46 protein-coding genes and 1 tRNA gene are annotated in these 57,671 nt (G+C 52.7%); 27 read left to right on the top strand and 20 right to left on the bottom strand.

Features of this window, described 5'->3' with window-relative positions:
* Positions 1-225 precede the first annotated feature (225 nt).
* From HZS52_RS20415 to HZS52_RS20385, 7 genes are all read left to right on the top strand, one after another.
* Positions 226-2,499 (top strand): glycosyltransferase family 2 protein, encoded by a 2,274-nt coding sequence (locus HZS52_RS20415; RefSeq protein WP_190373518.1) that lies wholly within the window; start codon positions 226-228, stop codon positions 2,497-2,499.
* A 258-nt stretch (positions 2,500-2,757) separates the two neighbouring features.
* Positions 2,758-3,789, top strand: coding sequence for a phosphotransferase (locus HZS52_RS20410; protein WP_190373517.1), 1,032 nt, complete (start codon positions 2,758-2,760; stop codon positions 3,787-3,789).
* Between the two features lie 305 nt (positions 3,790-4,094).
* Entirely contained in the window at positions 4,095-5,156 is a 1,062-nt protein-coding gene (locus HZS52_RS20405) for a glycosyltransferase family protein (RefSeq protein ID WP_190373516.1), read from the top strand.
* A gap of 21 nt (positions 5,157-5,177) precedes the next feature.
* The gene (gene pgm / locus HZS52_RS20400; protein ID WP_174788120.1) at positions 5,178-6,770 is read left to right on the top strand and encodes a phosphoglucomutase (alpha-D-glucose-1,6-bisphosphate-dependent); all 1,593 of its coding nucleotides are present in this window, start codon (positions 5,178-5,180) and stop codon (positions 6,768-6,770) included.
* 108 nt (positions 6,771-6,878) lie between these two features.
* Positions 6,879-8,045, top strand: a complete 1,167-nt coding sequence (locus HZS52_RS20395) for a nucleotide sugar dehydrogenase (RefSeq protein ID WP_190373515.1) — start codon at positions 6,879-6,881, stop codon at positions 8,043-8,045.
* Positions 8,046-8,450: 405 nt separating this feature from the next.
* Positions 8,451-8,603, top strand: a complete 153-nt coding sequence (locus tag HZS52_RS24775; protein ID WP_350340067.1) for a DUF4160 domain-containing protein — start codon at positions 8,451-8,453, stop codon at positions 8,601-8,603.
* The gene (locus HZS52_RS20385; protein WP_022524100.1) at positions 8,584-8,823 is read left to right on the top strand and encodes a DUF2442 domain-containing protein; all 240 of its coding nucleotides are present in this window, start codon (positions 8,584-8,586) and stop codon (positions 8,821-8,823) included. The genes HZS52_RS24775 and HZS52_RS20385 overlap by 20 nt, the downstream gene beginning before the upstream one ends.
* An 891-nt stretch (positions 8,824-9,714) precedes the next feature.
* Here HZS52_RS20385 and HZS52_RS20380 read toward each other — a convergent pair.
* From HZS52_RS20380 to HZS52_RS20345, 8 genes are all read right to left on the bottom strand, one after another.
* Positions 9,715-10,224: an REP-associated tyrosine transposase gene (locus HZS52_RS20380; protein WP_039860446.1), complete on the bottom strand. Its 510-nt coding sequence runs from the start codon at positions 10,222-10,224 to the stop codon at positions 9,715-9,717.
* 71 nt (positions 10,225-10,295) lie between these two features.
* Positions 10,296-10,817, bottom strand: coding sequence for a transcription/translation regulatory transformer protein RfaH (gene rfaH, locus HZS52_RS20375; protein ID WP_022524098.1), 522 nt, complete (start codon positions 10,815-10,817; stop codon positions 10,296-10,298).
* Between the two features lie 35 nt (positions 10,818-10,852).
* Positions 10,853-12,175 carry an aminotransferase class I/II-fold pyridoxal phosphate-dependent enzyme gene (locus tag HZS52_RS20370; protein WP_009288306.1) on the bottom strand — a complete coding sequence of 441 codons (1,323 nt, stop codon included), beginning with the start codon at positions 12,173-12,175 and terminating at the stop codon, positions 10,853-10,855.
* Positions 12,172-19,584, bottom strand: coding sequence for a type I polyketide synthase (locus tag HZS52_RS20365; RefSeq protein WP_190373514.1), 7,413 nt, complete (start codon positions 19,582-19,584; stop codon positions 12,172-12,174). Before HZS52_RS20365 ends, HZS52_RS20370 begins: the two co-directional genes overlap by 4 nt.
* On the bottom strand, positions 19,581-21,197 hold the full coding sequence (locus tag HZS52_RS20360) for an LTA synthase family protein (protein ID WP_190373513.1): 1,617 nt from the start codon (positions 21,195-21,197) through the stop codon (positions 19,581-19,583). The genes HZS52_RS20365 and HZS52_RS20360 overlap by 4 nt, the downstream gene beginning before the upstream one ends.
* Positions 21,190-22,023 carry an SDR family NAD(P)-dependent oxidoreductase gene (locus tag HZS52_RS20355; protein ID WP_223827977.1) on the bottom strand — a complete coding sequence of 278 codons (834 nt, stop codon included), beginning with the start codon at positions 22,021-22,023 and terminating at the stop codon, positions 21,190-21,192. The genes HZS52_RS20360 and HZS52_RS20355 overlap by 8 nt, the downstream gene beginning before the upstream one ends.
* Positions 22,020-23,261 carry a capsule biosynthesis protein gene (locus tag HZS52_RS20350; protein ID WP_190373512.1) on the bottom strand — a complete coding sequence of 414 codons (1,242 nt, stop codon included), beginning with the start codon at positions 23,259-23,261 and terminating at the stop codon, positions 22,020-22,022. The genes HZS52_RS20355 and HZS52_RS20350 overlap by 4 nt, the downstream gene beginning before the upstream one ends.
* A 1-nt stretch (position 23,262) precedes the next feature.
* Positions 23,263-25,269: a capsular polysaccharide biosynthesis protein gene (locus HZS52_RS20345; protein WP_039860450.1), complete on the bottom strand. Its 2,007-nt coding sequence runs from the start codon at positions 25,267-25,269 to the stop codon at positions 23,263-23,265.
* A gap of 319 nt (positions 25,270-25,588) precedes the next feature.
* Here HZS52_RS20345 and HZS52_RS20340 point away from each other — a divergent pair, with 319 nt between their 5' ends.
* From HZS52_RS20340 to HZS52_RS20330, 3 genes are all read left to right on the top strand, one after another.
* Positions 25,589-27,556, top strand: a complete 1,968-nt coding sequence (locus tag HZS52_RS20340; protein WP_190373511.1) for a sensor domain-containing diguanylate cyclase — start codon at positions 25,589-25,591, stop codon at positions 27,554-27,556.
* A gap of 144 nt (positions 27,557-27,700) precedes the next feature.
* On the top strand, positions 27,701-28,648 hold the full coding sequence (locus tag HZS52_RS20335; protein ID WP_009288312.1) for an AEC family transporter: 948 nt from the start codon (positions 27,701-27,703) through the stop codon (positions 28,646-28,648).
* A gap of 77 nt (positions 28,649-28,725) precedes the next feature.
* A tRNA-Arg gene (locus tag HZS52_RS20330) sits at positions 28,726-28,802 on the top strand.
* A gap of 409 nt (positions 28,803-29,211) precedes the next feature.
* Here the strand turns inward: HZS52_RS20330 and HZS52_RS20325 are convergent.
* The gene (locus HZS52_RS20325; RefSeq protein ID WP_190373510.1) at positions 29,212-29,637 is read right to left on the bottom strand and encodes a hypothetical protein; all 426 of its coding nucleotides are present in this window, start codon (positions 29,635-29,637) and stop codon (positions 29,212-29,214) included.
* A gap of 107 nt (positions 29,638-29,744) precedes the next feature.
* On the opposite strand from HZS52_RS20325, the gene HZS52_RS20320 reads away from it, so the two are divergent.
* Positions 29,745-31,046, top strand: coding sequence for an IS1380 family transposase (locus tag HZS52_RS20320; protein WP_190373509.1), 1,302 nt, complete (start codon positions 29,745-29,747; stop codon positions 31,044-31,046).
* Positions 31,047-31,160: 114 nt separating this feature from the next.
* Here the strand turns inward: HZS52_RS20320 and HZS52_RS20315 are convergent, their stop codons facing one another.
* The 8 genes from HZS52_RS20315 to HZS52_RS20280 form a co-directional block, all read right to left on the bottom strand.
* A complete protein-coding gene (locus HZS52_RS20315; RefSeq protein WP_190373508.1) occupies positions 31,161-31,673 on the bottom strand; it encodes a hypothetical protein in 513 nt (170 codons plus the stop codon).
* 112 nt (positions 31,674-31,785) lie between these two features.
* Positions 31,786-31,971 carry a ribbon-helix-helix protein, CopG family gene (locus HZS52_RS20310; RefSeq protein WP_190373507.1) on the bottom strand — a complete coding sequence of 62 codons (186 nt, stop codon included), beginning with the start codon at positions 31,969-31,971 and terminating at the stop codon, positions 31,786-31,788.
* A gap of 28 nt (positions 31,972-31,999) precedes the next feature.
* Complete coding sequence (locus tag HZS52_RS20305; protein WP_190373506.1) at positions 32,000-32,539, bottom strand: hypothetical protein; 540 nt, start codon at positions 32,537-32,539, stop codon at positions 32,000-32,002.
* Complete coding sequence (locus tag HZS52_RS20300) at positions 32,532-34,082, bottom strand: YfjI family protein (RefSeq protein WP_190373505.1); 1,551 nt, start codon at positions 34,080-34,082, stop codon at positions 32,532-32,534. The genes HZS52_RS20305 and HZS52_RS20300 overlap by 8 nt, the downstream gene beginning before the upstream one ends.
* On the bottom strand, positions 34,079-35,023 hold the full coding sequence (locus tag HZS52_RS20295; protein WP_190373504.1) for a toprim domain-containing protein: 945 nt from the start codon (positions 35,021-35,023) through the stop codon (positions 34,079-34,081). Before HZS52_RS20295 ends, HZS52_RS20300 begins: the two co-directional genes overlap by 4 nt.
* Complete coding sequence (locus HZS52_RS20290) at positions 35,020-35,211, bottom strand: helix-turn-helix transcriptional regulator (protein ID WP_062372496.1); 192 nt, start codon at positions 35,209-35,211, stop codon at positions 35,020-35,022. Before HZS52_RS20290 ends, HZS52_RS20295 begins: the two co-directional genes overlap by 4 nt.
* Positions 35,212-35,305: 94 nt before the next feature.
* Complete coding sequence (locus tag HZS52_RS20285; RefSeq protein ID WP_190373503.1) at positions 35,306-35,893, bottom strand: hypothetical protein; 588 nt, start codon at positions 35,891-35,893, stop codon at positions 35,306-35,308.
* Positions 35,893-37,233: a tyrosine-type recombinase/integrase gene (locus tag HZS52_RS20280; protein WP_190373502.1), complete on the bottom strand. Its 1,341-nt coding sequence runs from the start codon at positions 37,231-37,233 to the stop codon at positions 35,893-35,895. The genes HZS52_RS20285 and HZS52_RS20280 overlap by 1 nt, the downstream gene beginning before the upstream one ends.
* Before the next feature lie 333 nt (positions 37,234-37,566).
* On the opposite strand from HZS52_RS20280, the gene HZS52_RS20275 reads away from it, so the two are divergent.
* The 15 genes from HZS52_RS20275 (at position 37,567) to HZS52_RS20205 (ending at position 52,433) form a co-directional block, all read left to right on the top strand.
* Positions 37,567-38,793: a tyrosine-type recombinase/integrase gene (locus HZS52_RS20275; protein WP_317890270.1), complete on the top strand. Its 1,227-nt coding sequence runs from the start codon at positions 37,567-37,569 to the stop codon at positions 38,791-38,793.
* Positions 38,794-39,603, top strand: a complete 810-nt coding sequence (locus HZS52_RS20270; RefSeq protein WP_190373500.1) for an isochorismatase family protein — start codon at positions 38,794-38,796, stop codon at positions 39,601-39,603.
* 486 nt (positions 39,604-40,089) lie between these two features.
* Entirely contained in the window at positions 40,090-40,395 is a 306-nt protein-coding gene (locus tag HZS52_RS20265) for a helix-turn-helix transcriptional regulator (protein ID WP_106373287.1), read from the top strand.
* The gene (locus tag HZS52_RS20260; RefSeq protein ID WP_190373499.1) at positions 40,392-40,619 is read left to right on the top strand and encodes a hypothetical protein; all 228 of its coding nucleotides are present in this window, start codon (positions 40,392-40,394) and stop codon (positions 40,617-40,619) included. The genes HZS52_RS20265 and HZS52_RS20260 overlap by 4 nt, the downstream gene beginning before the upstream one ends.
* 299 nt (positions 40,620-40,918) lie before the next feature.
* A complete protein-coding gene (locus HZS52_RS20255; RefSeq protein ID WP_190373498.1) occupies positions 40,919-41,311 on the top strand; it encodes a hypothetical protein in 393 nt (130 codons plus the stop codon).
* Positions 41,304-41,621: a hypothetical protein gene (locus tag HZS52_RS20250; RefSeq protein WP_190373497.1), complete on the top strand. Its 318-nt coding sequence runs from the start codon at positions 41,304-41,306 to the stop codon at positions 41,619-41,621. The genes HZS52_RS20255 and HZS52_RS20250 overlap by 8 nt, the downstream gene beginning before the upstream one ends.
* Positions 41,614-42,606: a toprim domain-containing protein gene (locus HZS52_RS20245; RefSeq protein ID WP_190373496.1), complete on the top strand. Its 993-nt coding sequence runs from the start codon at positions 41,614-41,616 to the stop codon at positions 42,604-42,606. The genes HZS52_RS20250 and HZS52_RS20245 overlap by 8 nt, the downstream gene beginning before the upstream one ends.
* The gene (locus HZS52_RS20240) at positions 42,603-44,396 is read left to right on the top strand and encodes a DUF927 domain-containing protein (protein ID WP_190373495.1); all 1,794 of its coding nucleotides are present in this window, start codon (positions 42,603-42,605) and stop codon (positions 44,394-44,396) included. The genes HZS52_RS20245 and HZS52_RS20240 overlap by 4 nt, the downstream gene beginning before the upstream one ends.
* On the top strand, positions 44,393-45,046 hold the full coding sequence (locus HZS52_RS20235; RefSeq protein WP_190373494.1) for a hypothetical protein: 654 nt from the start codon (positions 44,393-44,395) through the stop codon (positions 45,044-45,046). The genes HZS52_RS20240 and HZS52_RS20235 overlap by 4 nt, the downstream gene beginning before the upstream one ends.
* Positions 45,046-45,906 (top strand): hypothetical protein, encoded by an 861-nt coding sequence (locus HZS52_RS20230; protein WP_190373493.1) that lies wholly within the window; start codon positions 45,046-45,048, stop codon positions 45,904-45,906. The genes HZS52_RS20235 and HZS52_RS20230 overlap by 1 nt, the downstream gene beginning before the upstream one ends.
* Before the next feature lie 219 nt (positions 45,907-46,125).
* Positions 46,126-46,560 (top strand): GNAT family N-acetyltransferase, encoded by a 435-nt coding sequence (locus HZS52_RS20225; protein ID WP_027958988.1) that lies wholly within the window; start codon positions 46,126-46,128, stop codon positions 46,558-46,560.
* Between the two features lie 994 nt (positions 46,561-47,554).
* Entirely contained in the window at positions 47,555-48,352 is a 798-nt protein-coding gene (locus HZS52_RS20220) for a short-chain dehydrogenase (RefSeq protein ID WP_190373492.1), read from the top strand.
* Between the two features lie 84 nt (positions 48,353-48,436).
* Entirely contained in the window at positions 48,437-50,773 is a 2,337-nt protein-coding gene (locus HZS52_RS20215) for an AAA family ATPase (RefSeq protein ID WP_223827976.1), read from the top strand.
* 107 nt (positions 50,774-50,880) lie between these two features.
* Positions 50,881-51,453, top strand: a complete 573-nt coding sequence (locus HZS52_RS20210; RefSeq protein ID WP_190373491.1) for a hypothetical protein — start codon at positions 50,881-50,883, stop codon at positions 51,451-51,453.
* A 545-nt stretch (positions 51,454-51,998) separates the two neighbouring features.
* Positions 51,999-52,433, top strand: coding sequence for a GNAT family N-acetyltransferase (locus HZS52_RS20205; RefSeq protein ID WP_138800572.1), 435 nt, complete (start codon positions 51,999-52,001; stop codon positions 52,431-52,433).
* 565 nt (positions 52,434-52,998) lie between these two features.
* Here HZS52_RS20205 and HZS52_RS20200 read toward each other — a convergent pair.
* Positions 52,999-53,358, bottom strand: a complete 360-nt coding sequence (locus HZS52_RS20200; protein WP_138800571.1) for a helix-turn-helix domain-containing protein — start codon at positions 53,356-53,358, stop codon at positions 52,999-53,001.
* Positions 53,358-53,654, bottom strand: coding sequence for a type II toxin-antitoxin system HigB family toxin (locus tag HZS52_RS20195; RefSeq protein WP_027958990.1), 297 nt, complete (start codon positions 53,652-53,654; stop codon positions 53,358-53,360). The genes HZS52_RS20200 and HZS52_RS20195 overlap by 1 nt, the downstream gene beginning before the upstream one ends.
* Before the next feature lie 831 nt (positions 53,655-54,485).
* Between HZS52_RS20195 and HZS52_RS20190 the strand changes: the two genes are divergently transcribed.
* Positions 54,486-55,661, top strand: coding sequence for a Fic family protein (locus tag HZS52_RS20190; RefSeq protein ID WP_190373490.1), 1,176 nt, complete (start codon positions 54,486-54,488; stop codon positions 55,659-55,661).
* 762 nt (positions 55,662-56,423) lie between these two features.
* Here HZS52_RS20190 and HZS52_RS20185 read toward each other — a convergent pair.
* On the bottom strand, positions 56,424-57,128 hold the full coding sequence (locus HZS52_RS20185) for a hypothetical protein (RefSeq protein ID WP_190373489.1): 705 nt from the start codon (positions 57,126-57,128) through the stop codon (positions 56,424-56,426).
* Positions 57,129-57,671 lie beyond the last annotated feature (543 nt).

Here is a 57,671-nt window from a genome sequence, read left to right as displayed (position 1 = left end):
TCTGTCTGAAAACTGGCTGCGCTCGACCATACGGCGTTAAAAATCGGCTCAAAGTACTCATTTACACCATGTAAACTCCGTCTTTTCGCCGATTTTTGCCTTGTCTGGCCTTCGCTCGCCGACTTTTCAGACAGAGCCTAGCAGGGTTTTACAACAGGCTGGTGTGACGCAGCCTAAGGGCTGGTAACATGCTCGCTCCATATCCGCCGGATAAGACGCTTTTGAATGAATGCTAACCACACGTCACGCGATAAGCCTTGGTACCCTCACCACCGCAGCCCTCAGCAATTTGTTCCTTTACAGCAATTAAAGGCGGCTTCACGCCCTGGTGAATGGCAATCCCTGGGCGCGGAGCCGCTTTTTGCGTTAGAAGGGCAGTTACCTTTGCCCGGCTGGAACATGGTCGAAATTGCCTGTGAGCGAGACGTGACCAGTGTGGTGTCTAGCCTCACGTTTGAGTCTGCACGGCGCTCGTTAACGGTAGAGCTACCTCTGCGTGTGGGTAAGATCACGAAGCGGCTTGTATACGTGCCATGGGGTGTGAAACGTGTGACGTTTGCGCCCATGAACGCCACGGGCACGTTTTCCCTGGAACATTTTCGCTTCGTATGGCTAACGCCAATGTTTGCCTATAACCGTTTGCTGCAGCGGTTATCCAACATGCATGAACACTACCGTGATCTTTCTTTGAAAGAAATTGAGCTCAGTTTGAAGCAGCAGGCGCGTAAACAGAGCCGCAAATGGCAAACCATTGCCCTAGAGGACTACGAAAGTACATTTATTAGTTTTTCCACTCGTCGCCACTACCAGCAGTGGATTCGTCAGGTAGAACGAAGGCGTGCGCCTAGCGACCATGAGGTGGCCATGCGCCACCATGTTCACTCTTTTGATTGTAGTATTTTGCTGGTGTGTCCTATTGGCGAGGCGACGCCTGATGCATTACAGGCTTTACAAAACAGCTTAAAAGGCAGCCTGGCCAGTGTGGCGGAGCAGTCCTTGTCGCCACGGCAGGCCGTACTTTTGTTACCGTCACCGGCATTTCATGGCTGGCAGGCATGGTTAGAAGAATGGCAGCGTGAGATGCCCGTTCTTCGCGTTGTAGAAAGTCATGCCACCAGTGTTGCGGCCTTGCGGATAGAGGCCCTTTCCTATTGCAAACACTCCTGGATATGGTTTTTACGCCCAGGTGATCGTTTAGCGGCGAATGCACTGTTTCATATGGCCAGTATTGCTGCAGATAATCCTCAAGCGCAGATGCTGATAGCCGATGAGGATAGCCTTGACGAGGAGGGAGTTCGGCACTCGCCGCAGTTTAAGCCTGAGTGGAATGCTGATTTGCTGCTTTCGATGCCGTATATGGGTCGGGCCGTGTGTTACCAGCACCGCTTTTTTCCACGCCTTTCAGCCGATATGTGTGGTGACAATGCCAATAACCCTGATTGGCTGGATTACGTACAAACGTTGGACGTAACACGGCGCGATCATTTTTCGTCGCAACAGCTTGCCCACGTACCCCATATTGCCTATCACGGTGCACCGGGGGCTGCCACAGCGCCTTCCAGTTATGTTGGGGCTGTTGAGCAGCATTTAGAGGCCTGTGGGCAGGTTGCACAAGTAGCGCCAGGGTTATTACCCGGCACGCAGCGCATTCGTTGGCCAATGCCTACGCCAGAACCCTTGGTGAGCTTGCTGGTGCCTACCCGCGATGGCGTCGATATATTGCGCCCTTGTGTTGATGCTATTTTGGACCGTACCGACTATAGCCACTTTGAACTGCTTATTCTGGATAACCAAAGCAGCTGCAAAGAGACCCTGGCGTATTTGGACGAAGTGGCAGCCCGTGACACCCGAGTAAAGGTGTTGTCCTGGAACGCTCCGTTTAATTATTCATCCATCAATAACTATGGTGCTGACCATGCTCGGGGAAGTGTTATTGGTTTAATCAATAATGATGTGGAGCCGATTGATGGGCAGTGGCTGACGGAGATGGTAGAGCAGGTTTCACGCCCTGATATTGGTTGTGTAGGCGCGAAGCTCTACTACCCCAATGACACCATCCAGCATGGTGGTGTGATTCTTGGGTTAGGTGGCTTAGCGGGACATGCCCATCGCTTCTTTCAGCGTGACGAAGATGGTTATATGGGGCGCTTGAAAGTGGCTCAGAACCTTTCTGCCGTGACGGCAGCCTGTCTGCTACTGCGTAAAGAGGTCTTCGATGCTGTTAATGGTTTGAACGAGGAAGATCTGGCTGTCGCTTACAACGATGTGGATTTATGCATTAAGGTTCGTGAGGCGGGTTACCGTAATCTGTGGACGCCGTTTGCTGAGCTTTACCATCATGAATCCATTTCCCGCGGTGCCGATGACACCCCTGAAAAGCGTGCGCGTTGGCTAAGCGAATATGCCTATATGCGCAAAACCTGGGGCGAATTACTGGACAGTGACCCGGCCTATAACCCTAATCTGACCTTGGTTCATGAGGATTTCTCGTTGCGATAAACGCTTGAATATCCATATAAATCTTAAAGTACCCGTGTAGTGGTACTTATCAGACACTTTGATACATCAATCAACAATTTTCGCTGGATATTCAAGTAATAGGTTATGTTGAAAGTAATAAAAAAACCGGGCGTACTAGGTTTTATAGACCGGGTTAGTGAGGATGCGATTAGTGGCTGGAGCCTATCGCCATACGTGACTGTGGTGGTGAATGGCCGAACACGTTGCCGGCTGTCTTGTAACCGCCCACGAGCGGATGTGAAAAAGGCAGGGCTTTCGTTGAGTGGCAACGTGGGTTTTCATGGGGAGCTGGCGCTGAAGCACGGCGATGTCGTTCGCGTGGTGACCCCGAAAGGGGCGCCTCTGAGACATAGCCCTTGGCTCTTTAAGCATCCGAAACAAAGCGATTGGTTACCTATTGCCATCTCCCATCAGCATGCGGAGTATAAAGCAGTGGCTTCGCTTCCCGATCAACTGTTGGTTGATAGATTTAAACCCCTGTTTGGGCAGTCTGCTGAACGACGAATGGCTGGCGCTGTACTTAACGTTGCTAACCAGGCTCCTGTCATGGCACGTTTTGATGTAGAGCCCAAGGCGCATGCAAACGTGATGCAGCTTTATGACAAGGTGATCACGCCTAGTCGTATAGCCGCGCCGCCTTTATTGGCTGCGTTTTCTCAACAAAGGCACATGCTACAGCTGTTTGCTTTTCAGCCAGGCATAACTCTGGAAGAAGTGGGAAGCGGGTGGGAAGCGTGGGTGCCCATGGTAATGGCGCAACTTGTCACTCTTCAACAAGCTGGCGAAGCAGGACGCAGCGCTTTAAAACGCCGCTACAGTCGTTTTAAAAGTTTGCTGCATAGACTGCTTCCATCGGTCATCGCGCAGGCATTGCGGGAAGGCGTCAGTGGGATTGAACTGACATTTTTTATCTTTTTAATCCGTGTTACTGCGCGCTTGCCACGCGTGTTGTCGCATGGTGACCTACACCGTAATAACGTACTCATTGATACTCAGCAGCAGCAGGTAGCGCTTATTGACTGGGATCGATGGGCGTATTTGCCGCTAGGCTTCGATGCGGCGCTTCTGTTGCGTGGGCTACCCTGGACTGACGTAGAAGCCTTGACTGAAAAAAGCGTTGATCAGCAGTTGGGCGCCTTGGTGTTCACCTATCTGTTTCAGTGTTTGGACGTCGCCCATTTCATGCGGTCTGAAGAGGCTGCCCAGCTGCGGGCTCGTATTTACAAGTTATATAAACAGTTCAAAATGTATCCTGGTGTTAGTCAATAACGCTGAGTTGGAAGCTCCGGGGGGCGTTCCGCGGGTGCACTCACTCGATTCCGGTGGGGTGATTACGTGCCACGGCCATGTACATAATGTGCACATGTCCTTGGAATCCCCACCTTCATGTGCATGCGAGATTTAGTAGCGCGTGGTAAGCGAAGCGCACCCGCGGATGCACCGCGAAGCGGTGCCGGGGTTTGCTTGTGCAGGCAGGGTTGGTTCCGTGCCACTGGGCGTCGTTCCGCCGCTACCCGCGGGTGCTGAATAGGGCTAGTGGAAAGGAGAAGAATTATCTTAATCAAGGATGTACCGTGAGTCGCCACACCACCTGGGTTGTTCTAAGCGATGGGGCGCGGCCGACCGAGGACATTTATTTCTTGGCATCTGCTGCCCCCGGTCTGCGCTGCCGGGGCATGGTGGTCGAGCGTTTTACCGCTTCTCGATCTTTCGGGGCTAGCTGGGTACATGGTCGTTCTCTGCTGCGGCGTTTCGCGGGGGCTAATCTGCTGCTTTGTCGCTCGCTACCGTTAGGTTGGCTGCGCTGGCTAGAACGTCACCGCGATGCTTTTGGCTATATTGCCTATTTAATCGATGATGATATTTTTGCGGCGTCCAATGACCCAACCTTACCGGCTGCCTACCGTAAGCGAATGGGTGGGATTGCTAAACATCAACCTCGCTTAGTGTCACTGGCTGATGAAGTGGTGGCCTCTAGCGAGCAATTGGCGCGCTGTTTTTTTAGCGAGCACGATAATGTTCAAGTGCTCACGCCACCTCTGATTACTCCTCTGCCTTCACTTCAGCATTTCTCGCAACCGCCATCTTCCAGCGCTAACTGGAAAATCGGCTTTTACGGCACGCGGGCGCATTTAGCTGACCTTATGCACATCGCCCCGGCCATAGAAGGCATGCAGTCCCAGCGTATGGATACCCAGGTGGAAATTATGCTGGGGCCACACACTCCAGAAAGTTTAATCACGCTGCCACGCTTAAACGCGCCTTGCCCCTTAGCCTGGGAGGCGTTTAAGGTTTATCAACGAGAGCACCGCTGCCATATAGGCCTAGCCCCGTTGTTAAATACCCCGTTTAACCATGGCAAATCTTTCATCAAATTTTTTGATATTACCGCCATGGGCGGGGTAGGAATATATTCAAATCGTTACCCGTACACTGAGATTGTCCAGCACGGAAAAAATGGTTTGCTAGTCAATGATGCGCACGTTGAATGGCGAAGTGCGTTAGAACACTTGTTAGAAAACCCCATAGCGGCTGCCAACATGGCTAAGCAAGCCGCTGTTGATGCAAAACGTATCGGTAACGTAGAAGCAGCTGTGCAGTTTTGGCTAAAACGTAGTGGTGCCGTGCCGCAATAAGATAAACAGGGAGAGGGAACCATGGAATCTACTGTTAAAGCTTTTTATGAAGAGCGACCCAGCGCTAACGTCGTTGGGGAGCGCGTGTCGTTTGGTACCTCTGGCCATCGTGGCCGCTCCATTGAGCGTACGTTTAATGCTTCGCATATTTATGCCATCACCCAGGCGGTGGTCGACTACCGGCGTGAGGCGGGCTATCAGGGGCCGCTGTTTTTAGGTTTCGATACCCACGCGCTTTCTCGCCCTGCCTGGGAGTGCGCGCTGCAAGTGTTGGCTGCCAACAAGGTGCCGGTATTTGTCGAGAAAGATCACGGCTACACCGCGACGCCGCTGATTAGCCAGGCGATCCTGCACCATAATAATCCCCATGACCTGGCGGCGCCCGATGTGGCGCTTGCGGATGGCTTAATCATCACGCCTTCGCACAACCCGCCGGAAGATGGCGGTATTAAGTATAATCCGCACCATGGTGGCCCCGCGGATACTGATGCCACCGGCTGGATTGAACTGCGTGCAAATGCCTACCTGCTGCGCCAGTTGGAAGATATACCCACCGTGCCGGTGGATGAGGCGATTGCCCACGCCCAGGAGTACGATTTCACTGCGCATTACGTTGCCAAGCTTGGCAGCGTAGTGGATATGGCCACTATTCAGGGCGCAAACTTAGCGTTAGGTGCTGACCCCATGGGCGGCACCGCGCTCCCGGTATGGCAGGCGATAGCGGCGCACTACGACCTGAATCTTGATGTCGTGAATACTATAGTTGATCCTGAGTTTGCGTTTATGCCGCCAGATCACGACGGCAAAATTCGTATGGATTGCTCTAGCCCGGCAGCAATGGCTAACCTACTCAAGGTTAAAGACCGCTTTGATATAGCTTTTGGCAACGACCCCGATGCCGATCGCCACGGTATAGTTGATGCCAGTGGCCTGATGAACCCGAACCACTTTTTGGCCGTGTGCATCGATTACCTGATCACCCACCGCCCAGAGTGGGCGGCTAGCCTGAAGATCGGCAAGACGTTGGTGTCCTCTTCCATGATCGACCGAGTGGTGGCTTCCCACCAGCGCGAGCTTTACGAAGTGCCGGTAGGCTTCAAGTGGTTCGTGGATGGCCTGCACGAGGGCTGGCTTGCCTTCGGCGGGGAAGAGAGTGCAGGCGCCAGCTTGCTAACCCGCGACGGTAAGGCGTGGTCCACCGATAAAGACGGCATCGTGCTGTGTTTGTTGGCAGCGGAAATTATGGCGGTCACCGGCAAAACGCCCAGCGAGTATTACCGCACGCTTACCGAGCGCTTTGGTGAGCCTTTTTACAAGCGCGTCGATACCGCCTGTTCACCCGAAGAGAAAGCGGCGTTTAAAAAGCTGAGTGCTGAGAGCGTGACTGAGAAAACTCTGGCAGGCGACGCTATCACCGCTGTATTGGTAGACGCGCCGGGCAATGGCGCTGCTATTGGCGGCATCAAAGTCACCACCGAAAACGGCTGGTTTGCCGCTCGGCCAAGCGGCACTGAATCGCTTTACAAGGTGTATGCCGAAAGCTTCAAAGGCGCACAGCACTTGGATGAATTGATTGGGAACGCCCAGGCATTGCTGGCTGGTGTGTTGAAATAGATTCTTTGAGGCCGTTTCATCCTTCGGCGGGCACCTTTAGTGGTGCCCGTTATGCTTTTAGCATGTGCTTCAAGTTTTTGTTTTATATTAATTTTAGGAATTATTTGGATGAAAATTGCCGTTGCAGGAACCGGCTATGTGGGGCTTTCCAATGCGATGTTGTTAGCGCAGCACCACGAAGTGGTCGCGGTGGATATCGTCCCCGAGAAAGTAGCGCTGTTGAACAATCGCCTTTCTCCGATTGAGGATGCTGAAATAGCGGCTTTTTTAAATCGTACTGACCTGACTTTTACTGCGACGCTGGATGCCGAGCAGGCTTACGCTGGCGCGCAGTTCGTGATTATTGCCACTCCCACTGATTACGATCCTCAAACCAACTATTTCAATACTAAAAGCGTTGAAGCTGTTATTGAGCAGGTCATGCAGATTAACCCTGAGGCGGTGATGGTCATAAAATCCACCGTGCCAGTGGGGTACACCAAAGGTGCCGCTGAACGCTTTAACACGCAAAACCTTATTTTCTCGCCTGAATTTTTACGGGAAGGAAAGGCGCTTTACGATAATCTTTATCCTTCGCGCATTATTGTCGGAGAGCGTTCCGAGCGGGGCGAGGCCTTTGCTGAACTCCTCAAGCAGGGGGCGATTGCCGAAGAAATAGAGGTATTGTTGACGAACAGCACCGAGGCCGAGGCAATCAAGCTGTTTGCGAATACGTATCTGGCAATGCGGGTCGCTTACTTTAATGAATTAGATACCTATGCGGAAACCCATGGCCTTGATGCCAAGCAGATCATTCAAGGCGTTGGCCTAGACCCGCGTATTGGTAAGCACTATAACAACCCCAGCTTTGGGTATGGTGGCTATTGCCTGCCGAAGGATACCAAGCAACTGCTCGCCAACTATGCTGATGTGCCGAGTAATATGGTTCAGGCAATTGTAGATGCCAACCGCACGCGTAAAGACTTTATTGCCGAGTCCGTACTGCGCCGTAATCCAACCGTGGTCGGGGTTTATCGTCTGATCATGAAAACGGGCTCGGATAACTTCCGCGCCAGTGCCATGCAGGGCGTTATGAAGCGCATCAAAGCGAAAGGTGTGGAAGTGGTCGTTTACGAGCCGGTGCTGGAGGAAGATAAATTCTTTGGCTCAACCGTTATGCGCGATTTAGCCGCGTTTAAAGACAAGTGTGATGTCATCCTGGCTAATCGCATGGTCACTGAGCTTAGCGATGTGGAATCCAAGGTATACACCCGCGATTTGTTTGGCAGTGATTGAGAAGGTGGCTTTACGCTCGCTCAGCTCGCGTTCTTCGTTACCACGCGCTACGGGTTTGGCTTCTGTGGCGTGATGACGTGCCACGGCCATGTGCACACATCCTTGGAATCCCCACCCTCATGTGCACGCGAGATTTAGTAGCGCGTGGTAAGCGAAGCGCACCCGCGGGAGCAGCGCGCAGCGGTGCCGGGATTGGTGAGATGGTGATGTTGAAGCAATAATGTAGTTGGCTGTGAATGTGTTGGAGAGCCGTATTCGCTTAGGCTTATAAGTGACGATGTGCAAGGGGGTTGGTATGCTTCTAGCATCACTGCAAGAGATAATGAAGTGCCAACTCTACTTAATGAAAAAGGTTTCAAATTCTTTTTCTATGCAAATGAACATCCTCCGCCACATGTGCATGTGATGAAGGCAGGAGGCTGGGCTAAAATTGAGACTGAGACTAGTGTGGTAATTTATTCGTCACTAAAGAAACAGGAGCTCAAGGAGTGTCTTGAGCTAGTAAGTTTGCATAGACAGGAATTTTTGGAGGTGTGGAATGACTGGTTTATCAGGTAAAGAAGTCCATTTTGACGACCATTATCTTCATGTCGAATTGAGTGATGGGCGGCGCATTTCAACGCCTATGAGCTGGTATCCAGAACTTGAGCAGGCCTCTGTGAAGGTCTTGCGGCATTACCTGTTTATTTGTGACGCCACCGGTATTGAATGGCCGGATATTGATTACCACTTGAGCATTGCTGCAATGCTGGAAACTCACTCTCAAAAGGTAGCGTAGAGCGAAGCGGTGCCGGGGTTGGCCCATGTAGGAAGGTTGGGTGCCACCGGGCGTCGTTCCGCCGCCACCCGCGGGTGCCTCGAAACGCTCGCTGAGCTCGCTTTCTCGTTACCACGCGCTACGACAATCACTCGATTCCGGTGGCATCCCCACCTTCATGTGCATGCGAGATCTAGTAGCGCGTGGTAAGCGAAGCGCACCCGCGAAAGCAGCGCGAAGCGGTGCCGGGGTTGGCCCGTGTAGGCGATGATGGTTCGGTGCCATTGGGCGTCGTTCCGCCGCCACCCGCGGGTGCCTCGAAACGCTCGCTGAACTCGCTTTCTCGTTACCACGCGCTACGACAATCACTCGATTCCGGTGGAATCCCCACTCTCATGTGCACGCGAGATTTAGTAGCGCGTGGTAAGCGAAGCGCACCCGCGAAAGCAGCGCGAAGCGGTGCCGGGGTTGGCCCGTGTAGGCGATGATGGTTCGGTGCCATTGGGCGTCGTTCCGCCGCCACCCGCGGGTGCCTCGAAACGCTCGCTGAACTCGCTTTCTCGTTACCACGCGCTACGACAATCACTCGATTCCGGTGGAATCCCCACTCTCATGTGCACGCGAGATTTAGTAGCGCGTGGTAAGCGAAGCGCACCCGCGGATGCATCGCGAAGCGGTGCCGGGGTTGGCCTGTGTAGGCGATGATGGTTCGGTGCTATTGGGCGTCGTCCCGACGCCTGTCGCGGGTGCCTACGAACGCTCGTTGAACTCGCGTTCTTCGTTACCACGCGCTACGACAATCATTCTATTCCGGTGGCATCCCCACCTTCATGTGCACGCGAGATCTAGTAGCGCGTGGTAAGCGAAGCGCACCCGCGAAAGCAGCGCGAAGCGGTGCCGGGGTTTTCGCCATCACTCCCAATCCATTTCGGCGACGTCGGGGGCTTGTTGGGTGCCCCAGTCGGGGGTGTACCAGCCTTTTTGTACGCATTGTTGAAAGCTTGACCATTCCCAGTCGCGGGGCGCTCTAGACCAGCCGTGTTTGACGGGGTTGTAATGGATGTAATCCATATGGCGTTGCCAGTCGTTTTCGTCGCGAATAACGTGTTCCCAGAAGCCGCGCTGCCAGGCGTTATGGGTACCGGGCGGGAAGAAGAATTCCTGTGAGGCGTATTTTTTGATATCCCGCCAGCGTGAGGAGTAGTCCGCGTCGCCTTCAGGCAGTCTCCAGAGGCAGTGGAGGTGGTCGGGGAGCAGTACAAACGCATCCATTACGAAGGGGCGCTCTTCTCGAACTGTGCGGAAGGCACGACCAAGGGCTTCAATATTGAGACGATCCGCCAACAGGGGTTGTCGTGCGTAGGTGACGACTGTAAAAAAGTAGCAGCCGCCAGGAACATGCGCGCGTCGATAGGTTGCCACCCGTGCCTCCATGCAAAATAATTGGCTTATAAAGGCCCATTGTAGCGCATTGTTATTAGCGGTGGGGCAGCCTACGGCTTGCTTAGGGTGTCTAGCGGTACTTCCAAATACTGTGGCCGATTGAGCACGTTGAGCAGGACGATGGCGCGCTCTTCGCCTTTAAGGCGGGTGAAGATGGCTTCCAGGTCTTTGAAGGGGCCGTCGGTGATGGTGACTTTCTCGCCAGCGCTGAAGTAGGTGTGAATCCCTTCCTTGCTGTGCGGCTGAGCGCGTAGGGTCTCGACAAGCTGTGAGGGCACGGCGACGGGCCTGTCACCGAAGGTCAGCAGGCGTAGCACCCCGCGAGTAGAGCGAATCGGACGCCAGTTGCTGACCAACTGATCCAAACAGATAAACAGGTAGTAGGGGAAGAGCGGCTCGGTCACCGTGGTGAGCTTTCCCTGGCGCTTGCGTTGGCTCTTCAGGACAGGGTGAAATACCTCATAACCTTGGTTGGCGAGGTGTTCGGCAGCGCGAAATGATTCGCCCCCTTTGCACTGAATAACGTACCAGGCGGGCGTTGCTGCGCCCTCCTGGTCATTGTAAACATCCATGCCATCATCCTTGCGTCTGGAAAAGCGTTACAAAATTATGGCAGCAGCGCGGTGAGTGCATCAAGCGTTTGGTCAATGTGCGCCTGGGTATGCTCACAGGAGAGAAAGAAGCGCAGCCGTGCGCTTTTTTCGGGTACCGCTGGGTGCAGAATCGGCTGTACGTTGATGTGCTGTTCTAACAATGCGTTAGAAAGCCGGGCAGCCGCCGCGGAGCTGCCAATAATCACCGGTACGACCGCGGCACCGATGCTTTTGCCGGTATCCAAGCCGCGGGCAGTGGCCTGTTCAAGAAAGTAGCGCGAAATAGCATGCAGGCGCTGAACCCGTTCGGGCTCTTGCTGCATCAGCTGCAGCGCGGCTAGTGAGGGGGCGGCGACTTGGGCGGGCATGCCCACGCTGTAGAGAAAACCGGGGGCCAGGTAGCGTAGTGTTTCCACCAGCGGCTTGCTGCCTGCGATATAGCCGCCGCAGCCTGCCATGGTTTTGCTCATGGTGCCCATCCAGATATCCACGTCGCGCGGGTCGATATCGAAATACTCGCGCAGCCCCAGGCCGGTGTCGCCCATGACCCCAAAGGAGTGGGCTTCATCGACCATCAGCCAGGCTTGATAGCGTTGCTTCAGTTCGATAAAACGCGGCAGCTCAGGGATGTCGCCATCCATGCTGTAGAGCCCTTCGATCACTACCAGAACGCGTTCGAACTGATGCCGATGCCGGGCCAACAGGGCTTCCAGCGCGGCGGGGTCGTTATGGCTAAACGACATGCGCTTGGCGCCGGAAAGCTGCGTGCCAACCAACGAGCTGTTATGGATGTACTCGTCGTGGAGCACTAAATCTTTAGGGCCCAGCAGGTGGCCCAGTGTGGAGACGTTAGTGGCGTGACCGCTCACAAACACCACTGCATCTTCAACGTTGTAGGCAGTGGCGAGGGCCTGTTCCAGCTCTTGGTGGATAGGCCGTTCGCCGGAGACCACGCGGCTGGCGGAGACCGAAGTGCCGTAGCGCGCCACGGCATCGCAGGCGGCCTGATTGATGCGCGGGTCGCCTGAAAAGCCGAGGTAGTTATAGCTGGCAAAGTTGATGCAGGTCTGCCCATTGATCACGCTGGTCGCCCCGGCGGTGCCTTCGTGGACCTTGAAGAATGGGTCGACCAGGCCCAACTGATCGGCGGCCTGGCGCATCATGGCGATTTGCTGATAGCCCGGCTGGGCATCAAAGCGCGTGAAGCGCTCGGGCACCGTGCGTTGTTCTCCGCCTTGCCCATTGGAAGAGGGCGTGGCGCTGGCAGCACGCGGCGTAGTACGCCGGCGTGCTTGTTCCAACAATTGCTGTTTCAGTTCAGAGCGCTTGGCGGTCATGGAGTCTCAGTCGCGGGTGATGAGGAAGCGGACGTAGGCTCAGTGGTGAACCCTTCAGCCCCGTGTTGTGCGGCCAGTGAGGCTATCGCATCTTGCGGAGCGTCTTCAACATCGTCGTGCTGATGCATTTTCTGAATCAGCACGCCCGCCAGTTTGTCGAGTGTCGATGCTTCACTGAGCACCATCACTGACACCTGAACGCCCAAGCGGTTCTCGATAGCGGTCATTAGCTCAACGCCCATCAGGGAGTCGAAGCCCATATCGTAGACCGAGCGGTGAATATCGAGCTTCTCTTCATCAATCAGCAGAATGCTGGCCAGCTCGGCGCGCAGTAGATCGGTGACCGTGCTGTGCAGCTCCTCGGGCGAGAGGTCAGCGAGCAGGGCGCTGATGTCGTCATCTGCATCCGCGCTGCCGTCGTCGTCGCTGGCGCGGGCAATTTCGTTAAAGCGCGGCGCTTCGGCAGTGGGGAGGAAGCGAGCAAGCGCGCCCCACTCTAGTTCCAGTACACCAAGGCTTGGCCCAGGGGCCAGCAGCATCTGTTCGAGCACTTTCAGCGCGTCATCCGAGCGTAGCGCGGAACCGCCCAAGCGCTCTTGCAGCGCATCACGGGTGCGGGTGTTACGAGCCAGGAAGCCGACATCTTCAATGGCGCCCCAGCGTACGCAGGTGGCTGGTAAACCCGCGGCACGGCGATTGGCGGCGAACGCCTCCAGCCAGTGGTTGGCGGCCACATAGTTGGCCTGACCGGGGTTGCCGAACAGGGTGGTGGCCGATGAGTAGAGCACGAAGAACTCCAGTTCCGTCTCGCGGGTGAGTGCGTCCAGGTGGCGGGCGCCATCGATTTTGGGCGCTAACACTTTCTGAATGCGCTCGGCATCCAGATTGCGAATCAAACCGTCGTCGATCACCGTGGCGGCGTGCACAATGCCTCGCAGCGGTGCTAGTTCACCCTTGGCGCGCTCCAGCACATCGGCCAGCGCAGTGCGGTCGGTAATATCGCAGGCGGCGGCGAGTACCGTAACGCCTTGCTGTTCAAACGACGCAATGGCTGCCTGAGCCTCTTCACTGGTGGGGCCGCTGCGGCTGAGTAGGATCAACTGCCGCGCGCCTTTCTCTACCAGCCACTGAGCAGTTCTTAACCCAAAGCCACCCAGGCCGCCGGTGACCAGGTAGCTGGCATCTGCGGAGAGCTGCATCGCTGCCGTGCCCAACACCTCGTTCTTGGGTGGCGCTATGGGTTGTTCATAGGTCACTACCACTTTGCCGATCTGGCGCGCCTGCTGCATATAGCGGAAGGCGTCGATTACCTGGGTGTGGCTAAACGAGGTAAACGGCAGCGGGCTTAAGGTACCGTCGTTAAATAGCGCCATCATCTCGCCAAACAGGCGTTGTGTCAGCGCAGGCTGCACCTTCATTAGCTGGTCGGAGTCGATACCGAAGTAGCTGAGGTTATTGCGGAACGGGCGCAGGCCAATATGAGTGTTTTCGTAGAAATCGCGTTTGCCCAGCTCCAGGAAGCGGCCGAACGGGCGCAGGGCGCGCAGGTTCTGGTTGATCGCTTCCCCGGCCAGGGAGTTGAGCACCACATCCACGCCTTCGCCCTGGGTGTCTTCCAGGATTTCTTCGGCGAAGGTGAGCGAGCGCGAGTCATAGAGTTGCTTGATGCCCATCAGACGCAGGAAGTCGCGCTTCTCTTCGGAGCCCACCGTGGCGTAAATTTCCGCTCCCAGCCACTGGGCGATTTGCAGCGCTGCAATGCCCACGCCGCCCGCGGCGCCGTGAATCAGGATTTTTTCGCCAGGTTCGACTCGCGCCAGATGCTTGAGCGCGTAGTAGACCGTGAAAAAGGTCGTCGGAATCGTCGCCGCGGCGGCAAAGCTAATGCCTTCCGGCAGTGCTGCAACGGCGTGCTGGTTGGCAATGACCTTGTCGCTAAAGCTGGCAGGGCCGAAGCCGACCACGGCTTGCCCAGGCGCCACGTGGGTGACGTTGCTGCCCACGGCCTTCACCACGCCTGAAAACTCAAGGCCGAGGGTGGGGCCGGCGAAGCCGTTCTCTATCGCTTCATCGGAGAGCAAACCCAGGGTGTACATCACATCGCGGAAGTTAAGCCCGGTGGCCTTAACACTGATTTCCACCTCGTCGGCACTGACTTGTGGCAACGGGCGCGGGCGCCAGGTTAATTGGCGCAGCTGGCCGGGCATGGCAAAGCCCAGTGACATCGCCTGATGCGGCTGCTTGGTCTGTTCATTAGTTTGCCCTTCCGCAGCTGGGTGCGGCGCGGGCAGGGTGCGCAGCCTCGTCGCAAAGCGATGGCCCTGGTTATCGATCAGCGCTTCGTTTTCGCTATCTGGTTGAGTCAGTAGGGTGGCCCAGGCGTGTAACGCAGGCTCGCTGACCGCTGCAGGTATATCCAGTAGATAGACGCTATGGCCGACGGCTTCGTTGGCTAGCGAGCGGCCAAACCCCCACAGCACGGCATCGCCAGGGGCGTCTGTCGCGCTGGCGGGTGACGTTGTCTGCCATAGAGCGCTTACCCCGTTGGTCACCAACCACAAAGAGGCAGCAAGCGAGTGCTGCTCTAAGGCCAGCGTCCACTGCAGAGCGTGATTACAGCGGGCGGTTTGCGCTTCAGTGCTGTTCGCGCCCAGGCCACGCAGGTCAATCACATTGAGGGTTAGCTCGCCCTGGTTATCAGGTGCGGGTTGAGCCAGTGTAGGTTGAGACAGTGCATGAGCCAGCAGCTCAGCAGGCGCGCTCTGACTAACGCTGAGCAGCGCGGAAGCGCCTTGCGATTGCAGTGCCTCGACCAGATTGGCCGCCAGCGCTTCACTGTTGTGGTCGGCGACCACCAAGTGACGCCGTTGCGCCGTGTTTGATGTGCTCGCAGCCGTTTCTAAAGGGTAGTGCGCATGGAGCAGGTAAGCGCCACTGTCGCTCTCTTCCAGCGCCATGGGCGCGGAGACCACAAAGCCTTGGTCGTTTAGCCAGCTAATGAGCGTATCTTGCTCCAAGGCGGTTTGATCGATGCCGGGCGTGGCCAGCAGATCATCCAGCCAGCGACTTGGGGCGATACCAATCAGCATGACCTGGGCGCCAGGGGCGAGTTGCTCAGGTAATGCTTCGATTAACTGACGCGTGGCGGCCGGGTGGGTGATATCCACGCTTACAAACGCCAATTGAGCCTTTTCAACACCGATGGGGGCGGTTAGCGCAGCAACCTCGTTTTGGCCAAGGTGCTGCATATCCATCAGCGGGAAACGCTCTTGCAGCTGTTCTGCCTGATGGCGCGTGCTGTCGAGGGTGGTGATCACGCGGTAATGGGTAAGGTCGTGATACAGCGCTTGAGCGCTGCGTTCCAGTAGGCGTTCGCCCAACGCTGGCGCGCTGGGGCCTGCTTCGAGCAGTTGCAAACGCTGCCCGGCGGGGAGCTCTGCGATCAGCGCATCTATTAACTCGGCTAACTCGCCTGCCAACGCTTGCCAGCCGCTTTCGCCCACTAACACACGGTTTAATCGCGCCAAGTGGTCGTGGCTAATGCCCAGGGTTTCCAGGTCACTTGTGCCGCTACGCAGCGCCTGTTGGTGAAGCCCTAACCGGCCCACCAGGTGAATGGGCGCAAAGTAGTCAGGGTAGTCTTGCACCAGCAGTTGCCAGATAACGTCCGGCGAGTGCTGTGCTTCTTCGCTATCGACGCCGAGACCCTGCTGAGCAAAGGCTTCGCTAAGGCTATCGAGCAGCGGGGCGACTTCGTTGCCGTAACGCTGGCCGGTGCTTTCGCCGTAAACGCTGGCGATATCTGCAAGACGAGCAAGCGCATCGGCAGGTAGTGCCAGCGGTTCTGCGTGTAGCGGCGCTGGCGTCAGTTCCACATCCAAATAGCTGAAGTGCTGATGATGGGCGCGGTTGAGCCGAATCGCTTTGAAGCGGGTTTTGCTCAGTACTGCAACGGCGTTACCGGCGGCGTCATACAGCTCGAAATCGGCGGTAAAGGAGTGCGGTGCGCGCTTACCCATCACGGCGCGGGCGAGAACCGGCACGCCTGCCTGGGTATTCACTTGAATACGTTCCACGCGAACCGGCACAAAGGCGAGCTGGGTGGCAAACTCACTATGTTGCGCGAGCAGTGGGATAAACATCTGGAAGGCGCTATCCAGAATGCCGGGGTGCACGTGCAATGTGCTGAGCTGCGCCTGGACTTCATCCGACAGAGCTATTTCACCAATCACCGCATCGCCTTCAATCCAGCCCCTGGAGATGGCCTGAAAGGCGGGGCCATAGTGAAGGCCAATACGCTCAGCCATCTGCAGGTGATCTTCCAGCGTGTAGTCCGGGGCACGAGTAGGTATCACCGGCGCTGTGCGGTTGAGTAGGAAACCACGGCTTTCACGCATGGTGCGGGCCACGGCATTCAACTGCCACTCTACCCCGGTGGCAGGTTCGCGAGAGTGGATCTCCAGGCGGCCATCTTCCGGTAGGTAGCTAAGCCGCATGGTGCGGCCATAGGGGCCGTCCAGCAGCAGCGGGGCACGGATTTCCAACTCTTCGATATCCAGCAACGGGCTGTCTTTTAGCTGCAGCGCCGCCGCCAGCGTCAGTTCCACAAAACCGGCACCGGGGAACACCGCGCCTTCGCCCACCACATGGTCGGCCAACCAGGGCTGGCGTTGGGTGTCGAGCTGGCTCTCCCAGGTGTGTTCGTGCTGCGCTAACGGGTAGCCCAGCAGTGGGTGCTGATAATAGCGTGACAGCAGGCCTTGGCCGTCATTGGTGCCGTGTACCCAATGGTGGCTGCGCTGCCAGGCATAGCGCGGTAGCGGCACACGCTGACCGACCACCGGGAAGTGGCGGCTAGTCAGGTTAAGACCACTCAGCAGTAGTTGGCTTAGGCTACGTTGCAAACCTTCAAGGCCGGGCTTGTGGCGCTCAATGGTGCCGAATACCAACCCTGGTCGCTCCAGTTGGCGCAGTGACTCATTGAGGTAGCGGCGTAGAATGGGGTGGGCGCCAATCTCTACAAAGACGTTATTGCCTTGTTCGATCAGCGCGATAGCGACGGCTTCAAACAGCACCGGCTCACGAATGTTTTTCCACCAGTAGGTGGCATCCAGCTCAAGCCCGTCACTCAGCTTACCGGTAACGGTGGAGTAGTAGGGAATCTGCGTGGCACTCGGGGTAATATCGGCCAGCGCGTCAATGACCCCAGCTTGGATGCTGTCCATCGCGGGGCTGTGGAAGGCGTAGTCCAGGGGCAGGCGTTTGGCAAAAACATCCTGCTCGCCTAGGGCGGCTTCCAAAGCGCTTAGCTGTTGGCTATCTCCCGCCAGCGTAATGCCTTTCGGGCTGTTAATACCTGCCAGGCATACCTGATTGAACTCGGGCTTTTCTAGCCACGCGGCGATGTCGTCAGCGCTCATGGCCACCGCGGTCATTTCGCCAAGGCCACGGGTTTTACCCTGGTAGTCGCTGCGGTAGTAAATCACTTTGACCGCATCTTCCAGACTCAACGCACCGCAGGCCCAGGCGGCGGCCACTTCACCTACGCTGTGACCGAATACTGCCGTGGGCGTAATGCCTTGGTCGTGCAGCCACTCAGTTAATGCCACCTGCAGTGCAAACAGCGCTGGCTGGGCGATTTCAGTTAGCGGGAAACGGTTCTCCCCATTGCGGCCTTCCAGTTCGGCGCGTAACGAGAAATCCCCGTGCTGCTGAAAGAGTGCGTCGACTCGATCAATCGCCGCGGCGAAAACCGGCGAATCGCTGAGCAGATCGTGCCCCATGGTTTCCCACTGGCAGCCGTTGCCATCATAAACAAACACTGGGCCTACTGCGTCGGGCAAGCGCTCGAGTGTGGTAACGCTGTTGGTTTCACCCGCGGCAAACTCGCTGAGTTGCGTGGCGGCTTCTTCAGCCGTTTGTGCAAACAGCAGTGCGCCATGGCTATGCCGGTCACGGTGGTGGAACAGCGTATAAGCGATGTCATACAGGCTGATGTCGCTACTTTCGCGTAAGTCGTTCTCGCGCAGGTAGTTGGCGAGCGTTTCGGCGCTTTGGCTGAGCGCGGCTTCACTGCGGGCGCTAAGGTGAATCGGTAGCGGTGAGTCTGGCGCCTGCGTTTCAGGTTTGACCCGTTCAGGCGGGCTTTCCAAAATAACGTGGGCGTTGGCCCCGCCAAACCCAAAGGAGTTCACGCCGATAACCAGACGGCCTTGTTTTTTCAGCGGCTGGCCTTTGGTGACCACTGAGATGTTCCACTCATCAAACTTAATGCGCGGATTGAGTTTGCGGATGCCAATCGTGGCCGGGACTTCGCGGTGCTGAATGCTGTAGAGCGCCTTGGCCAGACCCGCTACGCCGGAAGCGGTTTCCAGGTGGCCCAGGTTGCTCTTTACCGAGCCAATCAGCAGCGGCGTTTTGCGCTGCTGGCCGAGTGCTTCACCAATCGCACGGGTTTCAATCGGGTCGCCAACGGCGGTGCCGGTGCCGTGGGCTTCCAGGTAGTCGATTTCATCCGGCGAGATGCCCGCCTGTTCATAGGCGCGCTTCATTAGATCAATTTGGGCGCTTGGGTTAGGCACCGTTAGGCCAGATTTGTGACCGTCTGTGTTCACCGCGGAGCCTGCTACTACGGCAATAATATTGTCGCCGTCGGCTACCGCTTGGTCGTAATCCTTAAGCAGGAAAATGCCACCGCCTTCCGAGCGCACATAGCCGTTACCCGCTTCATCGAATACCTGACAGCGGCCAGTGGGTGAAAGCATGCTGGCTTTAGAGAAGATGATAAAGCCATAGGGGTGCAGGTGCAGGCTGATGCCGCCCGCCAGCGCCATACTGGTTTCGCCACTGCGAATCGATTGGCAGGCCTGGTGAAAGGCCACCATGGAGGACGAGCAGGCAGTATCCAGCGACATGCTGGGGCCGTGCAGGTCAAACACGTAAGACAATCGATTCGAGGCGATGCTGGAGGTGTTGCCAGTAGCGGTGGAGGCATCAATCGCTGCCATATCGTCCGCGATGCGATAAGAGTAGTCGAGGCTGGCCACGCCCAAAAATACCCCGCACTGGCTGCCGCGCAGGGAGCTGGGCAGAATGCTGGCATCTTCCATGGCTTCCCAGGCGAGCTCTAGAAGCATGCGCTGCTGAGGATCCATATTGGCCGCTTCACGAGGCGAAATACCAAAAAACTCAGCGTCAAACCCGCTGATATCGCCCAGGCTACCGGCGGCAAAGGTCACGCTGGTACCCGGGTGGCGCTTATCCGGGTGCATAAAAACGTCGTGGCTCCAGCGGTCAGCGGCCACTTCAGTCACTAAATCTTTTTCGGCTTGCAGATCCTGCCAGAACGTTTCAGGGGTGGTGCCGGGGAAACGATGGGCGGCGCCGATGATGGCAACGCGTTTAGTCATTCTTGCTCCTGAGGTTCTGGTTCTACCTTGATCACATCGCTACTTATATCGTGTCCAAACACCTGTTTGAATAACTGGACACCAAGTTCGTTTGCGGCTAGCTCAAATGGCTCGTAAGCGTTTGCTGCCCCTACCCCTACCCCTGCTGTCACCCAACTCTCTGTTGACCATACCATGTAGGGAGTGTGGCCATCAGGCGGCGTGAAGTGTGCATACGCCTCAGGCAGAATGGGAACATGATCCCCATACCAGCCTAGCAGGCCCGGTCGCTTTGCAGTATTCAGCGAATTTTTAACGCTTACCAACATCTTGTCGGATTCACTTAAATGCTGCAAATAGACCGCTAAGTCACGCAGATGATCGGGTAACGGCCAAGGAGCGCCGGGCAGCGTATCGGCTAACGTTGCTTGGTTCGGTGCTTCTAAATGTAACGGGCCGTGATTTTCCATGGTGATAACAAATACAAATAGCGGTCTATTATCGTCATCTTCAAGCAGCCGTCCAATTTTTCGTGCCACTGCCTGGTCACTAACGTATTGACCGTTTTTGTCGCTGCTCTGGAAGGCATTGATATCTATAAAGTGGTCAAAGCCTAATTGGGGTATCACCTTGTGACGAAAATAGAAGCTCGCCAGGTACGGATGTACACAAACCGTGCGATAGCCTGCTGCTTTTAGCGCGCTCGCTAAACTGGGCATTGGATGGCGGGCAAGCGTGCGGTAAGGGTTGAACTGGCGAACGCCCCAGAGGCCGGGTGCAATGCCCGTTAATACCGCGCACTCGGTGCGCACTGTATTGGCACCCCAGGCGGGCACGTTTAATGCGCCATGCAGGGTGGCGTTTGCACGAGTGGTGTCGAAATGGCGAAGCAGATTGGCATCAACCTCTTTACACCAGGGGCGCGGGTCGAAAAACGATTCACTCTGCACCAGCACCACGTTGGGCAGTGGCTGCTTGCCCTGATGCGCGCTCGCCACCGGCGTTAAGGCGTGAAAGGGCGATTGCTTTGGCGTCGGAACGGGAGCGCGCATTAGCGCTACGCCGTAGGCCCATAGGCTAGCGAAAAGTCCTAAACGGTACATGTCGTCTATGGGCTGTAAGGTGATGGCGGGCAGCCTGCGGACACTAACAGCAAGCAGCAGTGTGCCCAAGGCTATTAACCCCAGCGCATTGGTTAGAAAGCGGCTGGTGCCCTCGCTAGTGACCAGCGACCCTTCCCAGTAAAAGAACCCTCCAATCGCCACCGCGGCGGCGCTGCTGGCGGCAATCGCCAAACCTACGCCGAAAAAGGGCACGTAGAGGCGCGGGTGCAGGATAGCGTCCCAAAAGTATTCAAAGTCATGGCAGATAAACGGCTCGTTGAGCGTATGCGATTTGGCGTTGCTCGACTGCACCACCACCAGTTGCAGCGAGAGAAAAACCATCACCGCAAACCAGGGGCGCTGGAGTAACAACACCAACAGCCCGAAAATTAGAAGCCATGAGCCAAGGTGGACACTATTGGCCGCTGCTCCACGCTGCCAGAATGGGCGCGGCCGAGGGCTAAGCAGGGCTTCAAACAGGCCGCTGATCAAAAGCCCCACGAGTAGCGGCCATATCAGCGCGCTAATCATGGGGTGTCTCTCCTGAGTGGTTGAAACCCAGTCGCTTGATCAACCATTGCGAAACCCCTGCGGGCAGTACCGCCAGCCACCAGGTGCCAAAATTAAGTGGGAAGGGGAAGCTGATGCGCGCACGGTTTGCGGCGATACCGCGTTTAATTATCTTGGCCGCGCGCTCGGGCGGCCACTCCCAGGGTTTGGGGCCGGGCATGGCCTCGCACATCGGTGAGGTAACATAGCCGGGCATGACCACAGTGACGCCGATACCGTGAGGCGCGAGTAGCCCGCGCAGCCCTTCGCCATAGGCTTTGATGCCTGCTTTGCTGGCGCTATAGCTGGGGGTGGTCGGTAAACCGTGCCATGCGGCAAGCGAGCTGATCAGCACCAATTGACCGCTGCCGCGGGTCTGCATGGCTGGCACTAGGTGTTGCACCATGGCGATGGGGGTTTTCAGGTTGATATCCAACAGCGCCTGCACGTCTGCCCAGGGCTCTAAGATATCAGGCCCTTGGGGGTGGGTGTTTTTGCCCGCATTGGCAATCAAAATGTCCGGTACCTGTTGGGCGCAGACTTCGGCTAGCCAGCTTTTCAGGGCGTGGTCATCGGTTAGATTGATGGTTGAGAGAGTGACCTGGGCACCTTTTTGGCGGCAAGTGGTGGCAAGCGCCTCTAGCTTCTCCTGCTGGCGTCCGTGCAATACCAGGTGGGTGCTGGGATCGGCATAGGCGTTTGCCAAGGCGCCCCCAATCGCGCCGGTGGCGCCAGTGATCAGCACGCAGCGTGAGTGTAGAGATGGGCTCACAGCCTCTTTTGCAGCTTCTTTCACAACAACGTTCACAGAAGCTTCTCCAACGGCGATGGGCAGGCTTCTAGTATGCGGGCGGCGTTATCCACGGCTAAATCGATACCGGGCTGGCAGTAGTAGCCACCGTTAACTTGAACGGCATGCATCACGGTCTTTTGAAAATAACCAAATAGCTCGCTGTTAGGCGGCTGCGGCTGCTGCCAAAAATCCGCTAAGTCACCTTGATAGGTTAGCCCATCCAGATTATAGATCGGGTCGCTAAGCGCGTAGGTGGGGCAGTTCTTCTCCAGTGAAACGATGCCCACGGTGCTGTTAACGGTGACATTGCCCTTGGCGTGTTTGAGCAGGGCGTTGAGATCCCCAGACTCTAGATAGACGATGCGCCCTTGCAGACCATGGCGTTCGGCAAGCTGCTTGATGATCTTGGGGTAATTGACCAAGCCCATATCCAAAGGATGGTTTTTAATACATAGCAGAGAATCGCTGGGCGCGTGCTTGGCGAACGAGGCCATCACATCGTCCATCACTTCCTGCATATTGGCGTAGGGGGAGTGATCGCGAATTTGCGCATCGCTATTTAGCTGCAGCGGCAGCATAAAATAGGGGCGGCCACTTTCGATCAACGCTTTGATGCGTTCGGCATCGCGTTTTTTCCAAGCGGCTTTTAACTGAGCAAAGCGCTTCAGGTAGCCCGCGTACTCGACCGGCGCGGTGATCGGCGCGTGATTGCGGTAGTGCGGCGCAACCAGCGGATTGGCTAGCCCGGCCAAGTGGTAACCCACATCGTGCATGGCGCGAATTTTAAACGAGGAGCGAAAACGCACAGGGGCGGGTAGTTCGGGCAGTGCTTTGCCGGTTTCATAAAACCAACTTGGGTCACGGGGCAGTAGCGAGTGGCCGTTAACGCCTTCGCGCTCCAGTGTGATCCAGAACGGGCGAAAGTAGCCCTCTTCAAATACGTGGGTGCGTATACCGGCCGCGGCGGCGTTATCCACTGCTGGGCGATGAATCGGGCGACGATCACCAAATACTACTTGGTCGGTGATCGAGTACCGCTGCCAGAGTGACTTGATATAGCCAGGTAGTTCAGCGGTAGAGCCACGAAACAGATGGCTTTGGCCGTGGGTGCGCTGCCAGTAGGCGATATCGCCCGCATTGAAGTTGACCTTAACGACACGGTGCCCATCGTTCACCAGGCGCTTGGCTAAGCGCTGGTAAAAAGGTGAGCAAACGCCCTGCAAAAATAAGAATGCACGCTTCTGATGCTTCAACTCAATGCCTTCCGATCAACAAATTACGATAACAGCGGTAGAGATGCTGTTTCCATGTAAGGGTGTTTTTGTGTGCTCTTGCCTGTTCCAACAGGCTGACGACGGTTTCAGCATTGCATAGCTGGCGAGTCGTTGGGTCTACATAGCCGGGATAGAGAATCAGGGTGCCGGCGACCAAGGCATCCAGCGAGAGTGAACGCGTACGGCGTGGGCAGCTAAGCGCATCCTGAGTTAAGCCCCAGCCAGCATAAAACGGTAGGCCGTAGGTGCTGACTTCTCGTTTGCGCAAAAGTGCTTCAAAGCCGGTTAAAGAGCTCATCGTATGCACTGCATCGACGCGCTCTAAAAGGGTTGCGATGTCGATATCGCTGGCGTCTAGATCATACAGGCGTTTGGCATCGGTATCGAGTGCTCCGACACGCGCACCGCTCAATACATCGGGATGGGCTTTATAGACAATAAAGGCATCTGGATGTGCTTCCCGCACTGCCCTTAACAGCCCGCTATTGGTGTTAATGTGCGGCGAGCCGGTGGCAATCGAGGCGTCGCTCTCTACTTGGCCAGGCACCAGTATGGTGTAACGCCCTTTGGGCAGTTCGATCCCCGACTTTCCACGTACGTTGTACTTGGAGAGTTTGAGCGCCACTAATCGCTTACGTAACTGCAGCGCACGTTGCAGCAGGTCGTCGCTAAAGGGGGCGCTATTGAGCAGCGTCTCTAAATCACTGGGTTGGCTGGGGTCGTAGTAGATACCCTGTGAATCAATCACCAGCGACAACGGCTGAGTAAGATCGACTCCCAGCCCCACTGAACGAATGAACCCATCTTCCATGCGCCATAGCTTCTCCATGTGTTGGGCGTGCTGGCATTTAAAGTCTGCATCAATACGGCTTGACCATACCAGCAGCCGTTCATCGGGCTGCTCGCTCTCGGGAAGCTTCGCTTGATAGTTCACGCGTGCGAAGGCGCCTAGAAAGTCGCCAATAAAGCGACGCTTCCAAGTAGAGAACCCGCATGCTCGCCAGCTTCCCCGATAGCGCTCCTGCTGGCGCCTTTGATCGGCGATCAAGGCAATGGTCTCTTCCAGCGTGGCAGGCTGCTGAGTGTAAGGGTTAGCGTAGCGGCAATAGCGTAAATAGGCGGCGGCAAAGACCTCAACTAAGGTGCGCTTTACACGACGGCGGTGGCAGGGCAGTTGATCATGGGTAAGCCCCCAACCTGCATAAAACGGAATACCAAAGCAGTGCACCTGCTTTCCGGCCAGCAGTGCTTCAAAGCCGAGCTGGCTGGTCACGACGTAAACGTGGTCAACCTGGTCAAATAGCGCCCAGGGGTTGAGGTCTTCACCGATGACCCTGCAGCGCGGGTGGTCTGCGGCGTTAAGTAGGTGGCCCTGTTTTTTACCCGCGATAACGTCAGGATGGATCTTGACTAATATCTCGGCGTCGGGGTGCTCTGCTAATGCCGCCTCAAGCATCTGGTTGAAGCTACTAGCGCTAGCGCCCCCATAGTGAATTGAAGCATCCCCAGCGGTTTGGTCGACCACTAATACACTCGCCCGGCTGGCATCGTTAATCGGCTGATCGGGGGAGTGGTTATATTTGGAGAGCCGATAGCGAGCGATCAATGCCATGCATCGTTCAGCCTGCTCTAACTCTTCATTGTTGAAACTGGCTGTGTTGAGCCAGTTTTCCAAATCAGAAGGGCGTGAGGCGTCGTAATAAATGCCGGTCTCATCGACTACCAAACTGTGCGGCTGAAAGCCATTTACGCCTAGCCCTAACGAGCGTAAAAAGCCATCTTCTAATGCGATATAGATCAGTTGATGGCGTTGGGCATACTGCCTAGCGCTTACACTAGTGGGTTTTAGCCCCCAGCCAATCACCGCCTCGGGCATTTTCTTAAGGGAGCTTATTCGGACGAATTGGTCAAATTCGGGCAGCAGTGCAGGCAAGGTAGCCAGCTTGCGAATACCTGGGGATGTGTAACCTGCCGTTCGTTTCGCCATAATAAGGCCGCTTGAGGTAACAGGGGTAGGCGGGCGAACATACGTCAATTGGAGGGGGTTATCAATTCAGGCGTTGTGAGTACTCACTATTTTTTCGATGCATAGCAACTATTTGCATGATAAAAAAAATTACCTTAAGTTTGATTTATTCAACGCGCATGGTTGTCACTTTTTTGGTAGATTCGCTTACTCTATGTGCCCTTAATACCGTTCTCTAGGATCTGGAATTAAAGTAAAGTATGCATAAAAAGGATAGTCGGTGCGCTTTGCCTGTCTGCTAAAGAATCTATTTTCTTTCAGTTCCTTGAAGGGGCGCCTTTTGCTGGGGCTCTCCTTTACTTTGCTGTTGCTGATCGCGTTGGTGCTGGGTATGGCGTGGCAAGTCGGAAAGACTATGGTGCAAGAGACTAATATGTCGCACTTGCGCTATGAAGCCACTCTACTTGCTGATGAGGTGACCCAACAAATTGAGATGCGCTTCCAAGCATTAGAACGCTTAAGCGAAATGATTGGCACCACAGAGGATGCGAGCTGGATCAGCTATCAACTGCAGCAGAACGATAGCCTACTAGCTTTGTTTGAGGGGATTGTGGTTGCTAACAGTGATGGTGAGGTTATTGCTGATTGGCCTGCAATCGTTGGTCGCGTAGGGCTCGACACCTCTGAGCTTGAGTATTTTCATATGCTTCGTGGTATTCGCCGACCCTATGTTAGCGAGCCCTTTGTCGGTCGTGCGAGCGGTATGCCGATGGTGCTAGTGGGCGTGCCACGATTTACCAAGCAAGGCGAGTTTGACGGTTTTATTGGAGGTGTCCTTAGCTTGGATTCAGGAGGGATATTTAGCCGTTTAGCTAAAGTGCGCTTGGGTGAAAAAGGTTATGCTGGTGTTGCTACTGCTTCGGGTAAAGTCTTATACCATCCTGAAAATTCATTAATTAATGCTTCTGTACCCAATAAGGCATTGAACCCATGGCTGGATTTGGCGCTGGATGGCTGGGAAGGTGATGCTGTAGGTCGGCTTGTGAGTGGGGAAATGGGGCTACAGTCTTATGCGCAGATTTGGCCTGCTGGATGGGTCGTTGGCCTTTACATGCCTATTTCCCAAGTACAACTTCCCCTAGCTGATTTTATCAGGCAGCTTTGGTGGGCATGGGTTGTACTTGTTTTACTTATGTTCCCTTTGCTGTGGTGGATGTTGGGCCGAGTGCTTACACCTTTGAGGCATTTGGAGAAGCAGATTGGCGAGGTGGGTTTAGGGCACCGTGAGAGCGTCAGTTTGGCTACCAAGATGCAAGAGCTACAGCAGGTGGCGAGCACCTTTAACCGAGTGGAAGATGAACGGCAGCTGTTGTTAGGCAATCTTCAAGAGCGCGAGGCGTTTCTTGACTCGGTACTGAATGCCGCGCCGCAGGGTATGTTTGTCGCTAATATGAAAGGTGACATTACTTACATGAACCCTGCGCTACTCGATATGCTGGGTATTCTTCCAGGTTCGCCTATGGAATCTTGGCTTAAGCAGATCCACATGTCTGATCGTGATGGGGCTAAAGACATGTGGCTACATAGCCTGCGCACCGGTAGTGATTTTGTCCGCCAATTGCGTTTTTTGCGCAGTGATAACGAACTTCTTTGGCTAGATATACATGCGCGGGTAGTCACGCTTTCTCAAGATGGCCATACCCTTGGTTTAGTGGGTGTAGTTAAAGATATTACCGAGCGTAGGGAGCAGGAAGCCATTCAGCGCTGGGAAGCTGAACATGACCCGTTAACCGGCCTGTTGAATCGTAGGGGCTTTGAGCGCCGTTTAGAAGAAGCCTTTGCTGATTTCCAAAAAACCAGCACGCCTTCAGCTCTTTTGCTATTTGACTTGGATCACTTCAAACCCATCAATGATGAAGGTGGCCACGCCCTGGGCGATGAGATGTTGCGCCGCATTGCTCAGGTGGTTGCCTGGGAAGTCCGCCGTAGCGACCATGTGGCACGCCAAGGGGGAGATGAATTTGGTGTGCTGCTCCCCAGCTGCACCCTGGCTCAGGCAAGGAGAATCGCTGAATCCCTGCGTCAGTCGGTAGGGGAGATCTCTGTTACCCATGAAGGCAAAGAGTACATGGTTACACTCAGTATTGGCGTTACCACCTTTGATGAAGAGGATTCTAATGTGTCTGACGTTTTGGCACGGGCCGATGCCGGTAGTTACAAAGCCAAGGGGATGGGACGCGATGGGGTAGTTGTCAATATGCCTCACAATAACGATGACGTAATGGCGCTTTTCGATTCGCCCAAATAGTTTCTCATATAAGCACTCTAAGCCTGTGCAGTGGCTTGGCGTGCTTAGCAGTCGACAAAACATGTCCAGCAGTAGAGTATAAGCAGATGCTGAACTTGTCGTTAGAAGCCAGTTTTTAAAATCAAGGCTGACTGAGATACTGTTGTGAACCTACTTGAACTATTTGCCCGCACGCTTGATGTTACCCTGCCTGTTTTCGCGATGGTATTTGTTGGCCTGGGGCTTAAGCGCTTGAAATGGATCGATAGTGCCTTCGTCTCGACCGCTTCTGCGCTGGTATTCAAAGCAACACTCCCCACGCTGATCTTCCTTAGTTTGATTAAAGCTGACCTAAGCGTTGCGCTGGACGTTTCGCTGATGCTGTTTTTTGCTGTGGCAACGCTGGGGCAGTTTTTATTCAGTTGGGGCTGGGCGCGCTACCGTGTAGCACCTCAGGATCGTGGTATTTACGTTCAAGGCGCGTTTCGCGGCAATTGTGGGATAGTGGGTTTGGCGCTAGCGGCGGGCATGTACGGTAACTATGGCCTGTCAGCGGGCAGTCTTTTGCTGGGCGTGGTCATCGTGATGTATAACGCGCTTTCGGTCATCGTGCTGGCATTTTACCAACCTGGTCAATCCACTGATTGGCGCAGCCTGCTCAAACATGTAGCGAAAAACCCACTCATTATTTCCGTATTTGCAGCATTACCTTTTACCGCGCTCTCGATCCCACTGCCCAGTTGGGTGATTACCTCAGGAAACTATTTTGCCTCGTTAACACTACCGTTGGCGCTGATTTGTATTGGTGCGACGCTCTCCGTGTCGAGCATGCGTGACAGCAGCCAAGTGGCACTTGGCGCTAGCTTGATGAAGATGGTAACACTACCGGTGCTCTCCACCGTGGCGGCCTGGTTGGTGGGCTTTTCCGGCGAACAACTGGGCTTACTGTTTCTGTTCTTTGCCAGCCCCACCGCTGCCGCAAGTTTTGTAATGGTCAAAGCAATAGGCGGCAATGTGGCTCTGGCCGCCAATATCATCGCCATTACCACCCTGATGGCGAGCATTACCGTTACGCTGGGCGTCTTTGCGCTGCGTTTACTCGGCTGGATATAGAGTTGAATAGCGCAACTCGGTTGGCCCTGCCTAAGCTGACGCGTTATACTACGCGCCCGCAAGTTTGGACGACGTTAGTCCCTGTAGCTCAGTAGGATAGAGCAGCCGCCTCCTAAGCGGCAGGTCGCAGGTTCGAATCCTGCCAGGGACGCCATTAAAATCAGTAGGTTAAGAAGTTTACCGTTGCTTTTTCCCGCCATATTTCCGTTTTGTCCCCTAGCTCGTCCCCTAGTTTTGTAAGCATTAGGCTGCCGTATCAGCTACATATCGGTACGGCAAATTCTCGCTATTTGCCGTCTACTATCTCCAGCTAGACAAACGAAAACAGCGCCAATAGGGCGCTGTAATCCTTGGGGTAATCTTAGGGTAGGGGGTCGGCTGTGATGCGCTCAGAGTATTATGGTAAGTGTCTATGGTGCGAAGATTTTTCCAGCATCAGTACGCACAAAGTGACCTCAGAAAAATCATCAGCCACTCGCGCGCAAACATGTCTGAAAATCATCAAAACAATCCTTTTTAAGAGGTCGGAAAATCATCAGATTGGCTATTTGCCAACTTTCGAATCACCTATTGTCAATCACCTCTAAAATCTGCCCATTAATCGCCACTTTGGCTTCAACTGAATCGAGGACTACGCCACCAAACGCATTACGGCCACGAAACTTAGTTAATACTCTGAGATGGTCACCATTGTCGGTAAAAGTAGTCTCTACATGGTCATAACTGTCTGGGTCGTTCATAGAGCTTTTGATAAGTCTTTCTAGGTTACGATGTGACCCATCCCAGGAGCTAAATTGAGATTCAATATTTTCTTGTCTTACAGCCTGCTGGCGTCTTTCGATGACTTTTTCAGAATGAAATGAAAGACTTTCCCTGTATTCTTCGTTGTTTGGGTGAAGTCGTGTAAGCTCTGAGTAAATATCTCTTCTTTTTTCGTGGTTGAACTCTAGCGAGCTTTCAAGGTCGCTCAGTAATTCTTCTGTACGCAAAGACTTATCTAGCCTGGATTTCTCACAGGGTATAAAGGAAAGCGGCTGAAAGTGCTATGATTTCAAGAACCTAACCAATCCATCAAGCACCAACAGCCGCTTCCAAAATGGTACCTGAAAAGCTGACCTTCTCGCCACTCTCACGCCGCCAAATTGAAGCCGACTTCTCCGGGGGCCACATCACGTCGGACGCCGGATTACTCCTGCTTCGTGAAGTCGATAAACACCATCGCCTGACACGCCGCTTGGCCACCGTGCTTCATGATCCCCGTGCACCGGAACAGGTTCGTCATAAGCTCGACACTCTGGTTCGTCAGCGGGTGTTCGGTGTCGCCGCTGGCTACGAAGATTTCAACGACCATGAGGCCCTGCGCTATGATCAGGCCCTCCAGACAGCGCTCGGTGAAGAGGATACGCTGGCAGGCAAGTCAACGCTGTGCCGGGTGGAGCAGAACGCCGATCGGCAAGCAATAGTGAAGGCCCATGAGTTGCTGTGGCATCACTTCATTGAACAGCATGACGAACCACCAAAGGAGATCGTGCTGGACTTTGATGGCACCGACATCCCCGTGCATGGCGAGCAACCCGGCAAGTTTTTTAACCGTTATTACGATCACCACTGTTACTTCCCGCTGTATGTCTTCTGTGGGCGCCACTTACTGGTGAGCTATCTGCGCACCAGTGACCGCAGCGACAGCCGCCATAGCTGGGCGATCCTCGCCTTACTGGTACGCTTTATCCGCCAATACTGGCCCGATACCCGCATCGTGTTACGAGGTGATAGCCACTTTTGTCGTCCCCGGATGCTGAACTGGTGCGATCGGCATCACGTCGACTACATCGTGGGAATCGCCAAGAACAGCCGGCTGCTCAAGGAAGTGGATGTGCCCATGATGCTGGTACGCAAGACCCAATGGCAGGTGGGAGGGAAAGTGGCAGAGACGTTTCGCTTTCCGTATCAAGCACACTCCTGGAAATACCCACGCTGGGTGGTGGCCCGTCTGGAAGAAGGCGAGCTGGGCTCTAATCCCCGGTTTATCATCAGTTCCCGTTACGATGACGGCTTCAAGCTTTACTACGAGCAGTACTGTGCCCGGGGTGACATGGAGAACCGGATCAAGGATCAACAACTGAGCCTGTTCGCTGACCGTACCTCCAGCACGCACTGGTGGGCCAATCAGTGGCGGCTGATCTTGTCGGGCTTCGCTTATACACTGTTCGAGCGGTTACGGACTTACCTGAAGCACACGCCCTTCGCGCGCATGAGTCCGAGCAACCTGAGGCTCAAGCTCATCAAAGTAGGCGCGGTCATCATCCGCAATACGCGTCGAATCCGCGTACTCATGAGTGACAGCTACCCCTATAAAACGGCGCTATCCGATCTCGTCAGGCGGTTGGTGCCGAACTGACTGCTCGGGCTCCCCCGGCCCGACGCAATGGGGGGAAGGGGGAGGTGTGTCTGAACGACGAAAAGTGGTTAAAAAGTAGCCGATGTAAGTCGAGCCAATAGGTGTTTAGCGGTGTTAGAGCCTGAGTGCGGTACTGGCTGAGGTGCTATGAGAAATCCAGGCTAGCTCATTTTGTAGGCTCTGTGCTCTACTGTGCAGTTCTCCTATGTCTGGGTCATCAGTAGATAGAAGCTTGTTTGTTTCACTTATGGCTTCTTGGTATTGTGCATTTTCAATAAGCTCATTAATGGCCGTAATGGTTGCACTCTTATTGCTGTTGAATTCTTTTATTGCTTCTTCCTTAACTTTTTCTTCAGCAGCAACTTCTTGTGCAGAAATACTACGCTCATGTTCATTAGTGAAGTGGCCAAAGAGGACAAACATGGAAAAAACTGCTGCTATTCTTAATATTGCAGGAAATTTTTTATTAGTTTTGTAAAAAATCATTTTCCTTACAGGTGGTAGCAGCAGCGCAGCGGCAACAAGCAGACACACGCCAGCCAAAGGGGTATCGAAAAGGCTTCCTATGCCCCCTAGTAGGAAAAAAAGTCCTGCTGACCAGTTAAAAATTGTGTAGAACTTGCTCATGTTCCCATTGCTCCATTCTTAGGGTCTCTGTTATTGGCTAATAAATATTAGCATTTGAGTTTTTTGATTGCAGTGAAAAAATAATTTTTGCCTAAATTTTCCTGCCGTTAGCTCAGGTAAAACTCTCTTTGCAGCGGGCTAGCTCCCTTTCAATCGCACGTCTAACGAACTCGGCTCGGTTGCGGTGGGTATGCTGGCGGCCTTGCTTCATCAGGTGGTCGATACTGGCCACGGTATCAGCTTCTACGGAAACGATAAGGCGAACGGGCCTGGTGAAGCGGCGCGGGTTGCGGCTCATGACGTTGGCTCCTTTTATAGTCAGGAAATTATGTTGACCTGGCTGGCGCTGTCGGCAAGTCAGGCCAAACGGCTTTGGCGGCTGCCAATGCACTGGGATCGTTAAGCAGGCGTCTGCATTGCGCGCGCGCCTTGCTATCGTTAGGTGCTACGGTAAAAGCATCGTCAAGCGTGACTGCAAGCTCTGCCGCTGCCTGCCTACTCATACTCAACATGACGGCACGCGCCAGCGATTCTATTTCTTGCAATTCACGGCCTACCACCTTGAGGCTGGAAAGTATGATTTCCACATCATCAGCCGATACCCTTTGCGGATTTTGCGGATTCGCGGAAAAGTGCGCAGTTGCCGGGCTTGTGGCTTGCGGACTGTTTGCGGGGAAGTTGCGGATCTCAGTAATGGTCGGCTTGTCCGCACTTATCCGCATGTTATCCGCAGTGGGCGCGCTGGCGCCCATGCCTTGGTATAACGTTGTTTCCGGCGTGTTGTCCGCAATTCCGCAGAATCCGCAGCCTTTGGCTAGCTGGCGCTGTTCACGTAACTGCCTGCCGCGTTCAATCGGGTTAAACATGGGGCAAAGCCTCCCATTCAGCCGCTTTGCCGCTAGGGCCATGTTTGGTGCAGCGCAAGTAACCAGCTCGGGTTAACCAATCCAACAATGGTCTGGCCTTATTGGCACTACGGCAGGCACTTGGCAGGCGTTTGAACTCATGTTGATTCAGTTGGCCGCCGTGGGTGTTGATCCATTCCAGTAAGTCACGCGCTTGTCGTTCCTGTTGATCCTGTTGCGCTTCCTCGGTGCGTGCCTTCATTGTTTCGAGGTAGTACGCCACAAGTTGCCCGGCCCGTTCGATATGAGCGCTAGTGATTTCGTCGCAATCCTCTATAACAGCCATCACAGCAGCCAACCGTGACGCATTTTCGGTGGCCTTGCTGGCGAAGGCTCGTACATCATAAAACTCGCCATTGGGTATCAGTGCAGACTCAATACCGTCGTGAAGCTCGCTTAATACGCTGAATGAATGCCCTTCGATGGTCAGCAGTTGAGGTTGTAGTTCTCCGCTGTCGTATACGGGTAGCGGTTTGCGCGCCAGGGCATCAATACGACGCCTATAAGTGGCAATGGCCGGATCATTTTCAATACTGTCGCCGGGGTCACGGTCAGCAAGAAAGCGCGTTCCAATAAGGCTATGTTCGCGGCAGATGAGAAAGCGAGGCAGGAAACCTTGCCCTTGCAGCAATGTGTCCCCTAGCACTTTGTCAGCCACGACGGGTTGCATCATCAGGTGAGTGGATAAGCGGCGGCCTGCTAAAATACCGGATTCGCCTTCAGTGCCACGGGTGCGAGTTAATGGCGCGCCATCCCATAGGCGGCAAAGCGCTTCAATGGTTCGCCCTCTGGCTTCATCACTCATACCGTGGCCACCAAAAAAACCTATGGCTTCATCGCTGTACAGTCCGGCGCTAGGTCGGTTGGTTTTCAAGTGTTTATACATCCCCTCAGCCGTTGGCTCAGAGAACGTCAGATTGGGCATAGGGAGCGCTTGTGGGCGCTTTACATCATGTGCAGCAAGGCGTTCACCTAATGCCGTTTGCTGTTCTTCAGATAAAGCTTGTTTGCCTTTACCCTTGCCTTCTACCTCGGCAATGATTGACTTGCGGCGCAATTCCCATGCTTCATCATTGGCCTTGTACTGGGTCATCAGGTTGTCGAACTGCTCTCGCTGCTCAGCCTCAATGGTGCGTATCGGTGCTAATGCGACATTATCGACGGTGGACTTACGCTCCCCGCTTTCTGCCTCAGTGAACAGGAAAAGCGATACCGGGCCGGTACCAATGTTGCCGCGCTTTACGTCGTAGTGGCCTTGTACGACTAGCGCGGCGGCGCCTAACACGGACTGGCAGGCCATGCCCAACGGTGCTTGAACGTGGTAGGCGATACGCTTCGCCGCCGGGCCAAGTACCGGCCCCAACGCCTCAACTGGGTATGCCAGCGGTTTGGGCGCCAGCGGTAGTGGCTCAGGTGATAAATCGACGTTGCCGTTGTCAATGTCGCGTGGATCGTGTTCTTCACCAACGGGAATAGCTGCCTGCTCTATGGTTTCGTGACTCATACAGTGACCCCTTGGCGGCAAAGGGCTACGTCGGCAAAGTCGGTACATTTTCGGCAGTCTTTGCAGAAGGTCGGCATCAGGACTTTAGCGCCGATAGCCAGGGCGGCTAGTTGCGCTTTGGTAACGCCAGGGTTGTTGTCGGTGAAGCGGTCATCATCAGCGGCGATGGTGATAGAAACACCATCCGGTAAGCGCTGGCGCAATCGACGCGCTACGGTTTCCAGATTATCCGCATTGCGAGCGACCACGACAGGCGCCCCAGTAGCCTCATGCAGCGCGGCGGCGGTTGCCCAGCCTTCTGCTATCAATACACGCTCAGCGCCAGCGAGGATGCCTATTAGGCTGGCTACGCCCTTAACGCGACCGCCTGCCAGTGGGCGCTTATCTCCATCAGGAAAAATGCGCTCAAGGTTGACCAGTTCGCCATTAACGTGCAATGGCACAAGTAACATGCTGCCGCGCTGGCGTAGGCCATGCGGTGCCAAGCGCTTCTTGGCCAGGTAGGAGTGGTTAGGGTCAGCAGCGCCAGCAGTGGCCCACCAGCGGCGGGCCTGTTCGGCTGTCTTGGTCTGTTTAGCACTTCGCTCGGCATCACGCTGTTCTCTGGCGCGCTGTGCAGCCAAGCGGGCTTCAGCAGCGGCGGCAGGATCGTGTTCACCCGTTAGGCTAACGGTATGCTGTTCGCCGGTATGCCAAAAACCAAAAACAGCAACTTCCAGCGATGGGCAAGCATACCAGCCATTTCGGTTGCCCTTGGGCTTGTCGATACTGTCGAAGCGGTGAATGTTTCCATCAGCATGAATCACCAGCCCATTAACTCCATAGGCGGCTAAGGCATCATTCAGCGCTTGCTCTATGGTGCTAAAATGATAAGGCGCGACAGCAGTAGAAAACGACGAGACGGCCCGGCCCCCCAGCCGGGCTTTCTGTTGAGCGTTCATGACATCGCCTCCCCGCGTTGCGCTTCCCATGCTTCAAGGTCAGATAAGCGCCAGCGAGTAGCGCGCGGGCCAATCTTCACGGGTGAGGGTATGACGCCTTCAGCCAGCCAACGCCACCACGTTGAACGGGCAACGCCGTAGCGCTGGCAGGCTTCGGTATCTTTAAGAAAGGTTGCTTGGGTAGTCATGGTTTGCCCCCGGTATCAATTAGACGCTTATAAGACTAAGGGCATGTAAGGCTTGGCGCGTGGGGAACAATAGGGGGGTAGTTTTTTAACCTCGCTAAAACTTTAGCTTCAAGGGTTGATCGTGAAAATAAAAAGGGCCTTTAGTACTACTTTCAATAACGTGTGGGCCTATATTTCGCCATATTGTTTTTACAGCACTAGGGCTAAGCGCTGCATGTCGCGCAACTAGGTGAAAGACTGATTTAGTTGGTTGTGTTTCGTCATTTTGGCTCAACTGTATGCCCGCACATTTGAGCATGTAGACCGCGTTAGCTATGCGTAAGTCACGAGCCAAATTCTTATGCTTTGGGCGCCCGCCGCTCGGCTTAGGCCATTGGTCACGCATTACAGCAGCGGTAAATCTAAGTAGTGGCGATGGTATAGGTTCTTCTTGCTCAGCAAGGCCAGCAACTAGCATTCGAGAGGCTTCCCATGCGGCTGGGTCTTCTTTTGCCGCTTGGACGACTTTGTCAGGTTCTTTTCCTGTCGGGCGAGTAGTTATTCTGTCTTTATCGTCACGGGTGGTTTCAGTGCCAGCCAGCCAGCAATAAACCAAAGCAGCTATTTTTTCACCCTTTTCACTCTGCCAGCCCTCTAAGTATTGAGGAATTTTTGCAATTGCAGCTTCTTGCTCAGGTGTCATTACGCTACACCTCCCCGAAGTGATACCACGTTCGAGCCGGGGTCACTTGCCACCCTGCTGGCGACGGTTTCCCCCCAGCGTTGCCAAACGCCTACTTGGGACTTCCAGCGGGCGGCGCGGTTATAGGTGCCCACCAGCTTAGGCGGTGCATGGGCTAGCATCATTTCCACCAGCAGCGGGTCAGCCATTAGCATTTCTGTGGCTTGGGTGGCAAACGACCGGCGCAAGTCGTGGGTTGTGAAGTGCTCCAGGTGGTAGAGTGGGGCGGTTTCGTCGTGCTCCTTTCTAGCGCGGCCCTGTAAGCGCGCTACGGTGGTGCTCAGGCTATCCGGGTGAAGCGGCTTTCCAGTGCCTTGGGTAGACGTGAAAACGAACTCCCCGGCGGCTAGCTGGCGTTGTTCTGCCAGCAGTTCAAGCGCCAGTGGGCAAAGGTGAACTTTATGCTGACGACGTGACTTGGTGCGTTCAGCCGGTATTGTCCATTCTGCTTTGTTGACTTCATCCCAGCGCATGAAAGCGACCTCTCCACGACGGCAGCCCGTCAGAATCAGCAGCTTTAACGCATTGGCTACTGGTATGCTAAGCACTGAGGTAGCGGCTTTACGTACACAATCAGTGCGGGCGTCATCTATTGCCTGCCATAGCTGGCGCAATTCAGGCAGGGGCAGGTGACGTTGACGCGGGGCAGATGCAGACGCGGCGATATCGGCAGGCGTTAGGCCATCGGTGGGGTTCACGTCGATTTGTTCACGCTTCTGGCAGTAGCGTAGCAGTTGACGCAGTAGGTTAAGGCTATGGCGTGCTTCTACCTTGGCTTTGCCAGACGCTTGCTCTAGCACGTCGATTAACAAGCGGCGTGAAACGTCACGAACGTAAAAATCAGACAGCCTTGGGGCAAGGTGACGACGCCAGCGGCCATGCTGTTGGGATACCGTCTTGGCTGTGGGGGGGTGCTGATTGCGGCCTGGGGTTTGCTGGTAATGCTCTATCCAGCGATTGAAAGCATCTTGCATTGTCCAGGCGGCTAGATTGTTGGCTATTTCAGACGCTCGCTGTTTTCGAGGATCAAGACCTACCTTTACCAATTCAATAGCGGTGGCGTGTTTTTCTCTAGCGCTTTTCAGCGTCATGGCGGGATAGGTGCCTAGCCTCATTTCGTATTGACGACCGCCAAGGCTGAAACGATACATCCATAATTTTGTTTCTCTATCGTCGCGCACTTCTAGCGATAGGCCAGCACCGTACTTTGACTTTACCGGGCGTCGTGCTTTGCGCTTTCCAGCAGGTAGCGAAAAGGCGGCTACTTCTGCCGGGGTAGTCATTGGCTTGTTAATAGTCATTTTGTCCCCTAGTGCGTCCCCTAGTTTTATTAAGTATACCCTGGGAAGGTATAGGACACAAAAAGACAGTGTGTGTAGTTAAGTAGCTGTTTCTATTATTTTTATAGATAATTTAACGGGAGGCTTAATAAGGTAAAAAACAGTCTAAAATCCCGCTCCTAAGCGGCAGGTCGCAGGTTCGACTCCTGCCAGGGACGCCAACTGGGGTTCTTCACAAGTCCTGGGAAGGCCTAAAAAAGAGTACAATACTCTGAAATACATGGTTTTTTAGCTCCTCAACGTTCCTCGCTGTTCCTTCCAAATCCCGCTTTCAAGTGGTATACAGTCCGGTATATGCCTCCATTCGGAAATACTCGGTATACCTCCATGGCGCTAACTATCCGACAAATAAACGCAACTAAGCCCGGCACGAAAATTATTACCCTCTCAGATGGCATGGGATTAGAACTTAGGATCTCAACCAATGGCAGCCGTGGATGGCGTTTGCGCTACACACGCCCTAACGGCAAACGCAACATGATCAGCCTTGGCCAGTACCCTGAAGTGAGCCTTGCTGAAGCAAGGGAGAAGCGGACGGATATGAGGCGTCTAATATCCCAAGGCATTGATCCTGTAGAGCAAAAGCAGAGCGACAAACGCCAACGCCAGTATGCAACTGAAAACACATTTGAAGTGCTGGCCATGGAGTGGCACGCCGCCATGGTGCCGCGCTGGAAAGAGAGTTCTAAGCGTGCCAATGACAGCAGGCGCGTGCTTGAGATGTATGTGTTCCCCAAAGTGGGGAATCGGCCGATAGAGAGCATTCTGCCCCTCGAATGGCTGGATATACTGCGCACGCTGGAAGAGTTAGGGAAATTCGAACAGAGACGCCGCCTGCACGCCTTTTGTCGTGACATCTACCGCTTTGCCATCATTACGGGAAGAGCCAGCTACAACCCCCTTACCGACCTTCAAACGGCGCTTAAGCCCTACAAGCGGGGCAGCTTCCACCATATCCCCCAAAGTGAGCTTCCACAGCTTGTGCGCGATATTGAGGCGTACGATAAAAGCCCGATGGTGCGCATTGGGCTAAAGCTGTTGCTACTGACAGCCGTTCGGCCTGGAGAGCTACGCCGGGCAGAGTGGGAAGAGTTCGACTTAGATGCAGCCGTTTGGAAGATCCCCGCCGAACGCATGAAGATGGGCAGGGCGCACCAAGTGCCCCTGCCTAGCCAGGCATTGTGTGAGCTGCGTTATCTTCACAAGCTAACAGCCCCCTTCAAATTGCTATTTCCTGGCCGTAATGACCCACGAAAACCAATCTCCGATGCCGCTTTTGGCATGGCGCTAAAGCGTATGGGTTATGAGGGCAGGCACGTACCCCACGGCACCCGCCATGTTGTGGCCACCGGCTTAAAAGAGTTGGGCTATCCCAGAGAATGGATAGAGCTACAGCTATCGCACAAGCTGCCAGGGATCGAAGGCGTTTACACCCATGCCCAGCACATGGCCCCGGATCAGCGGCCCGCCATGATGCAGTTTTGGGCGGACTATTTGGATAAAATCAGCACCGAGGTTTGAATGCGAATCAAGTTACCTGTCAATTGCCCTGACTGCGGGTCGGAAACCCGTATTAGATCCAGCCGAAAAATGGCAGAGGGTTATAATATCCTCTATAGGGATTGTAAAAACGAAGAGTGCGGCGCCAGATTTAAAGCTGAAGAGATAATAAAAGACACTACAACAGAAAATGTGGCCGAGCGTTTCGGTTTAATGGACTTAAAGCCAGGTGCATGTGCGTTAATGATCATCGATCAGCAGCAAGCGGATATGCATTATCCCTATTTTAGAAAGCGCAATAACGAGCGCGCAGAGTACAACATGTATCGGCTGCTGAGTGCATGGCGTGAGCACTCGCTGCCCATCATCCATGTTCGCCATCTCTCTGGTGATCCAGACTCTCCCTATTCCCCCGGCCATCCTGGTGTGCGTTTTAAACTTGGTTTAGAGCCTCTCGCAAACGAGGAGATTTTCGATAAAAACATCACGGATGCCTTTTTACGCTCCAGCATCGAGGATTGGCTGCTTAAGCGATCCATTCGCCAACTCGTGGTGGTGGGATCGACCAGTGAGGGAGCGGTAGAGGCGACAGTAAGAAGTGCTTCTAATCTGGGGTTTACCGTCTGGGTTCCTGATGATGCGTGCTATACCTTCGAAAAATTCGGCTATAACGCTGAGACGCTTAGCCCTGAAGATATTCATGTGCTGGCGATGACGAACTTACAACAAGATAACTCCACGGTGGTGGATACCACTCTAGTGCTTCACGCGATCGAGCACGCCACTGCTACTACCAAGGAGGGGGAGAGTAATGGCCAGCGCCGTCACTGAGTGACGACCTAGGCATCTGCGTGTTGTAAATTTTCCGTTTTCTACAACAGAATAAAACGGACTACTTTTTTTATAACCATTTGAATTTAAATAATAAAAAAAATATGCCTATCGGGTGACGCTTCAGCACCGTGTTATAAAGAGCTCATGAAGCGCTTTCTGTTGTATATCCATACAGTTCTACAACAGCGCTTTCTGGTAGTCCTCCTCGTTCCTCGTCAAGCTAGTGGTGTCTCAAGCGTAAGGCTTGCAACGTCACCACTAGCTGAAGGAACCCACCTTATGGCTCATCAAAAACCAACGTCCTCTTTGTCATCCAAAGCTGCTTTGGATACCTGTCTAGCTGTCCAGAATCGTTCACGTGCCATTCCGTTGTGCGGGAATCGTGGCACAACGCGCATCGATGGCGCGTCATTTTGTTAACCGTCAAGCTTCATAGGGCCACTAGGGCACTTGCCTGGAATGACACAGCGAGGACACAAATCAATGCCTGAACTCACCACTCACACACCGCCATTCAGAACGGTGAACAAGATCCAGCTAGGTAATCGCCTGCTGCGTCGCAAGGAGGTAGAGCAGAAAACCGGTAAAAGCCGTTCGGCCATTTATGACGGTATTCGCCAGGGCACTTTCCCGGCACCGGTGCCGATTGGCGGCAAAAGCGTTGCTTGGCTAGAAGAGGAGGTGGATAGCTGGATCGCTAACTGCTTGGAAGAACGCAAACGCCAGCGCCTAGAAGGCATTCCCACCCCGTTACGCATGACCACACACCAACCGGAGCGCCACGCATGAGCCAGTTTGAATTCACCATCAACGGAACAACGCTAAAGCTCACCGCGGACGATGTGGTCAAGCTGGAAGCCGCCATGGTAGACGCCACCAAATCACCCAGCCGAAAGGCATTCCGTAAAGGTTCGACCGGTGATATCAGCGCTCAATGGTTAGATGGCCAACGCGATGGCTTGGAGCGCTTCAACCGCCACCAGCCTCCCGCCGAGATACTTACCGACTGCTAACCCCCTAACCCTACCAAATAGGCATAACGCTGCTGGGCCAAGCCCAGCGGGTAGGGGGAAGTTTTGCCCAAAGATCGCAAAAAAGGCCCCAGAGCGGGGAGCACTGGGGCCAAGCGAAGTTACATCAAAGGGAAGTCATGAAGCCTATCAAATTGAGCAACATTTGCTGCCTGAAAAGCTTGCGAGGAACACTGGGGAATGCTTATGATGGTCGTGCCGTAGCAAAATCTACGGACGGGCGTAGGAACCCGAGTTCAAATAGGCGCTACAGCGCCCCTACCATTGCAGGCGCTTTTTTCATGCCTGTAATGCGTCGTTATGGCGGCTGTGCGTGGGCACGCTTCGGCGTGGCCGGTTTCCTATTTGGCCGGTTTCCTACCCCGCGTACGGTCGCCACCCAATCCCGTAGGAAGGATCGTGGTGACTCCAAGCATCAAATAGGAGTCTTACCCATGGCCAACCAAAGCCAAGGTGCGTACACGCACACCCAAATTTCCCCCTCGCATATCGCTACCGCGCTAATCGGTGCAAAACTGATTGCCTACCGTGTGAACCGTAAGCCTGAACAGCTTCACCAGTTGTTAGGCATGGCTCGCATGGCCTGCGCACTTAACGCCCTTTCTTACCAAGAACACGACCAACTTCTCATCGAGCTTGAACGCCTGTGCGTCGAGGAAGTGGGTAATGCCTAATTCACCCATTACCCCACGCCTTGAAGATGCGCTTTGCCTTACCGAGGCCGAGTGCCTACTGATCGACCCCCGCGCTAAACAAGAGGATCTGTTCGATCAGTGTGAAACCCGCTTGGAAGCGGCAAGTAACTTAATGATGACGCTCAGCACCTTAGATGCCCCTGGTTCTTGTGCCGATGTGCAAGATCTAGCCCATGTGGCGCTTTCTTGCCGACTATTGCTCGCTGATTCACTCGATCTCTTTCTCGCTGCACGTCAGCTTTCAAGACGCAAAGTAACGCCTGCCAGGAAGGGGGGCGCACATGGCTAAGACGACCGTTCAAAAAATCCAGCAGGTCGCGGCGGTTGCACTGAACAGCGCTGAAATCTTGTTGGCTGAGTGGCTGCCCGATGGGCAGCGCCAGGGGAGTGAGTGGGTAGCCAGTAACACGGCCCGCGCCGATGCCTGCCCCGGCTCGTTTGGTGTGTCGCTCGTTTCTGGCAAGTGGAACGACTTTGCTGACCAAGACGCCCACGGCGGGGATCTGGTATCCCTGCTGAGCTACCTACGTAACTGTCGGCAAGTCGACGCCGCTAGGCTGATCGATGAACAGCTTGGGCTAGGCATTTTTCAACGTGCAGGCGCGTCTAACGCGCCGCTACCCAAGTCCTACGATGTGCCCACCAAAACCCAGCTTCGCCAGCAGGCAGACGCCGAGCGCCTAGCTTTGCAGGAGCGCGCCGCCCAGGCGGCAAAACGGCTTTGGCATGCGGCAGGCCCCGCCGACCCTGCACACCCTTACTTGGTGGAAAAGGGGATCGAGCCTTACCACCTTCGCCAATCCGCACAGGGCCAACTTCTAGTGCCGCTGTACGCGGATGGGCAACTGGTCAATGTGCAGTGCATCGACCAGCAAGGCCACAAGCGGTTTTTGAAAGGTGGCCGAGTACGGGGCGCTTATGCGCCCCTTGGCAAGGTGCAGGCAGGCCACCAGCTTTTTATTTGTGAGGGCTGGGCCACTGGCGCAACCCTTCACGCCCACACCCGCGAGCCGGTGGCGTGTGCCATGAACGCGGGCAACCTAGCCGCCGTGGCCGAAACCCTACGCGAACGATACGACGCTCTGGATTTAGTGATAGCCGGGGATGACGACCGCTTAACCCCCGGCAACCCAGGCCGCACCGCTGCTAATGCGGCGGCGCTGGCAGTGGGTGCCCTGGTGCTATTTCCCACATGGCCACAAGACGCCCCCACCACACTCAGCGACTTTAACGACTTGGCTCGCTGGTATCGCCAGCAAAGGAACGCCACATGAGCGAGCAAACAACACGCGAACAGCAAGCGCACCTTGCCCTGGTGGGCAAGCCGACCGCGCCCAAGATCGACACCTTAGAGCGCCCCAGCTACGCCGTGTACGAAGGGCCAACCATGGTTGAAGGCAAGCAATACCGGGCGGGCACTTGGTATCACGGCATCAAGCACACCAACAGCGACGAGGCAGGCCAGCCGTTTGATCTATGGCTATGCGCGCCGCTGTACGTCAAAGCGGAAACGATCAACAGCGACGATGGCAGCGTTGGCCGCCTGTTGCGCTTCAAGCACCGCGGCCACGCCATTGAGTACGTCATGCCCATGGAAGCCCTAGCAGGCAAAGGGGAGGAGGTGCTGAAAGCCTTGCTACGCCAAGGGCTAGAGGTGGATTACCACCAGCGCCGCTATGTGCCTGCCTACATCGCCAGCCACCACGGCTTAACACGCATTCTAGCCACCACCACCAAGCCAGGGTGGCACGAGCGAAGCGGGGCCTTTGTGCTGCCGAGTAGGATTTTAGGCGGTGAAGATGTGCGCTATCAGGATAGCGGCAAGGGCGCGCTGCTGTTTTCAGAGCGGGGCACCTTGGAAGGCTGGAAAAGCGAGCTGGCTTACTACTGCCAGGGCAACCCGGTGCTGATCCTTTCCGTTTGCTGCGCACTAGCAGGCCCGCTGCTTTCAAAAGTAGGCGTGAATGGTGGCGGTGTTCATCTGGTGGGCGACTCCTCAAGCGGTAAATCACTCGCCCAGGCACTCGCCGCCACGGTATGGGGCGACCCCAGCCGCTTTGCCGCCTCTTGGGATATGTCGCGGGGCGGTATCGAGATCGAGGCATCGTCACGCAATGACACGGTGCTGATTCTGGACGAGATCAAGCGCGCCGACCCCAAGCGGGTTCAAGAAATGGCCTACGCCATCGCCAACGGCACCGGCAAGGGCACCATGACCCGCGAACGAGAAGGGCGGCCCAAGCTGTATTGGCGCGTTTTGGCGCTTTCCAGTGGGGAACGATCGCTTACAGAACACGCCGCCATTTCTGGCAATGCCGCCCATGCCGGGGCAGAGCTGCGCATGGTAGATGTGAACGCAGGCACCCGCACTTATCGCGCCTTTGACGACGTACACGGCATGAGCGGGGCCGCATTTCATAGGAAGCTGACAACAGCGACCGCGCACCACTACGGCATGGTGGGGCCTGCGTTCGTGGAGCGCTTGATTAAAGAGACTGATCCCGACGTTTTCTATCAGCGCTTTGCAGAGGTGCGTGATGCTTTTCCAGCGGAGGGACCGCAAGCGGGCAGGGTAGCGGATCGTTTCGCCATTATCGCGCTGGCAGGAGAGATAGCCGTTAGTTACGGGCTTTTACCCTGGAAGCCCGACGATGCCGCGAGTGCCTGCCGCCAACTGTTTGAGGAGTGGTTACTTACGGTCGGTGACGGTAACGCCGAAGATCGTCAAATACTTAGCGCGCTATCGGATTTTATCGCTATGCACGGTGACAGCCGCTTTTCCGACATCGCCGCTACCTTGCCTAATCCCAACGTTAAGCACCGTGCCGGTTACTACGAAATAGAGGGCTTAAAACGCTTCTACCTGTTTAACCGCGCTTCACTGAGCGAGGCCGCCTCAGGCTATGGCCGAGAGCGGGTGATACGCACCCTGGAAACCTACGGTGTGTTGGCCAAAGTGGATTATGGTCGCAACCAGAAAAACTACCGCCTGCCAGGAGGAGGGAGCACGCGCTTTTTCGTCATTGATCCCGACAAGCTGGAGACAGAGCGGAGGAACCCATGAAAAACCAGGCGTTATGGGCGAATTCTGGCGCTCTCTCCCTATCCGTTGCCGTTTCAAAAATAGCGGCTACAGGTGGCAGCCTACAAGGCACTGAAAATAATAGGCTTTATGGCTGTTGCCTTGTTGCCGCCTTTTTCGAGTGTCAGAGAGAGGAATTATATAGAGGGGAAATTCACGCCTGCCAGGAAAGAGGAGTTTCGGCCCATAAGCTCAAGAACCTAACTACGCGTGAACCTAGTTTCTATGGCAACAGTGGCAACAAGGCAACGGCCAGCAACCACGCGGGTTCTAGCGTTGCCTTAGTAATAAGAGAGGTGGCAACAATGGCAACACATATCTTTATATACCTATGTAGTTGTGTGTCTGTTGCCATTTCAAAAAACCGTGGCAACAGTGTTGCCACTAAAAAAGATATTAAAATCAGTAGATTAGACGCTGTTGCCTTGTTGCCACGATTTTTGCGACCTAGAGGGTGGAAACACACAGGTGACAGGATTCTGTTCGTACTGCGAACAACTTCAAGCGATCTAGTGACGCCGACCCCTTTCCCTTCCTGGCAGGCGTTTTTCACCCAGTTAAACATTTCCCGTTGGTGGGGCATTGGCTCCACTTTTTCACCCTGCACCCCAACCGCCCAATGGAGGGCCTGATGAACCAACCAGCCGCTAACACTCAGCCCATTAGCAACAAGAGCGACGCCGAAACTATGAACGCACCTACTCAGCCAGTGAAAAAAGACGTTGGAAAGCCACGGTTTCTGCAATACATGGAAGTGCCCAGCCAATACGGTGAAGTGGATGAGCAGACCCTGCGAGACCGCATACCTCCTTTGCGTAAGGCTTACCTAAACCGCCGTGAGCGGCTAGAAACGGCCACCCGAGAATTAGAACGTTTGCGTAAGGCTGTCAGCGCTCTGGAAGCCCAAGAGAAAGAGACTGACGCATCATGGCGGCGTGATTTCTTGAATGGCTTTGGTAAACAAAGCAAGGCGGTTCGTGACCAGTTAAAGCAAAAGGCCAACTGGCAGATAGAGGCTGAGCAGCAGCGTGAAATGATTGAACTGTTAGAGCCACAGGTAGCGTGGCTCAGGGTACATACCCACTATGCCAGGATTGAATTTGGTAGTGCCCAGGGGCATCTATATCACTACGTAGCACACAAAACCATGCTGGCAGTGGCAAAGGAGTTCGCTGAATCAGATATCGCGGAAAAGCTATATGAAACGCTCCCCGCTCTGTTTTCCAGGATCGAGATTGAGCTTAGCAACCGAGACCTTAACAGCCAGCAGCTAAAGCGCCTGCAATACGCGGCTATCGGTGAGTTGTTGTTGAGCTATCGTCCTGAGAAGCTGCCTAAAATTCAGGTTGACGACGCCGAGAAATATCCCAAGATGGATTTTGAAGCCGATCCCAGCGAGTTCCGTTCTTTCCTTGGCGTCAGAAAGCGCGTTACCGACGCTGAAGAAAAAATGGATATCATCCCTAACCTAGAGGAGATCGACAAAGCCTAAGTGCTAAACCGCTTCGCTACCACCAGCCCCGCCACTGGCGGGGCTTTCTCGTTGCATGGCACGAGTGAGGCTTACAGCGGCACACAGCGGCCATATGGCACGGTTGCCAGGTGGGAGGCCCCCAGACCGCTGCACCCCACGGCGTGTTGTCCCCCACACGTCTGCGGGAGAGACGCATGTGCTAATTTATAGCTATTATTTTTTGGAGAAAAAACAGCAATGGAAGTCACTATCGGTAATGATTCTGAATTGATCAGGCAGGCTCAAGGTATTCGTTATCAGGTGTTTACACGTGAACAGCAGATTCCTGCAGAGCTGGAACTGGATGGACTGGATGAGGAATCATTCCACGCGCTGGTAACGGACAATGGTGAACCCATTGCAACGGCCCGGCTAACGGTGAAAGAAGACGGCTCTTCTACCATGGCCAGGATAGCGGTCAGTGAGGTATGTCGAGGAATGGGCGTCGCTTCGAAAGTTGTCCAGGCAATGATGCAATATGCGCAGGAGTTAGGTGTCACTTCCATTGAGATCCATGCCCACACTTACCTTAGAGATTACTATGAAAGGTTTGGATTTGAGTTCATCAAGGAAGTAGAAGTCGTTGGCGAACATCAACTGATTGAAATGCGGTATCAGACAGCGCATTCATAACCAAACATTCAAGGTCGCTCTAGCGGCAGTTTTGTCAGTCATAGGCGTTCGCCCTAACCGCGACTTACGGCGCGCTATCGCTTCGCAGCTCTGAAGAGAATATCCGTGGCCGCCAGCACACCGTGCTAAGTAAGGACGCTGCATTGTCGAAAGAAGCTGGTATGTGGACAACGCCCCGCCTTTTTGCGGGGCGTTGTCGTGTTAGGCGAGGGAGAGGAGGGCGGAAGGTGAGCCAGCCTTGTGCGAGCGCCTACAGGGCTTAATGCGGCGATGTTGCCAACCATTCGCCCCCACACCGACCGCGACCCACGCCGCGCTGTCGACACCCCGCCCCGCCCGCGCGCTAAATGTAGTGGTTTTTATGCACCCCTGCACCCGCCGCCAAGCCGCGCCACTGCTGGGCTGGCTGGTCAAAAATGGGTGCATGGAAATCATGCGAATTCATGCGGAATTATGCACTTCCAACAGGCAAGAGGCAGAGATATATCCTAAAGCCAGGCCACAGGCTGGCCGATAGCTTAGAAAGACATTCCTGATAAGACCCTGTAGAGCCGAGGCCTTCCATCGCAGGGTGGCCTAAAGTCGCAGCTAAACAGGTTGCACAGGCGTAAGGGGATGGGCAATACTGCTAAAAATAATTAAAGGGGAGCGGGGGCTTTGAGTATCAATTCTGCTTGAGGGCTGGGGTTGCAAAACACTAGCAACCGTAGGTGGTGCCGATGGTCGATGTAATTGTTTGATTACAGAAGCTTGCAGTTCTTCTTGTTCAGTAACCTTTACACCCCAACTACACAGCTACTATCGACCCTGAGCGGACATCCTTGGAAATGTACCAGGAGCGATAATTTTGCTAGAACTGCTAGTTTAAATTAATAATCCAAAATGGCATAGGCTTGAATGAATATGGAAGGTTGCATTTTTCGGCAAAAAGTACCAGCACGTTCATTCATAATAAACGCCGTCTAATACGTTTTAATTTTTCAAGGAGGCTCAGTTGAGCGCAGAGAGTAAATATCCAACTCCAGCAGAGTTTTTAATCAAGGTTCCCCTTTATGAAAAGGTAACTTATGCTGACGAAGATTTAGATCAGGGATTAATGGTTCGATATTTTAGCGATACATTTGATTCATATTGTCCATCTTGTAATTCGCATAGTATTTTTGTACCTGTTGGTAATTATAATCACTATTCACATTATGAATCATATGTTTGGGTTGGCTTTGGCTTTTTTGATGTTACTGTTAAATGTACACGTAACAATGACCACAAATTAGTTTTTAAATTCTATGTTGAAGAAAGCACTATACAAAAAATCGGACAAATACCTTCTATTGCAGATTTAAACCTCTTTGATGTTAAGAAGTACTCTAAAGTATTGAGTAAGCATTATTTTAATGAGTTTACAAAGGCAATTGGTTTGGCGTCCCATGGTGTTGGTGTTGGCTCTTTTGTATACTTGAGGCGTATATTTGAATTTCTTATCGAAGAGGCACACCTTAAAGCAAAGGATGAAGATTCTTGGGATAATGAGATATATGCTAGAGCAAGAATGAGTGAAAAAATTGAGCTTCTTTCCGACGAGCTACCGGAATTTCTGGTCGAAAACAAATCTATCTATTCAATTTTAAGTAAAGGTATACATGAGCTAAGTGAGCAAGAGTGCTTAACTGCATTTCCCGCAATGAAAGTAGGGATCGAATTAATTCTAGATGAAAAACTAGAAATCATAGAAAAGAAAATAAAACTTCAGGAAGCCAAAAAAGCAATAGCATCTTTGAGTAGTGGTGTTTAAACATAACAATGTGCTGCTGCCGTAAAATTTTTCCGCTGCGCTCCAAATTTTACGCAGAGCGCGGCGTTAAAAGGCAATCAAGCTATGAGCGATTTTCAGGACGGGGATGCTATGTCAATAAAGAATATACAAAAACTAAAGCAATTCGGTATCTTTCAGAATCACACGAACACTAACACCAGCGATTTTGGGAAATACAACCTATTTTATGGCTGGAATGGTAGCGGTAAATCTACGCTTTCAAGTGTATTCAATTGCATCGAAAATAAATCTCGTTCGGTAAATTTTGCTTCTTCTGAGTTCACTATAAATATTGACGGAGGTGATGCGATTACAGAAGCTAATGTGGCCGAATCTGATCTAAACATCTACACCTTCAATAATGATTTCATTGACAAAAATATTTCATGGAATAGCGTTGTCAAAAGTATTTTACTTGTTGATAAAGCTAAAATTGAAGAACGTGAAAAACTTGAAGAGCTGAAAAAGGCACAGAAGGCAGATTCTGAAGCGCATAGCAAAGAAGTTGAAGCAATTAACAAACTGGATCGCAGTATTGCAAAGTTCGAATCTGATAGTGCGCGACACATGAAGACAAGTCTTCAGAGTATTGATACAGCTGACAATTATTATCTGAACTATGATAAGCGCAGATTTGAAGCTTGTGTCACCAGAAATCTTGAAGCAATGAAAACAGATACCCCGCTTCTCAATGAAGGAAAAATCATTGAACTAACTAATGCCGCGAAACCTAATCAAAAGAACCCAATTAGCTTTATTCCACAGACTATCAATCAGGAAACTTTCAAAAAAGCGAAAGAACGCCTTGATGATCTTTTAAAGACCAGTGTGATCAGTAAAACAATTCAGCGACTTGTTGAGCATGGTGACATAAAGTCCTGGGTTGAAGCAGGTCTTGATCTTCACAAGCGCCATAATAGTAATGAGTGTGAATTTTGTGGAAATACCATTACTGAAGAACGTACCAAACAACTTGAAGCCCATTTCAATGACGATTATAAAGCCTTTCAAGATAGGCTTTTGAATGCTGATGGTTGGCTTGCCTGTCAATATATTAAATCCTCATCGCTACCAGCGGTAAACGACTTTTACGAAGAATTCAAAAAAGAATTTATAGAAGCCTGCACCGCCCTAGAAAAAGCTACCACAGAACTAAACGAAGAAATATCAGCTTGGCACACCATCTTGAATGAAAAAACAGTAAACCCACTTGATACTAGTCTTACTGTTGAGGCCATCAAAGGATCTTCGATAAACGCTTTCAACGATGCTATGACAGCAATTGACGCAGCTGTTGGAAAGCACAACCATAAGTCAAAAAACTTCAAAGAAGAAACAGATAAAGCGAAGAAAAAACTTGAGCTTCACTATGCAACCACTGAAGTAAAATCTTTCGACTATCACCGCAAGAAAAAAGAAGTAGATAACCGAACTGACGAGAATAGCAAATTAAAAGTAACCGTAGCCAATCGAGATACGGAAATTAAAGCCCTTGAAAATTCGTTATCAAATGAAAGCTTAGGTGCTGATGAATTTAACGAATCACTTCATAAGTTCCTTGGTCGAAGCGAGCTAACCCTTCGTTTCAATCCAGTCAAAAAAGGTTATGAAATACTGCGGAATAATTCCGTCCCGGTAGAAGGGAACTTGAGTGAAGGTGAAAAAACAGCCATTGCGTTTGTTTACTTTATAACCAAGCTAAAAGAAAATGATAACAAGATGGAAAAGACTATTGTTGTTGTAGATGATCCGGTATCAAGCTTTGACTCGAATCACTTGTTTCATGCGTATTCGTTTCTTCGTAGTAATTGTGACAAGGCAAAACAATTATTTGTATTTACGCACAGTTTTACCTACTTCAAATTAATCCGTGATTGGTTCGAAGGTGTAAACCGTAACAGAAGAAGAAAGAACCCACCAAAATATCCTAATGCGTTATTTTACACAATTGAAGCGTCGACAAATGCGCCACGCCAATCAACTTTCAGAGATGCTGACTCTAGTCTGGTTAATTACAATTCAGAATATCATTATATATTTTCAAAGCTGCATGCATACAAAGACAATCCTGCATTGTCACGCGACGAGGCTTTTTTAACTGCAAACCTTGCAAGGAAACTGCTTGAATCATTTTTTAGCTTTAAGTACCCAAAGCACAGAAGTGATATTGCACAGCTTATGGCTTGTGGTTTAAATGGTTGTGAAATCACAGATGAAGCCACTAAAGAAAAAATTTACCGATTTATCAACAAATATTCACATAGTGTTGTCATTGAAATAAATGAAGATTCGTCAGAAAATCTTGTTGGTGAGAGCCAAAATGTCATTGGAAATATTTTTACATGGCTACGAGAAGTTGATGAAATTCATTACAATGAAATGCTCGAGGTTATTGCATGATAAGTGATAAGGTGTATAACAATCCACTGTACTTGTAAGTTTTACTCTCTTCGCTCCCAATATTCCGTTGAGTGGAGCGTTAGCAGCCTGCGGATTAGGATTAACTCATGCAATACTGCGAATACGAAGAACAGATTCCTTGCTTAACTAACGATTACAATAAATTTGATAGTATATGTAACGCTGAATTAGCCTTCCCGATTTCTGCTGATGAGATAATCAATCATAGCGATTTTTGCATCATACTCCATCTAGATTTGATCGAAGAATCCCAGGATGATCTTCTTTCAGTTAATGAAATGCTTACTGGATTGAAGGATAAGACTGGTGTCTATCACTTATGGATTGAAAAGGGGCACTGCGAAGATCATGATATCCACTCAATGATTTGCGTCTATGTAGGGAAAGGACTTGCCCTAAAAAGGATTAAGCAGCATATAAAAGAGAAGTGGCCGGCCGAAGAGACCTTACATATTTCTTTCTATGAGTGTGAAAACAGGATTTCCAAATACTTGGAGCAATTATTCCTTGATACGTATCATTACCACTTAAATACTTCAGAAAACTGTGGAGAAGGTACTCTCTACGGCAGATGGAGTGCAGAGAGATATGATATTGGAACTGAGCTGCACACCCATGCAGATATATACTCCCGAAAAAATCCAGGGCTAGGCCTATAACAATATTAAATGCGATGCTCGAATCTAACGCTTGTGAAATGACAATAACATTCCCGTTCACTAAAATTCTACTTTTGTCCGTAGGTAGCACATACGTGCCAAAAGAATTACCAGTGATTGGTGTTATCTAGTTAAACGCTGTTCACGGGGTGCAGTTGGGGATGGTATACATGGTGGTATATTGCAATTTCTGTTTAAATATTTAGTGTTTTAAAATCATGTTGTTATGTAATTTTTTAGACTCCTGCCAGGGTGAGGCACCCGCGGATGGCGGCGGAACGACGCCCAGTGGCATCCAACCAACACTGCCTGCAAGAGCCAAACCCTGCCACCGCGGCAAATGGAGTATGTTCCGAGCCTGGACGACCTGGATAGTGCCCAAGCCTAATCCAGCCATTCTGTAGCGTATGACCAACGCCCCGCCAATGTGCGGGGCGTTGGTATGTTAGGGCTAGGAATCCAAGCTCTGGCTGTCGCCCACCCGTTCAAGCGGGAGAGACGCATGTGCTACTTTATATCTATTATTTTTTGGAGAAAAAACAGCAATGGAAGTCACTATCGGTAATGATTCTGAATTGATCAGGCAGGCTCAAGGTATTCGTTATCAGGTGTTTACACGTGAACAGCAGATTCCTGCAGAGCTGGAACTGGATGGACTGGATGAGGAATCATTCCACGCGCTGGTAACGAACAACGGTGAACCCATTGCAACGGCCCGACTAACTGTGAAAGAAGACGGCTCTTCTACCATGGCCAGGATAGCGGTCAGTGAGGTATGTAGAGGAATGGGCGTCGCTTCGAAAGTTGTCCAGGCAATGATGCAATATGCGCAGGAGTTAGGTGTCACTTCCATTGAGATCCATGCTCACACTTACCTTAGAGATTACTACGAAAGGTTTGGATTTGAGTTCATCAAGGAAGTAGAAGTCGTTGGCGAACATCAACTGATTGAAATGCGGTATCAGACAGCGCATTCATAACCAAACATTCAAGGTTGCTCTAGCGGCAGTTTTGTCAGTCATAGGCGTTCGCCCTAACCGCGACTTAGGGCGCGCTATCGCTTCGCAGCTCAGAAGATAAGATCCGTGGCCGCCAGCACACCGCGCTAAGTAAGGACGCTGTATCGGCAAAAGAAGGTGGTATGTGACCGGCGCCCCGTGGCGCCCAAGCAACGCCACCTGCACGAACCAACCACGACACCGCTTCGCGCTGCTCCCGCGGGTGCGCTTCGCTTACCACGCGCTACTCGATCTCGCGTGCACATGAAGATGGGGTTTCCAAGGCCGTGTGCACGTTACACTTCCTCTTCAAGGCAGCTATCAATCCAAAGCGGATATGGCGACAAAGGCAGCGGGAATGCTGCATGCGCTATGATTGGTATTATGTAACCGAATCATGGTGTTATGTATTCTTTGGTGGATGTTTTGGTATACGGAAAACTCCAGCATTTGAACTCGATCCCTTGGATGGCGGACATTTCAAGCTGTGGTATATCTAATACGGTCACTGTGGCATAAAAAAAACCGCTAATGCGGGGCTGAATAATTAAGTGGCCTGACTCATCAAGCTCTCATAAGGGATTCGAAGCCCCTCATGCAGGTTTTTGATCATGCGAAGGCTGAGTTTGCGCTTACGGTTCAGCACCTCTGACACTCGGCCGCTCGAGCCGATGTATGCTTCAAGATCACGCGGCGTTAGGCCCTGCTGCTCCATGCGGAATTTGATCGCCTCAATAGGATCAGACGGCCCGATGGGGTAGTGTTTATCCTCGTATTTCTCTATGAGGATTGAGAGCACTTCGATTTCGTCCGCTTCAGGAGTGCCTGTCTCAGCAGCCCAAAGCTCTTCAAGACGAGCAAATGCGCGGTCAAGATCGGCATCATTATGGATAGGCTGGATGTTCATTATATTGTCTCCGCATCGACTTTATCGTACTGGGCGTGGGTGCCAACAAAACGAACCCAAGCAATTTGCTGCTCATACCGAATGGAGAGTATGACTCGGTACTTGTTACCACCGATATTGAAAACAACCCTGCCACCTTTAAGGATGCTGGCGGTTCCAATGTCGGCCTTCAACTGTTGTGGCGTTTCCCAGGATGCTTTTAGCATCATGTTGTACCACTCGGTTAATGGGGTCTTGGCGTCGTCATAGCCCTGCTCCCAAAACTCTTTCAGTGTGCGCTTTGCTATGACTCTCATGCTTTCTCCCATTTTGGGATATTTTGGGTTCTCCTGTTTTGGGAGTCAAGCTCTATTTTAACAAACTGGCACCACCCCACCCTTTAGAGCCAAGATCGGTTAGAGCGCCCGTAGAGGCGTGCCGACAAATACTTTAAGGGAATCCAATGGCGCCGGAAGCAGATCCGTCTTATATCGATATACCGCTCAATATATATTTTTCGACCAAAAATCCCGTACCGATACAGCGAATAGCGAACTCGCTGCTAGCATTAGATCAGCTATCCAAGCGATTTCCTGAGCTTATCGCCGAGCTAACCGGCGTCGATCTAGGGAAAGATAAAGTAGGGATATTAAGCCTATCTCAAGCTGGGCCAGCTTCCTCAAAAACCTCATGTTGCTGGCGCGGTTTAACCGCCGCATGTTGATGAATGTTGAGATTGCTTAGGCCGCCAACCTGGTGTTCTCAACTGCACTGGTGCCGGTTTCCACCAGATCGCCAGTATCCGCCTCCTGGTATCCATGGCGGTATCCATCAGATGGCTAGTTAACACGAAGGGTGAACAGCCAGCACTGTTAACTAAATGTAGGCACGAATTTTCTTACGAGCGAAAAGTACGAATCGGTACGCAGCTTGGTACGCACGATAGGTGCGCAGCTAGAAGTGTGTCCGGGCGCATGACGACGTGTTTAGGCTAAATATGTAGCCCGTCATTTGACTTGTTGTGCAGATGGATTCAACATATTTTTGTACGTGATTTCAGTTATTTTTTACATAATTTTTTTTAAGTTTATGTTTTTTAGTATTTTTTATTCATTTTTTTGAGATAAAATTTTAGGGGATTTGAGATAATGAGTGACCCTGCTTCATTTCATCATCATGACCTGGTGCTTCTAAATCCATCCTTCGATTCACCTCTCGTCGATGTACTGACTGAGCTTGAGTACCTTAGGAGGCTTCAGCTTGGTGGGAGTACGCCAGCACCTACATTTTTTCAGCTTAAAAATATTTTCCATATATTGGAAAGCTTGGGATCGGCAAGAATTGAAGGTAACCACACTACGCTGGCTGATTATGTGGAAAGCACTTTAGAGGGTACGCAACGTTCGAGTGATCACTTGAGCGAGATAGCTAACATCGAAAGGGCTATGTCATACATTGAGGAAGAGCTGGAACCTGATTATCCCATATCAGAACATTTTATAAGAGAGTTACATCAACTTGCAGTAGATGGCCTTGAGCGAGAAGGCGATGAAACTCCAGGTGCTTACAGAACAGGTCAAGTCAGAATAGCCAAGTCTAGCCATCTTCCTCCAGAGCCATTTCGGGTCGGAGAGTACATGCAAGAGCTGGTTAACTTTATAAATAATAGCGATCAACAAAAATACGATCTTATGAAAGTAGCTTTAGCCCATCATCGATTTGGGTGGATACATCCATTCACCAATGGAAATGGGAGAGTAGTTCGCTTATTAACCTATGCATTGATGATAAAATATGGCTTTAACGTTTCGATGGGCAAGACGGTCACAGGCCGTGTGCTCAACCCGACGGCTGTTTTTTGCAATGATCGAGAACGCTATTATGAAATGCTATCGCTTGCTGATTCAGGCTCCCCAAAAGCACTACATAACTGGTGTGTATACGTTTTGCAAGGGGTTCTAGATGAGCTGAAAAAGCTGGATAAGCTTTCAGACTATACATTTTTGAAAGAGAATATTTTGTGGCCAGCGCTAGAGCATGCCCGAGAAAGAGAGCTGATAACGGCACAAGAGAAAGATATTCTAAATTTGGCTATTGAAAGACAAATTGTTAAAGCAAGCGACCTTGCTTCTGTAATGAAGGGCTCAAAATCCCCTCAAAGAACATACCAAGTACGAAAGCTTGTTGAAGCTGGAATGCTTAGGCCTATAGCTGAAGGGGCTCGACAATATACGATTGGTTTTGATAATAGCTTTCTAGTCAGAGGTGTCATAAAAGCTCTGTCTGATAATGGATTTATTCCACCTCAAGTTGAAGGGCTCTAAGGGATAGTGAGTGCCTTTGAAGCAAGTGTTGAGTAGTAACGGCCTTTACTTTCACCTTAATCCTAAGGCTGCAAGGAAAATCTGCTTCTAAATTAGTATAGCGCTGGCACTTAAAGCTGGAATCTCGGCTTGGAGCTAGCGCCAGCGCTATTTGCTTGAATATCCAGCCTGTTCCCGCCGTTCCCACTATTCTCGGTCAAAATAGACAGTCGCGAGTAAAAGCTTGCTCTCGCATGATGATTTTTACCATCTGAGCAATTTTGCGCCCGTTGCTGATGCCATTATTGTTGCATGGTTATGAGGCCTGGCTGCTAACAATCTAGAGACGTGCTGCGAGCATTCCCGTCTATACTGCGCTGGCACATAATAACTAAAGGGAATAGTCATGACCGTGCGAGTAATCATATTAGTGCTGGCGCTATGCTTCTCTGGAGCCTTGAGTGCTGAACAGCCACTAGATAGCTATGGCGGCTGGATTGGACAAGCAGACCTTCAAGTTGGCAATGAGGAAGCAGAGTGCACCTTATCGTTTGACGCGATCCCTGATGAGCTGACTATAGTCCAAGGCGGCTGTTGTCGTGTTTGTCGAAAGGGTAAAGCTTGCGGTAACTCTTGCATTAACCGCAACTATACTTGTCGTCAGCCAAGAGGGTGTGCCTGCGATGGGTGAGAGAAGCGCCAGTGTCGACGCCGGTGCTATAAGTCCGTAAAGGAGGTGCAGACAACCTTCATTGGCGTTGACAGCATGGTCTAATGGTGGCCTTAGCTAGGAAGCAGCTTCCTCATTTGGGCCAGCAGCGCTTTCACCTTGCGCTGCACGTCAAGGCACCTCATCCGGAGAGACCTTGAGGCCTTCATTCGCTTAGTTTGTGTAAGCTCCCTCACCGCTCGCACTTTCGCAACATACCTAAAGCAGTACCTAGCATAGAGGATGACAAAGCAGCTTGATAAGACCACGGCAATAGTCGCCCAAATTTTGTCGGAAGTGGCCATGCTGTCAGGGCTTCCATATAGCCAGCGTAGGCCCGGCCCTATCATCAGATACCAGCCTAAGGACAAAGCTATATAGATAATGAAAAGCACCGCCTCGGTGCTGTCGAGCTTCCATCTTGGTCGCTTGTGCCGGATCTTGCCTGACGTCTTATCTATCCCGACTTCATCATGCGCTAGCGCCAACAAGTCAAGGGCATCAGCTCTTGGGTGATGACTTAGTACCGCCCACACCAGAGCGCCATTGACGCTTTGTCCAGAATAGAGGTGGAAAAGCCGCTTCAGCGTCCTTTGAAGCCCTTCCTCAAGCGCAGCCTGAGAGCGATAGTCAGCTCCGAAGTCTACGATCCTCACCATTACATTCATCTTGATCGCGCTTCGACTCAGCTTATGTCCGCGCCAATGCGAGATAAACGCCACAGCTACACCTAGTATAGGTACTGCCATTATTAAACTTCCGATGATGCTGCCGCCCATTCAGATGCCCTCTTAAAATTAAGACCGTCTCATTCTTTCAATGTGTTCTCAGCAAAGAGCTGATATGAAGACTACCGAGGCGTCAACTCGACAGCCCCTTTGGCAGTCTCGATTCGTTGATGAGCATTTGATTGACCTGAATGCCACCAAGGCATACTAGAGAGCTGCTTACTCTGCTCGTGGTAATGCCGCAGAAATTAACGCCATTCGCTTGCTCAGAAATACTCAGGTTCAAAAGGCTATTCAGAAAAGGATGAACCGGAGATCAGAGCGCCCCCGGTTGATGCCCCCTTAAACCTAGTCACCATCGTGGAAAATCGAGAAAAATACATCCAGCCAACTGATAAATGGTATGCGATAAGGTATGCGAAGATTTTTTATACTTTATTGAAGCTATATTAATCAATGGATTGATGGTTAGGTCTTGATCCTTCCAAGAACACCATATCACTCTCTTTAGTCTCCCCGGGTTACACCGGAGACCCGATAACTATGCGGATTTATCCCTGATAGCTGGCCTGTGACGACACCACACTAATCAAT

The sequence above is a fragment of the Vreelandella titanicae genome (assembly GCF_014697095.1).
In the GTDB taxonomy this organism is placed as follows: domain Bacteria; phylum Pseudomonadota; class Gammaproteobacteria; order Pseudomonadales; family Halomonadaceae; genus Vreelandella; species Vreelandella titanicae.
This window is presented reverse-complemented; position numbering and strand designations above follow the sequence as displayed.

Bases quoted from the DNA above. Each gene is read 5' to 3' on its own strand.
- HZS52_RS24775 (WP_350340067.1), top strand. From the start codon at position 8,451: ATGAAGGCAGGAGGCTGGGCTAAAATTGAGACTGAGACTAGTGTGGTA.
- HZS52_RS20200 (WP_138800571.1), bottom strand. From the start codon at position 53,358: ATGAACATCCAGCCTATCCATAATGATGCCGATCTTGACCGCGCATTT.
- HZS52_RS20185 (WP_190373489.1), bottom strand. From the start codon at position 57,128: ATGGGCGGCAGCATCATCGGAAGTTTAATAATGGCAGTACCTATACTA.
- HZS52_RS20265 (WP_106373287.1), top strand. From the start codon at position 40,090: ATGCCTGAACTCACCACTCACACACCGCCATTCAGAACGGTGAACAAG.
- HZS52_RS20245 (WP_190373496.1), top strand. From the start codon at position 41,614: ATGGCTAAGACGACCGTTCAAAAAATCCAGCAGGTCGCGGCGGTTGCA.
- pgm (WP_174788120.1), top strand. From the start codon at position 5,178: ATGGAATCTACTGTTAAAGCTTTTTATGAAGAGCGACCCAGCGCTAAC.
- HZS52_RS20235 (WP_190373494.1), top strand. From the start codon at position 44,393: ATGAAAAACCAGGCGTTATGGGCGAATTCTGGCGCTCTCTCCCTATCC.
- HZS52_RS20285 (WP_190373503.1), bottom strand. From the start codon at position 35,893: ATGACACCTGAGCAAGAAGCTGCAATTGCAAAAATTCCTCAATACTTA.
- HZS52_RS20225 (WP_027958988.1), top strand. From the start codon at position 46,126: ATGGAAGTCACTATCGGTAATGATTCTGAATTGATCAGGCAGGCTCAA.
- HZS52_RS20260 (WP_190373499.1), top strand. From the start codon at position 40,392: ATGAGCCAGTTTGAATTCACCATCAACGGAACAACGCTAAAGCTCACC.
- HZS52_RS20250 (WP_190373497.1), top strand. From the start codon at position 41,304: ATGCCTAATTCACCCATTACCCCACGCCTTGAAGATGCGCTTTGCCTT.
- rfaH (WP_022524098.1), bottom strand. From the start codon at position 10,817: ATGGATGTTTACAATGACCAGGAGGGCGCAGCAACGCCCGCCTGGTAC.
- HZS52_RS20295 (WP_190373504.1), bottom strand. From the start codon at position 35,023: ATGAACGCTCAACAGAAAGCCCGGCTGGGGGGCCGGGCCGTCTCGTCG.
- HZS52_RS20290 (WP_062372496.1), bottom strand. From the start codon at position 35,211: ATGACTACCCAAGCAACCTTTCTTAAAGATACCGAAGCCTGCCAGCGC.
- HZS52_RS20280 (WP_190373502.1), bottom strand. From the start codon at position 37,233: ATGACTATTAACAAGCCAATGACTACCCCGGCAGAAGTAGCCGCCTTT.
- HZS52_RS20360 (WP_190373513.1), bottom strand. From the start codon at position 21,197: ATGATTAGCGCGCTGATATGGCCGCTACTCGTGGGGCTTTTGATCAGC.
- HZS52_RS20395 (WP_190373515.1), top strand. From the start codon at position 6,879: ATGAAAATTGCCGTTGCAGGAACCGGCTATGTGGGGCTTTCCAATGCG.
- HZS52_RS20370 (WP_009288306.1), bottom strand. From the start codon at position 12,175: ATGACCGCCAAGCGCTCTGAACTGAAACAGCAATTGTTGGAACAAGCA.
- HZS52_RS20365 (WP_190373514.1), bottom strand. From the start codon at position 19,584: ATGACTAAACGCGTTGCCATCATCGGCGCCGCCCATCGTTTCCCCGGC.
- HZS52_RS20315 (WP_190373508.1), bottom strand. From the start codon at position 31,673: ATGAGCAAGTTCTACACAATTTTTAACTGGTCAGCAGGACTTTTTTTC.
- HZS52_RS20305 (WP_190373506.1), bottom strand. From the start codon at position 32,539: ATGTTTAACCCGATTGAACGCGGCAGGCAGTTACGTGAACAGCGCCAG.
- HZS52_RS20190 (WP_190373490.1), top strand. From the start codon at position 54,486: ATGAGTGACCCTGCTTCATTTCATCATCATGACCTGGTGCTTCTAAAT.
- HZS52_RS20215 (WP_223827976.1), top strand. From the start codon at position 48,437: ATGAGCGATTTTCAGGACGGGGATGCTATGTCAATAAAGAATATACAA.
- HZS52_RS20320 (WP_190373509.1), top strand. From the start codon at position 29,745: ATGGTACCTGAAAAGCTGACCTTCTCGCCACTCTCACGCCGCCAAATT.
- HZS52_RS20240 (WP_190373495.1), top strand. From the start codon at position 42,603: ATGAGCGAGCAAACAACACGCGAACAGCAAGCGCACCTTGCCCTGGTG.
- HZS52_RS20195 (WP_027958990.1), bottom strand. From the start codon at position 53,654: ATGAGAGTCATAGCAAAGCGCACACTGAAAGAGTTTTGGGAGCAGGGC.
- HZS52_RS20230 (WP_190373493.1), top strand. From the start codon at position 45,046: ATGAACCAACCAGCCGCTAACACTCAGCCCATTAGCAACAAGAGCGAC.
- HZS52_RS20385 (WP_022524100.1), top strand. From the start codon at position 8,584: ATGACTGGTTTATCAGGTAAAGAAGTCCATTTTGACGACCATTATCTT.
- HZS52_RS20255 (WP_190373498.1), top strand. From the start codon at position 40,919: ATGCCTGTAATGCGTCGTTATGGCGGCTGTGCGTGGGCACGCTTCGGC.
- HZS52_RS20270 (WP_190373500.1), top strand. From the start codon at position 38,794: ATGCGAATCAAGTTACCTGTCAATTGCCCTGACTGCGGGTCGGAAACC.
- HZS52_RS20415 (WP_190373518.1), top strand. From the start codon at position 226: ATGAATGCTAACCACACGTCACGCGATAAGCCTTGGTACCCTCACCAC.
- HZS52_RS20205 (WP_138800572.1), top strand. From the start codon at position 51,999: ATGGAAGTCACTATCGGTAATGATTCTGAATTGATCAGGCAGGCTCAA.
- HZS52_RS20300 (WP_190373505.1), bottom strand. From the start codon at position 34,082: ATGAGTCACGAAACCATAGAGCAGGCAGCTATTCCCGTTGGTGAAGAA.
- HZS52_RS20310 (WP_190373507.1), bottom strand. From the start codon at position 31,971: ATGAGCCGCAACCCGCGCCGCTTCACCAGGCCCGTTCGCCTTATCGTT.
- HZS52_RS20345 (WP_039860450.1), bottom strand. From the start codon at position 25,269: ATGGCGAAACGAACGGCAGGTTACACATCCCCAGGTATTCGCAAGCTG.
- HZS52_RS20210 (WP_190373491.1), top strand. From the start codon at position 50,881: ATGCAATACTGCGAATACGAAGAACAGATTCCTTGCTTAACTAACGAT.
- HZS52_RS20275 (WP_317890270.1), top strand. From the start codon at position 37,567: ATGCCTCCATTCGGAAATACTCGGTATACCTCCATGGCGCTAACTATC.